This is a genomic window from Pseudonocardia sp. D17, assembly GCF_036984265.1.
GTDB classification, from domain to species: domain Bacteria; phylum Actinomycetota; class Actinomycetes; order Mycobacteriales; family Pseudonocardiaceae; genus Pseudonocardia; species Pseudonocardia benzenivorans.
In genome coordinates, this window is the sequence record NZ_BPRG01000050.1 from 247,954 (window position 1) to 304,351 (window position 56,398).

Consider the following 56,398-nt stretch of genomic DNA (forward strand, 5'->3'; position numbering starts at 1 on the left):
CCCGGTGCTGGAAGGCGCAGGAGGTCTGCCGGACGGTGGAGCCCCCGCTCGAGGAGAAGACCCCCGGCCACCGGGTCGCCTGCCACTTCCCGGAGACCGGCGGGGCGCCGGTGGTGGAGCTGGCGGCGCCCGCGCCCGCGCCCGGCGACGCGGCCGAGCCCGCGTCGTCGCGGCCTCCTGCGGAGTAGGGCCGAGCACGCCGTCACCGCCCGGTTTCCCCGGTCGCCGCGCTGCCCGCAGGCCGAGTGCTGAGCGGGCAACCCGCGCGGTGACCGGGGACGCCGGGCGCCGGGAGAGTTGCGCCGCACCCGCGTCCCGTCTACAACAGGTCATCAACGCTTTAAGGCGGATGCCTCAGCGGGGAGGTCGGACTCTTGCACGTCGGGATCGGAGTGTTCTTCCAGGGGCTCGAACCGGGCCGCGACGACCACGGGGTGCTGCGTGACCAGCTCGCCCTGGCCGACGCGGCCGAGGGCGCGGGCTTCGGCTCGATCTGGACGGCGGAGCACCACTTCACGCGCTACCAGATGATGCCTAACCCGGCGCAGTTCCTGACCTACATGGCCGGGCGCACCACGCGGGCCCGGCTGGGCACGATGGTGATGGTCCTGCCCTGGCACGATCCCGTCCGCGTCGCGGAGGAGATCGCCTGGCTCGACAGCGTGTCGGGCGGTCGCGTCGTGCTGGGCCTGGGACGCGGGCTCGGGTCGGTGGAGTTCGACGGGTTCCGGCTGGACATGGGGGAGTCGCGGACGCGGTTCGTCGAGTACGCGACGGCGATCTCGGAGTCGCTGGAGACCGGCGCCATCGAGCACGACGGCACCCTCTATCGCCAGCCCCGCGCGGAGCTGCACCCGCCCGCGTTCACGACGTTCCGCGGTCGCACCTACGCCTCCGCGGTGTCGCCGGAGTCGGCGAAGATCATGGCGACGCTCGGCTTCGGGCTGATGCTGATCGCGCAGAAGCCCTGGGAGACGACGTTGCAGGAGACGAACGACTACCGCGAGCTGTACCGGGAGGTACAGGGGGAGGAGCCACCCGCACCCGTGCTGGTCAACTTCACGACGGTCGACCGCGACCCCGGCCGGGCCCGGGAGATGCACGAGCGGTTCGCGGTGGGCTACGCGCGCTCGACGATCGACCACTACGAGTTCACCAACCCGCGGCTCGAGCACGTCAACGGCTACGAGTACTACGCGGGCCTGCGACGCAACATCGAGAAGCACGGGCTGGCGCGGTTCAACCGGTTCCTCGCCGACCTCCAGATCGGCGGGACGCCCGACGAGGTCGTCGACGCGACCGTCGACCGGGTCCGGGCGCTCGGGGCGGGCGGCGTCGTCAACGTCCTCGGGTTCGGGGGCATGACCGGCGAGGAGTCCCGGCATACCTTCGAGACCTACGCCCGCGACGTCCTGCCGCGGCTCGCGGCGATCGATCCCGAGCGCGACATCTGCGCGCCCGCCCCGGCCGGGCAGCACGCATGAGCGACGTGGACGGGCAGCAGGTCGCCGTCGTCACCGGAGCCGGCAGCGGGATCGGCCGCGCCACCGCACTGCGCCTGCTCGAGGGCGGGTTCCGGGTCGTCGTCGCGGACGTCAACGAGGCCAACGCCGCCGAGACCGCGGAGCTCGCGGCCGCCCCGGACCGCGTCGTGGTGCGCGCCACCGACGTGCGCAGCGAGGAAGCCGTGGCCGGCGCTCTCGACTTCGCCGTCGAGACCTTCGGGGCGCTGACCTGCGTGGTGAACAACGCGGGCGTCGGCGGGGCGTTCGGCCCGATCCACACGATCGAGAGCGGCGACTGGGACTACACCTTCGAGGTGCTGGTCCGGGGTGTGTTCTACGGGATCAAGCACGCCGCGCGGATCATGCTCGCGCAGGGGGCCGGCGGCAGCATCGTCAACGTCGCGTCGGTCGCCGGGCTCGGCGGGGGGCTGGGCCCGGTGCCGTACTCCGCGGCGAAGGCGGCGGTGGTCAACCTGACGCGGTCGGTCTCGATCGAGCTCGCGCCCGAGCGGATCCGGGTCAACGCCGTCTGCCCCGGCGCCATCTCGACACCGCTGGTGCACCGCGGACGACCCGAACGGGTCGACGACAAGCTCGCCGCCACCCAGCCGTGGCCCGGCCACGGCCGCGCCGACCACATCGCGTCGGCCATCGCGTTCCTCGCGGGCCCCGACGCGGAGTTCGTGACCGGGGAGGCGCTCGTCGTCGACGGCGGGCTGACCGCCGCGGGCCCCGGACGGGCGTTCGCCGAACGGCTGAACAACGACCCGGGCCTGCGCGGCATGAGCGGCGTCAACTACGGGTCGACCGGGGTGGCCTCGGTGGTGCGGCACCGGGCGGGCGAGTAGCCCCGCCCGTCACGGGGCCGGCGTGTGACAGACGGCCTCGACGTTGTTGCCGTCGGGGTCGCGCACGAACGCGCCGTAGTAGTCCGGGTGGTACTCCGGCCACACCCGCGGCTCGTGCAGCACCTGCGCGCCCGCGGCCACGGCGGCCCGGAAGAACGCGTCGACCGTCGCCCGGTCGGGCGCCGCGAACGCGAGGTGGCTCTCGCGGAAGCCGGCCGAGTCGTCGGCGCGCGGGCCGAGCCAGAACTCGGGCCGGTCGGTCCCGTACCCGATGACGGGGCCGAACTCGAGCACGCGGCGGCCGCCGAGCGGCGCGAACGCGGCGTCGTAGAACCGGGCGGCCGCGGTGACGTCGGAACACTGGATGGCGACGTGGTCGATCATCGGCACATCCTCGCAGCGCACCCCGACGGTTCCGGTGGCCACGATTCCGGCGCGCGGCGCCGGGGTAGCCCACGGCATGGCAGCGACCGTCGACGACGCGCTGTGGGACGAGTTCCACCGCGTCGTGAACATGACCTCGAAGGAACTCCGCGACTGGCTCCGGACGGACTCGGCCGCGCCGGACTCGGAGACCGAGCCCGACCGCGCGGGCACGCCCACGGGGCGCGAGGTCCTCGACATCCTGGGCAAACGGCGCAGCGACCTCACGGCCGACGACGCGCGGGCCATGCAGCGTGTCGTCGACCGGGTGCACGAGCAACGCCGCGACGACCTCGAACCGACCCCGGGCCAGGCGGGCTGGCGGCACCGGCTGATGCGACTGGGGCACGACCCGCTGAAGCCCGCGGGCTGACCCGCCGCGGCCGACGACCGCCCTGCCGTCAGCCACCGCGCTCCCGACGGCGGCGCTCGGCGGAGCGCAGGTCGTCGCGCACGGCGGCGGCATAGCCGACGGGGTAGCCGGCCTTGACCGCGCGGTGCTCGTTGGTCTCGTAGATGTAGACGCTCGACCAGAACAGTCCCATCACCGCGCCGACGCCGATCGCGGCGAGCCGCACCCACGTGGGACCCGGGATCACCACGTAGAGCACCACCGCGAACGGGATGATCTGCACGATCGTGCGGGCGAGATGGCGCAGCATCCACGTGCGCGTCGTGACGTCGAACAGCACCCAGCCGCGGTGCGCGGCCGGCAGCCCCATCCCGAGGGCGTAGAGCAGCCAGCGCAGCGGGCCGGGTCGCCGGATCGGTTCGGCGCCCTCGTCGAGCCAGTCGGTGCGCTCGTTCATGTGGGCACCCGGCCGATCTGCCAGCGCGGCCTCCCGTGGGTCGCGTCCGCGTCGGGTACCCGGCGGGGTGCGCCCCCATCCGCTCGCGGGCGGGTGCGCCCACGGCCGTCGGGGAGGGGGCCCGGCGGCCTCAGATCTCGTGCGCGGCGTCGTACCCCAGGTCCCCGTCGGGGTCGACCTCCCGGCGCGGCATCGGGACCGCCCCGCCGGGACGCCGCCCGGTGCGGCTCGTCGGCAGGTTGAGCACCGACTTCATCTCGTGGGCGAGGTCGTAGGCGTAGTCGCCCGAGTACTCCGAATCCCCCGACACCATCGTCTCCTTCACGCTCACACCCGCAAGGGCTTTGACGCTCCGTGACCGACGCCATCCGGACGGTGCAGGAAAATCATCGCTCGATCGGACCGCCCGGGCAACGACGTTCAACCCTCTGGAGGCGTGCGGCACACGAACAGGTGATCATCGTGGTGATCGCGTGCAGGTGTCCCGCGGACGCCGTGCCGCCGCAGACGATCAGCGTCGCGGCTGCGTGCGGCCCAGCGCGGCGACGACGGCGTCCCACGGCGCGGGGCGCGCGTAGAGCCAGCCCTGCGCGGTGTCGCAGCCGGCGGTGCGCAGCCGTGCCGCCTGGGCCGGTGTCTCCACACCCTCGCCGGTCACCGTCAGCCCGAGCGCGTGGGCGAGCGCGACGAGGCTCGTGACGATCCGGCTCGCACCCGCCGTCGGACTGCGCAGCCCCTCGACCAGTACGCCTGCGAGCTTGAGCGAGTGCAGCGGCAGCCGGGGCAGGTAGCCGAGGTTGGAGTACCCGGTGCCGAAGTCGTCGACGGCGATGCGGATGCCGAGATCGGCGAGCGCCCCGATCGCGTCGACGGGCCGGCCTGCGGGGCCGAGCAGCGCGCTCTCGGTCAGCTCGAGCTGCAACAGGTGGGGCGGCAGTCCGGTGTCGGCCAGGATGTCGGCGACGTCGGAGACCAGCGCGGGATCGTGCGCTTGACGGACCGCCAGGTTGACGCTGACGAACAGGTCGGCGCCGGGATTCTCGGCGTTCCACCGCGCGGCCCGCCGGCAGGCCTCGCGCAGCACGTGCCGGCCGAGGGGGACGATCGCGCCGGTCTCCTCGGCGACCTCGATGAACCGGTCAGGGCCGAGCCTGCCCAGCGTCGGATGGTCCCAGCGCACGAGGGCCTCGACGCCCGCGACGGCCCCGTCGTCGAGCCGGACGATCGGCTGGTACTCGACCTCGAACTCGTCGCGCTCCAGGCCGGCGGCGAGGGTCGCGGTGAGGGTGAACCGGGTCATGTCGAGGGCCGCGCGTTCGGGGTCGTACTGCGCCCAGCGGGCGCGGCCGTCGGACTTGGCCCAGTACAACGTGACGTCGGCGGCCTTGAGGACCTCCGCGGGCGTCGTGTCGTCGACGTCGGTCTCGACGACGCCGATGCTGGCGGTGACGACCAGCCGGTGCTCGTCGACGTCGACGGGGGAGGCGAGCGAGGCGAGGACGAGATCGGCGACGAGCGCGACCTCGCCGGGCGGCGGGTCCTGCACGAGGATGACGAACTCGTCGCCGCCCATGCGCCCGACCAGGTGCCCGCGCTCGGCGACGCACTGGTGCAGCCGCGCGGAGATCGCGACGAGCAGCTTGTCGCCGATGCCGTGGCCGAGCCGGTCGTTGACGATCTTGAAGTTGTCGACGTCGAGGTAGCAGACCCCGATCCGCCCGCCCGGGCGGGAGAACAGCTCGGCGAGCCGCTCGTTGACCATCGTCCGGTTGGGCAGCCCGGTCAGCGGGTCGTGCAGGGCCTGGTGGCGCAGCCGGTCCTGGAGCTCGTGGCGGGTCGTGGCGTCCTCGGCCATCGCGACGGTGTAGAGCGGATCACCCTGCGCGTCGCGGATCAACGACGCCGTGAGGTCGGTCCAGACCATCCGCCCGTCGCGGTGCCGGTAGCGCTTCTCCACCCGGGCCTGCTCGCGCTTGCCCTCGATGATCTCGGCGTAGAGCTCCCACATGCCCTGCGCGTCGTCGGGATAGACGAAGTCGGCGACGTTGATCCGGCAGAACTCCTCGACGGTGTAGCCGAGCATCGACGCGAAGGCCTCGTTGGCGTCGACGATGCGGCCGTCCATGTCGGCGATCCCGATGCCGATCCCGGAGTTCTCGAAGATGGCCCGGAACCTGGCCTCGCTCGACAGCAGCGCGTCCTGGGTCTGCTTGCGCGCCTGCACCTCCGCCTGGCGGACGGTCTCCTGCTCGTCGAGGATCCGGGCGCGCATCCGGGCGACGTAGCCGGCCACCACGGCGGCCGTGACGTCACGTGCCGCGACGTCGGGTGACGGGGCGCCGCGCTCGGCGGCGACGGCGGGCAGGTGGGCGGTGAGCGCCGAGACGGTGGCGGGGAGGTCGTCGCGGTCGAGCAGGTCGGTGTCGACGAGCGCGGCGCCGACGTCGTGCGCGCACCGGGTGTCGACGGGCCGGACCGCGGTGGCCCCGGCAAGACGCAGTGCCGCCCAACGCGTGAACCGATGCAGCTCGACGTGGCTCATGGGCCGGTAGACCGGGCGCGCCAGAGCGGCGGCCCATGCCGACACGAGGTTCTCGATCGCCGGTGCCGGGGACCGCGGGGTTGCCCGGTCCCCACCGATCACCTGGCGGAGCATACGTCCGTCCGGCGACGTGACCCGGCCGTGTCATTCCGTCGGGTGAAGGGTTCGCCGTACGCTCGTCGCGCTGTGTGGAGATCCGCAACACCCGGTGTGGAATGTGGGGGATCATGAGTCGGCCGTCGTGGGCACCGCTCGACATCGACCTGGACCGCCCCAGCGGGGCGCGGGTGTACGACTACTTTCTCGGCGGGGCGCACAACTTCGCGGTCGACCGCAGGCTCGCGGAGATGATCGCCTCGATGACGCCCGACATCGGCGACACCATGCGCGCCAACCGGGCCTTCCTGCGCCGGGCGGTGGGCTGGCTCGTCGAGCAGGGGATCACCCAGTTCCTCGACCTCGGCTCCGGCATCCCGACCGTCGGCAACGTGCACGAGGTGGCCCAGCACGCCGACCCGGCGTGCCGCGTCGTCTACGTCGACGTCGACCCCATCGCGGTGTCGCACAGCCGCGCGATCCTCGAGGGCGTCGAGGGGACGGCGGTCGTGCAGGCCGACGTGCGCGACGTCGAGGACATCGTCTCCGACCCCGTGGTCCGCGGGCTGCTCGACTTCACCCGGCCGATCGCGGTACTCGTGCTGGGCGTGCTGCACTTCGTGCCCGACTCCGACGACCCCGCCGGGATCGTCGGCCGGCTCCGCGACGCGGTGCCGCCGGGCAGCATGCTGGCGCTGGTCAACGTCACCCATGAGGACCAGCCGCCGGAGGTCATCGAGGCGCAGAAGCTCTCGTCGCGGACGGGCACGCCGATCTTCCTGCGCTCGCGCGCCGAGCTGGCCGCCCAGTTCGACGGCTGGACCCTCGTGGAGCCCGGCCTGGTGCACCTGCCGCTGTGGCGCCCGGAGGTCCCGCTGGCCGACGGCGAGCGCCCCGAGCGGTTCGGGGCGCTCGCCGGCGTCGCGCGCAAGGACTAGCCGGCCGCGCGCAAGGACCAGCAGCCTGCGGCGCCGTCCTCGCCTCACTCACGGGCCGGGGCCTGCGGTCAGCGGAAGCCGGCCACCGGGTGCGGGACGTAGGGCTGCTCGAGGCGCTCGACCTCGGCGTCGTCGAGGGTGATGTCGACGGCGGCGATCGCGTCCTGCAGGTGCTCGAGCTTCGTCGCTCCCACGATCGGGGCGGCGATGCCGGGCTTGCCGAGCATCCAGGCCAGCCCGACCTGGGCCATCGAGATGCCGCGGGCCTGCGCCACCTCGGAGACGCGCTCGACGATCTCGCGGTCCTCGTCCTTGTAGAGGCTGCGGCCGAACTCGTCGGTGCGGCTGCGGGCGCTCTCGGTGTCCCACGGACGCGCGAGGCGGCCCCGGGCGAGCGGGCTCCACGGGATGACGCCGATGCCCTCCTCGACACAGAGCGGCAGCATCTCCCGCTCCTCCTCGCGGTAGAGCAGGTTGTAGTGGTTCTGCATCGTCGAGAACCGGGTCCAGCCGTGGGTGTCGGCGAGGTGGAGCGACTTCGCGAACTGCCACGCCCACATCGACGAGGCCCCGATGTGCAGGGCCTTCCCGGCGCGCACGACGTCGTGCAGCGCCTCGAGCGTCTCCTCCATCGGGACGGTCGGGTCGAAGCGGTGGATCTGGTACAGGTCGACGTAGTCGGTGCCCAGCCGGCGCAGGCTGTGGTCGATCTCGGTGAGGATGGCCTTGCGGGACAGCCCGGCGCCGTTGGGCCCCGGGCGCATGCGCCCGTGGACCTTCGTGGCCAGCACGATCTCGTCGCGGTCGGCCAGCTCCCCGAGCACCCGGCCGACGATCTCCTCGCTGGTGCCGGCGGAGTAGACGTTCGCCGTGTCGAAGAAGTTCACGCCGGCCTCGAGCGCTGCCTTGATCAACGGACGTGCGGCGTCGTAGTCGAGGCTCCAGGCGTGGTTGCCGCGGTCGGGGACACCGAAGCTCATGCATCCCACGCAGACCGGCGAGACGTCGAGCCCGGTCGAGCCCAGTTTCACGTACCGCATCGGGTTCCTCTCGTGTGACGGTGCCGTGTGGCGGGTCGCCCCGAGCCTTCTCCGGTCGGGCCGCCACGACCACCGCGTGCGCGCCGGATGTCGTGTGACGTGGCGCGGGGCGCCGGACGGCCCGGCACGGACCCGGCGCTCCGGCGGGGTGCCGGCCGTCGTAGCGTGGCGGCATCCGTTCCCCGGCCGCACGTCCCGTCCTCGCCGCGCTCGCCCTGGCCTGCGCGGTCGCGGTCGCGGCCGGGTGCGCGAGCCCCGCCCCGCAGGACCCACCGCCGTCCGCGACCACCGCCGCGACGGCGAGCGCGCCGCCGCCGCCGACCGTCGCACCCGGTCCGTCGGGCACGGCGGCGGCGACCGCTGCCGGCTGCGGTGCGTGGGGTTGTGCACAGCAGGAACGTTTCGACGCGGCGGCCGCCTACGTGTCCCGCACCGTCGGCGCGCACGGCTACCTCGGTGTCGAGATGCTCGACCGGACCACCGGCGCGGTGTGGCGCGACGGCGCGACCACCCACGAGGGCTGGACGGCGTCGACGATCAAGCTCGCCATCGCGGCCGACCTCCTGACCCGGGCCCGCGCGGGGGTGGTCACGCTCACCGCGGCCGACCGGCACGACATGGACACGATGCTGAACTTCTCCGACGAGGCGGCGTCGGACCGGCTGTGGAAGCGCTTCGGGAACGACGCGATGCTCGCCCGGTTCCGCTCCACGTTCGGGATGACCGGGCTGCGCTTCGTCCCGGGGTTCACGGCGTCGACCTACTGGGGCTTCGTCACCTGCACCACCGACGACCTGCTCGCCCTCGGGCGCTGGGTGCTCGCGCAGGCCGCCCCCGCCGACCGGGCCTACCTGGTCGCGGCACTGCGCGGCGTCGCGGCGAACCAGCGGTGGGGGGTCTGGGCCGCGGGCCCCGACCAGCACCCGGGCAACAAGGACGGCTGGTCGTTCGAGTCCGACCCCTACGGACGGCACTGGGTGGCCGACACCGTCGGGTTCGCGGGGCCGGGGGAGCGCTACGTCGTGGCGGTGACCTACCAGGTCGACCCGGCGGGGTCGCTGGCCGACGGCGTGCATGCGGTGAGCGACGTCGTCGCGCTGCTGTTCGGCCGACCCGTGCCTGCCCCGGTGACCGTTCCGGCGCCGGACGGCTGAGCCCGGCGCGGGCGGCCGTCAGGAGACGGCGTTGAGGATCCGCTCCCGGCCCTCGGGCGGGCCGTCGAGCAGCCGTCGCGCCCTGGCCTGCAGCTCGGCCACGGACTCCAGGTCGTCGGAGATGTCGGAGAGGTCCGACGAGGCGTTCCGTGCCGTGTCGGCGGCCTCGCGGGCGGCGTCGAGCCGGTCGGTGAACTCCGCGGCCCTCGTGTTCACCGCGTTCGTCGCGGCGCGGCGGAGGTCGCTCTGCAGGAGCCGGGTGGCGTCGCGGATCTGCTTGCTCATCGCCATCTGGTACTCGTCCATCATCCCGCGCAACATCGACTTCGCGTCGCCGCGGCGGCGGTCGAGCTGACGCTTGCGCTCCCCGGAGAGGGCCGCGCCGCCGAGCGCGACGGCGCCGACGCCGGCGCAGACGCCGATGACCCAGCCCGGCAGGGTGAGGCCGATGAACCGGGACAGGACGATGGCCATCATGACGCCGCCGTAGGTCGGCATCATGATCGCGAGCATCCGCGCGGGGGCGGGCGGGTTGCCGCCGCTCTCGGACTTCCGCGCCTTGAGCTCGCCCACGAGGCGGTCGGGAGGGGTGACCGGCAGCGAGTCGACGCGCTCCGCGGGAGCGCCGAGCTGCTCGCCCAGCTGGGCGGCGATCTTGCGGCTGCGCTCGAGGAGCAGCGAGTAGACGTCGTCGGCCTCGACGGCGAGCCGGTGGCGCAGCCAGCCGTCGAACGTCTCCGAGGTCTTCTTCGGGTCGCTCGACTCGATCGACTCCTCGCCCTCGGCGATGACGGTGCGGGCACGCGTGCGCAGCGCGAACTCCGCGTCCGAGCTGAGCGCCGAGAAGCCCTCGCCGAGCAGCTGCGGCCACTCGCGCGAGCGGGTCTGGAAGTCCTCGAAGTGGGTGCGGGCGCGGTCGAGCTCGGCGCGCAGCCGGGCGGTGCGGCCGGGGTCGGACAGCTCGGTGCGCCGGGTGCGCAGGTCGATCTTGAGCGATTCGAGCGCGCGGATGCACTCGGCGGCGGCGTCACGGACCGTCGCGGGGCCGGGATGACGGGACAGTGCGGTGCGCGCGGTCGTGAGCTTACGGATGAGGTCGTCGCGGTCGTTGGCCTCCGACCCCTGGATGCACAGCTCGATGATCGCCTTCGCCTCTCCGACGGCCGCGTCGGCTCGGGGTGGGTGGGGGGTGGCGTTCATCCGTGCTCGTCCTCTCGTCGACGCCGCGGGCCGCCGGGCGTCCGTTCTGATCTCCTGGTGACGATCGTGCGCGGGCGGGCCCGCGGAGGCGATCGAGAGGTCCCTACACCTGTGGGGTGAATCCCGAAGCGAAGGGTAGGGCACGCCCCACGATCGTGAACAGCCGCCGCCGGGCGGCGCGGCTCCGCGGTGCCCGGAACGGCGTGTCCAGCGGGATTCGCGCCGCCGAGGTGGCCGCGATCCGCGGAAACTTCCGTACGGTGTGGGGCCACGCGGCCGACCGGATCCGGCCGGTCGTCGAGAACATCCAGCCCGACACCGGGAGGGACGCGCCGTGACCACCACCTCCGAACCGCTCGTCGTCGAGTTCCACGTCGCGGCACCGCCGTCGCATGCCTTCGAGGTGTGGACCAGCCGGATCGCGACGTGGTGGCCGCCGTCGCACACGATCTCCGGCGACCCCGCGTCGATCACCGTCGAGCCGCATGTGGGCGGGCGGGTCGTCGAGACCGCCCCGGACGGCACCGAGCACACGTGGGGCGAGGTGCTGGTGTGGGAGCCGCCGGAGCACCTGCGGCTGCTGTGGCACCTGTTCTTCGACCGCGAGGAGGCCACCGAGGTCGACATCCGGTTCGTCGCCACGGCCGGCCGGACCAGGGTGCACATCGAGCAGACCGGGTGGGAACGGCTCGGGGCGGCGGGCGCGCCGCGGCGGGAGCGGACCGGCGGAGCGTGGTCGTCGATCGCCGCGCACTTCGTCGCGGGCTGCGAGGCGGGGTGGAACTGCCACGGCTGATTGCCCTGCGGCCGGGGTCGACGCCAGGGCATATTCCTGGGGGCCTATTCCTGGGGGCCTATTCCTGGGGGCCGGTCTCCCACAGCCCGTGGTCGAGCGTGCCCGCGAGGAACCCCAGGACGAGCGCCGCCACGAGCTCGGGTGCCTCGAGCGGGAGCGAGTGGGTGCCGGGCAGGATCGCGAACCGCCCGGCGGGCAGCGTGTCGGCCACGGCCTTCCCGTGCGCGACGGTCACCTCGTCGCGGTCGCCCTGGAGGACCAGCGTCGGCGCGGTGACGCCCGCGAAGCGCCGCAGGTCGATGTCCGGTTCCCGGGCGAACATGTCGAGCAGCTTCCCGACGACGACGGGGAAGTGGTCGGGCCCGTCGGGCGAGGGATGGGTGCTGCGCAGGAAGGCCGGCGGGTCCGCGCGCATGGCCTCGAGCGTCCCGAGGAACTCGGGGCGGGCGATGCCGTCGGGGGAGTAGTACTGCCCGATGAGCACCTGCCGGGCCACCAGCTCGGGGGCGCGCATCGACACCAGCGCCGCGACGACCGCGCCGTCGCTCCAGCCGACGAGGTGCGCGGGCCCGCCCACGGCCGCGCGCAGGAACGCGATGGTGTCGTCGGCCATCGCGCCGTAGGTGATCGGTCCCGGGACGTCGGGGGTGCCGCCGTGGCCGCGCCGGTCCGGCGTGAGCACCGTGTAGCCGCCCGCCGCGAGCAGCTCCGGCCACGGCCCCCAGGAGTCCGACGCGACGATCCCTCCGTGCAGCAGCACCAGTGCCGGACCGTCGCCCGTGCTCTCGAAGTAGGTGGGCAGCCCGTCGACGTCCAGGATCGGCACGTCGACGACGGTAGCCCCCGGCGACGCCCGGGGCGCCGCCCGCGTCGGGCGAGCGCGACGGTCTCGCCCACCCGACGGTCGCCGCGGTAGGCGTCGTCGGCCGGGGGTGTCTCCATGGGGTTGTCGAGCGGCTGCGGCCGCGGGCGGCAGGGTCGGGACGCGCGGTGGTGCGGAGGGCGCAAACGCCCCACCCCAGGAGGTGGGGCGTTTCCGGACTGCGCGTCCGGTCGACCGCCGGTCGGTCGCACGACGGAGGTCAACCTCGGCAGCTCGTGCCGAGCCCGAGGAGTAACAGCCCGACACCGTCGAGCGCAGGCGTCGGAGAGACGCCGGTCCGCCGGCAGGCCACGGGCACCGGCACTCACGTCGGAGAACTAGCTCCGCGCAGCGTCCGAGTCGAGCTGGAGCCCGAACTTCGCAGGGCCGCCGTCGCTGTCATCGCGTGGGACGAGGAAGTACTCGGCGCCGGCCGGAACGAGCGTCAGCAAGAGCCGTGCCGACTCACCGCGCACCTTGACCCCGTGTGGGACGCCCTTCGGCAGTGCCCCGTAGGAACCCGCTCCGACCTCGATCTTCTGATCACCGACGAACGCCGTGATCGCACCCTCGAGGACGTAGACGGTCTCGTCCTCGCGCGTGTGGGTGTGGATCGGGCCTTCGTCGCCCGCCCGCACGTTCCACTCGACCACCGACCACTGCCCGCCGGTCTGGTTGCCCTCGACCTTCAGCTCGGCCGTCGAGCCGTTGGCGGACGTGACCGTCCGCCCACCCTGCGGTCCAGTAAGAACAGCATCGTTCAGGCTCATTCCAACTCCTTGGTCGATCATCGAACGTGACTGGACTAGTAAGACCTAAAAATACTAGCGGTCCGTTGCTGTGCCGTGCGTGCACCTACCGGGGTTGCCGTGTCCGCCGGTCGGCGGTCCACCACGTCACGCCGTCGTCGATGCCGACGCCCCGCCGCTTCCTCGTGCGTACCGTGTGGCACCACGGGGCCGCTACCTCTACGTTCGGCCAGGCCGGCTACTCGTCCAGGTTGGGTCGGAGCCCTCACTCGAGTGATCGCGGCCGCCGCGTGACCGACAGATGGCCAGTCAGCTCAACTGGACTATCTGGTTCGCATATAGAGCCACTTCGTAGCGGGGTCGAAGCGCTCAGCTGTCGACCGGGCGGTCCTCTCCGCCGCAACGTCGTCCTCGACGAACGGCTTGCTGCGGGCTGATCGGCGGGAACGCGACGTCGAAGGCGACGCCGCCGGTGTCGCGCCACCGGGAGCCGACCCGGGCCCGCTCGACATGTCAGCGCCCGTCATCGCCGGGGCGTCGGGGACGAACTCGTCGAGCGCAACCCAGCCGCCGGGCCGGGAACGCGCCGGTCGTCGGCCCGGTCGCGGGCCGGTAGGCACAGTGCGGGCAGTACTCGCGCCGAAGCCGGTTGTCGAGCCGGCCATGGCGGCGGTGCACGAGTTCGCCACCGCACCGCACCGAGCAGCATGGCGGCCGCCCCGACGATCAGGCCGTGCGCCGCGGCCTCCCGCGGCTGGTCCGCGCCGGCGGGTGGCCGCCTGCGAGGGCCGGGTCGGTCAGCCGTCCTCGCCGCGCAGCAGCGGACGCAGGTCGTCGAGCCGGTCGAACAGGTGCCACACGTAGGCCGACGCCCCGTTCTCGCGGTGGGGATGCAGGTCGGCGAGTGCCGGGTCGTCGCGGTAGCCGTCGAACGCCGCCTCGGACTCCCACTCGACGACGATCATGGCGGTGCGCGGGGTGACGTCACCGGTCACCGCGCGGCGGAACCGGCCGAGCGCGACGACCCTGCCGCCGTGCGCCCGGACCTCCTGCGCGGACCGTCGCGAGTAGGCGAGGTACTCGTCGCGGTCGGCGACGTCGAAGAGGTTGAGGGCGTAGACCGGGCCGTTCGACGCCGGGCCGTTCGATGCGGTCATCAGGGCTCCGTCAGGGTTCGGGTGGCACGACCGTAGCCGTCCCGCACCCCGGCGGGCCGACGACGGTGCACGGCGGGCACTGTGCGGGCCCGACCACCGTGCGATGCTCGGACGGACCGACCGGTCCGTCCTGCGGCCGCGGCCGGCCGGCGCCCCAGCACCCGAGTCCGAGCGAGGAACCCGACGCGATGAACCGACCCGCGACCACCGGCCCTGCGGACGACGTCTACGCGGCCGCGCCCGGCGCGGACGAGTACCTCGAGCGGTTCGACGCCGCCGGTGCGGCCCTGCTCGACGTGCTCGCGGAGCGCGACCCGGACGACCCGGTCCCGTTCTGCGAGGGCTGGCTGCTGCGCGACCTCGCGGCCCACCTGGCGCAGGTCTACCGGTGGGTCGCGGTGATCGTGAGCGAGGCCAGGGCGCAGCGTCCGCCCGCCGCCGAGTTCGCCGCGATGCTCGACCCGGCCGATACGCCCGACCTCGCGCGGCGGCTGCGCGCGGCGCGCGACGGGCTGCTGGCGGTCCTGCGTTCCGCGCCCGCCGACCTCGACTGCTGGACGACGTGGGACGTCGCGGCGCCGGCGCGGGAGTTCTGGGCGCGGCGCATGCTGCACGAGACGCTGGTCCACGGCGTCGACGTCGTGAACGCGGGCCGGAGCACGCCCGCGGGCGGCGAGGAGATCGACCGCGCCGTCGCCGTCGACGGGATCGACGAGATCGTCTGCGGGTTCGCCCGCCGCTACGGGCGGACGCTGCGGTCCCCGGACCCGGTCGGTCTCGGCGTGACGTGTGCCGCGACAGGGCTGCGCTGGTGGGCCCGGCTCGGGCCCGACGAGCCCACCTTCGGTCGCGGCACCGCACCGGCCGGAGTCGACGTCGAGGTCACCGGGCACCCCGGTGCGCTCCTGCTGCTGCTGTGGAACCGGCGTCCCTACACCGGTCTCGACGTGCGCGGCGACTCCCGCGTGCTCGACCTCTGGGCGGCCGGGGCACACCTGTGAGGCGCCCGGTCGTGACGGGGCCCGGTCGTGAGAGCGCTCAGTCGAGCCCGAACACCCGCTTCGAGGCCGCCCACGCCGACCCGGGGTTGGCCCGGTGCGGGTTGCGCTCGATGATCGCGCGGTACAGGCCCTCTGCGTCCGCGGCCTCGGCGGCGAGCGCCTCGAAGTCCTCCAGGTAGGTCAGCGTCGCCCGGATGTGGCTCGCGTCGTCGGCGGAGTCGAGGTGCTTGTGCCCAGCCACGGCCGTGACGGCCCCCAGTTCGGCCAGCCTGCCCAGGGTGGCACGCCACGACGCGCGGGTCCCGGCGTCGGTCTCGGCCAGGAAGATGTGCGTGTCGTTGTAGACGACGTCACCGGCGACGAGCAGCGCCGCGTCGGGCACCCACAGCACGGTCGTGGCGGCGGTGTCGGTGAAACCGGCGTCGAGGATCTGCAGGGCGTGGCCCTCCAGGTCGATCGTGTCGCCGTCGAGTGCCTCGGGCACGACCTGGTCCTGGCGGATCGCGCCGGGGAAGCGCACGTTCCAGAAGCTCTCGAGCACCGGGCGCGACGCGTGCTCGCGCGCCTTCGCGACCGATCCGGGCGTCGCGACGGCACGGGCTCCGGGGAACGCGTCGAGCAGGTCCGCGACCCCGAAGAAGTGGTCGCCGTGGCCGTGGGTGACGTAGATCGTCGTCAGGTTGACGTTCTTGTTCTTGACCCACTCGACCAGCTCGGCGTTCTGCTCCCGGGTGACGAACGTGTCGACGAGCACCGCGTCGCGCTCGCCGCTGATCAACGTCGAGGTGTTGGTCACCCAGCCGAGGCCCTCGGGGAGGAACGGCGCGTCGCGCGTCAGGGACTCGCGCGTCGTGACCAGCACGTCCCATGTGAGACCTGAACGCATCGATGGTCCTTTCGGTGTCGGGGATGTGTCTGCGGGATCGGGTCGCCGCGGACGGGTCCGGGTGCTCAGCCGAGGGCCGCGCGGGCCGAGCCCCACAGCGCGCCGCGGTTCACCCGGCCGCCGTGTGCGTCGAGCATCAGCCGGTAGAGCCGCTCGGCCGAGTCCGCCCGCTGCAGCGCCTCCTCGAAGTCGTCGAGGTACTGCACCGTCTCGGCGACGATCGACGCCGGGTCGTCGCGCGTCGGCCGCTTGTGGCCCGCGACGACCGTCCTCGGGTCGAGCGCGGCGATCTTCTCCAGTGCCGCACGCCATTGCGCGCGTTGTGGGGCGGGCGACTCGGCGAGGTAGAGGTGCACGTCGTTGTAGGCGGCGTCGCCCGCGACGACGAGGTCGAGCGCGGGCACGTGCAGCGCCGTCGTGTCGTCGGTGTCGGTGTGGCCGAGGTCGACGATGCGGATCTCGTGTCCCTCGAGGGCGAGTTCCGGCGCCGGGAGGGCCTCGGGCACGACGAGGGTGTCGGGGATCGCGCCCGGGAAGCGCGCCTCCCAGAAGCTCTCGACGAAGTCCGGGGTGTGCTGCCGTCCGATCGCCGCCACGACGGTCGGGGTGGCGACGGCGCGGGCCCCCGGGAAGCGTCCGAGCAGCGTCGACAGGCCGAACCAGTGGTCGCCGTGCGCGTGCGTGACGTAGACCGTCGTGAGCGTGCGGTCGAACGTCTCGACCCAGTCGGCGAGGGCGGTCGCCTGGGCGGCCGTCAGCGGGACGTCGACCAGCAGCGCCTCGCGCTCGCCGTGGAGCAACGTCGAGGAGATCGGCGACCACTCGCGTTCGGTCAGGTCCGGCGGCAGGTCGGACGTCACGTACGGCCGCCCCGGGGTCACGTGGACGGCCCACTGCAGGTCGCGGGACACGGAATCGCTCCTTCGCGGAGGTTCGGTCGGTCCGGGCCGGGCGGCTCGGGCCCCGGAAGAGGTCAGGCTTCCTGGAAGAAGTGCCTCGCCGGGACGACGCCGTCGAGGCGGCGGCCCAGCTCGGCGGAGAACTGCAGGGCGCTGCCGAGCGGGCGGTGGTGGATGGCGATGTGCTCGATCGCGCCGTCGGCGTTCGCGGTGAGCACGGTGACGCCCCGGTACTCCGTCCCGCTGTCGGCCGCCGTCGCGCGCCACTCCAGGAAGGTCCTCGCGCCCGAGGTGACGGGGTCGGTGAAGACCAGCTCGCCGTAGATTCCGCTCGCCGCGGCCATGACCGACCGGACCGCCTCCAGCCCGACGACGGGCTCGTGGAGCGTGGCGGCCTCGAGCACGACGTCGCTCGCGAAGGTGCCGCCGAAGGCGGCCTTCGTCCTGTCCTCGAACGCCTTCGACCAGCCGGCGGCGACCGTGTCGCCCCCGGTCCCGCCCGTCCCTGCAGCCATCGCGGTACACCCTCCTCGTCGTGGGCGCGGGGCCGGACGATGTGTCCGGCCGCGCCGGGCCGGCCGGCGCTCGCCTCGACGACATAATCACAACGACTTTGCCTATGTCTACGCGAGGTGAGCGCCGTAACGGGCTGGGGCGGGTCGCGCCGCAGCGGCCGCCCGGTCATGCCCCCGTGACGCACCCGACGGGCTGCTGCCTGTGTCCGACACGGCTACAGTGCAGATGTGGGCTGGCCGGCTACCGAACGCTTCGAACTCGTCGTCGCCCCTGGCGGGCTGGCGCTGATCCAGGATCTGCTCAACACCCGTTCGGCGCGCCGACCGCCCTCGCCGGACCTCCTCTCCACCGTGGCGCAGGCCCAGGCGTGGGCCGACGAGGCGCTCGAGGCCTGGGCGCTCGCGGCCGGGCAGGCGCGGCGCCGGGCGCGGCTCACGAGGGCCGACGTCGAGCAGCTCCGCACCCTGCGCGACCAGCTCGTCGTCGCCGTGCGCGCGCCGGGTGCCCCCGTTCCGGACGCCCTGCTCGGGCTCTCGGTGCGCTCGGCCCGCGGCGCGGACGGCGCGCTGCTGCTCGAGCCGGTGGGCCGCGGCTGGGAGCTGGTCGCCGGGGCGGTGCTGCTGGAGCTCCACCGGGCCCGGGAGCTCGACACCTGGCGCCGGGTCAAGACCTGCCGCAACGAGGCCTGCCCCGGCACCTTCTACGACCGCTCGCCCAACAACAGCGGTGCCTGGCACGACGTCCGCAGCTGCGGCAACGTCGCCAACCTCCGCGCGGCGCGAGCACGTCGCCGGATGCGTGCCACCTCCTCCTGACCAGGAGTGACGCCGGACCGGGAACTGGCACCGTCGGGTGAGCTCGAACGGGTGGTGGCCGGGGCCGGACGAAGATCGTCACGCGCTACTGTGACGCGGGCGTCCGGACCAGCGGAGGGGCGACAGTGACCCGTCAGGATCGTCGTTCGTGACCGAACCGCTGCCCGAGGGCGTATACGAGCGGCTGCGCACATCCGGTCTCGATGCCACGCTCGCCGGCCACCCCCACCTCGTCCCGCACTTCGCCGACGTCGAGGAGGCCGACCAGCCGCACGTGCTCGCCCGCCACGTCGCCGTCGTGTTCCGGAGGGTGCTGGAGTCCGAGACCGACCCGGAGCGGCGGATCGCCCTGACCAACGAGGTGCTGACGCGCATCGCCGCAGCGGGCGAGGACCTGGACGGGAGGATCGAGCAGCTCGTCGTCCTGAGCCGCGAGATCGCCCCGGGCGTGCACCGCCTGGTACGGCCCAGGACGTCGCTGTCGGCGGCGGCGTTGATGACGAACACCCCCGGCGAACCGTCGCTGTCGGCCGAGCTGCGCTCGGAACTGACCTCGGCCGACGCGGTCGACCTGCTGTGCGCCTTCATCCGGTGGCCGGGGCTGCGGCTGCTGCACGACGAGCTCGGCGTGCTCCGGGACCGCGGCGTCGCGCTGAGGGTCATCACCACGACCTACATGGGCGCGACCGAGCAGCGCGCCGTCGACGAGCTCGTCCGTCGGTTCGGTGCCACCGTGCGGATCAACTACGCGTCGGCGACCACCCGGCTGCACGCGAAGGCCTGGCTCTTCCGCCGCGGGACCGGCTTCGACACCGCCTTCGTCGGCAGCAGCAACCTGTCGCGGTCGGCCCTCGTCGACGGGCTGGAGTGGAACGTCCGGCTCTCCGCCGTCGCGACACCGGACCTGATCCGGAAGTTCACCAGCACGTTCGACACCTACTGGGCCGACCCGGCGTTCGTCCCCTACGACCCGGACAACGCCGACGACGCCGCGCGCCTCGCCGACGCACTCGGGCGCGCGCGGACACCGTCGGCCGACCGGACGCCCACGGGCCTCGAGGTGCGCCCGCTGCCGCACCAGTCCCAGATCCTGGAGGCGCTCGACACCGAGCGGGAGGTCCACGGCCGGCACCGCAACCTCGTGGTCGCGGCCACCGGGACCGGCAAGACGGTCGTCGCGGCGCTGGACTACGCCCGGCTGCGGCGCACGCTGCCCAGGGCCCGGCTGCTGTTCGTCGCGCACCGCAAGGAGATCCTCGACCAGTCCCGCCGCACCTACCGGGCGGTGCTGGCCGATGGGGCCTTCGGTGAGCACTACGTCGGCGGCGAGCGTCCCGAGCGGTGGAACCACGTCTTCGCGAGCGTGCAGGCGCTCGGGGCCTACGGCGTCGAGCGCATCCCGCCGGACCACTTCGACGTGGTCGTCGTCGACGAGTTCCACCACGCCGAGGCCGCCGGTTACCGGCGGCTGCTCGCGCACCTGACCCCGCGGGAGCTGCTGGGCCTGACGGCGACGCCCGAGCGCGCCGACGGCGCCGACGTCCGCGACCAGTTCGGCGGCCGCTGTGCCGCCGAGCTGCGCCTGTGGGACGCGCTCGCCGACGACCTGCTGGTCCCGTTCCACTACTTCGGCATCGCCGACGACGTCGACCTCAGCGGTGTGGAGTGGAAGCGCGGCGGATACGACGCGGCCGCGCTCGACGCCCTCTACACCGGCAACGACGCCCGCGCGGCGAAGGTCGTCCGCGAGACCCGCGACAAGGTCACCGACGTGCAGGCCATGCGGGCACTGGGCTTCTGCGTCTCGGTCGAGCACGCCGAGTACATGGCCGAGGTGTTCACCAGGGCCGGGATCGCGAGCCTCGCCGTGAGCGGCCGTACCCCGGCCGCCGACCGGGCGCGGGCCCTGCGCCGGCTGGCCGCCCGCGAGGTGAACTGCCTGTTCACCGTCGACCTCTTCAACGAGGGCCTCGACCTGCCGGAGGTCGACACGATCCTCCTGCTGCGCCCGACGCAGAGCGCGACCGTCTTCCTGCAGCAGCTGGGCCGTGGGCTGCGGCGAGCCCCCGGCAAGGCCGTGCTCACCGCACTGGACTTCATCGGTCAGCAGCGCCGGGAGTTCCGCTTCGACGTCCGCTACCGCGCGCTGACCGGCAGCAGCCGTCGTGGCCTGGCCGAGGACATCGAGCAGTCCTTCCCGTTCCTGCCGTCCGGTTCGGCGCTCGTCCTCGACCGCGTCGCGCAGCAGATCGTGCTCGACAACGTCCGCCACAGGCTGCGGTTGCGCCGTCGGGACCTGGTCGCCGACATCCGCTCGCACGGCGATCTGGCGCTCGCGGGCTACCTGCGTGCCGCCGACCGCGAACCGGCCGACGTGTACCGGGACAAGGGTTCCTGGACCGCGCTGCGCCGCGACGCGGGCCTGCCGACCCTGCCCCCGGGCCCGGACGAGGACGCCCTGCTCCGCAGGATGGCCACGCTCAGCCACGTCGACGATCCCGAACGCGCGCAGGTCTACACCGCGCTGGCCGACCCGTCAGGGCCCGGCTACCACGAGCTGACCGAGCGGGAGCAGCGGCTCGCCCGGATGCTGTTCTTCCAGCTCTGGCCCAACCGCAACGGGTTCACCGGCTACGACCAGGGCCTCGCGCACCTGCGCCGGCATCCGGCGGTGTGCGCGGAGATCGCGGAACTCGTCGCGTACACGCTCGACACCGCGCGCCACCTTCCCCGCTCACTGGGCGAGGGCCTCACGCACATCCCGCTGGCGAGCCACGCGCACTACCGGCGCGAGGAGATCCTGGCGGCGCTCGACTGGGCGGGCACGGCCCGCAAGGCATCCGGGCACGCGACGGGTGTGGTGTGGGCGCCGGAGCACGCCACGGACGCGCTGCTGGTCAACCTCCGCAAGACGGAGCGCGACTTCTCGCCGAGCACGATGTACCGCGACTTCGCCGTCAGCCCGGAGGTCTTCCACTGGGAGTCGCAGAACGCCACGTCGCTGCGCTCGGACACCGGGCAGCGCTACGTCCACCACCGGGAGCGGGCCACCCGCGTCGTGCTGTTCACCCGCGACGCGCCCTCCGACGACCTCGGGCCGGGCGCGCCCTTCCTGTGCCTCGGCCAGGTCGACATCGAGAGCCACCGCGGCGAGAGGCCGATCGCGATCACCTGGCGGCTGCGCCGGCCGATGCCGGCCGAGACGTTCCGCATCGCCGGGGTCGCGGCCTCCTGAGCGCGAGCGTGTCCGGGCCGGGCGGTGCGCGCGGGTCGGGCAGACTGCACGCGTGCGGTCGCCGACGATCACCCCGCCGCCCCGGCCGGTGGCGGTCGCCGCCGCGTGGCTGATCGTCCTCGTCGTCACCGTCGTGGCCGTGCTGTCGGTGTCGCCGCCGTCGCCGCGCACCGACGTCCCCGCCGGCGAGCCGTCGGCCGCCGCGGCGTTCGCGCACGTCGAGCGCATCGGCGCGCAGACCCACGTCGCGGGCTCGGCGGCCGCCGACGGGGTGCGCACCTACATCCTGGACACGCTGCGCGGACTCGGGATCGACGCGCGCGTGCAGGACGCCGTCGGCGTGCACCCCGGCGACCCGGTGCAGGCGGCGCGGGTGCGCAACGTCGTGGCGACGCTTCCCGGCACGGCACCGCAGGCCGGGCGCGGCCGGGTCCTGCTCGTCGCGCACTACGACTCGGTGCAGGTCGGTCCGGGCGCCAACGACGACGGCGCCGGGGTGTCGACGCTGCTGGAGTCGGCGCGCGTGCTGCGCACGACCCCGCTGCGCAACGACGTCGTGCTGCTGTTCACCGACGCCGAGGAGGCGTGCCTGTGCGGGGCGGAGGCGTTCGTCGCCTCCGATCCCGTTGCGGCGCAAGGTGGAGTGGTGCTCAACGTGGAGGCCCGGGGGACAGGTGGCCCGGCGATCATGTTCGAGACCACCCGCGGCAACGCGCGGCTCCTCGACGTCTACGCCGACGCGGTGCCGCATCCGGTCGCGACGAGCTTCGCCGTCGAGGTCTACCGCATCCTGCCCAACGACACCGACTTCAGTCCCTTCCGCGACTCCGGCCGCTTCACCGGTCTCAACTCCGCCTACATCGACGGGGTCGCGGCCTACCACTCGCCGCAGGACACCCCGTCGCGGATGGACCGGGGGAGCCTGCAGGCCCACCTCGACGACACCGTCGCGCTCGCGCGGGCGTTCGGCGGGCAGGACCTGCGCGAACTGTCCACGCCCGCGGCGCAGGACGCGACGTACTTCCCGGTGCTCGACCGGCTGGTGCGTTACCCCGGATCGGCGGTGTGGCCGCTCGCGGTCCTGGCGGCCGTCGCGGTGCTCGCGCTGGCCGTCGTCGCGCGACTGCGCCGGGCGGCGAGCGTCCCGCGGCTGCTCGTCGGCCTGGTCGCGGCCGTCGTGCCGCTGCTGGTCGCGCCGTTGCTCGCGCAGGGCGGGTGGCTGCTGCTGGTGGCGCTCCGCCCGGACTACGCCGACGTCAGCGGCGACGTCTGGAATCCGACGTGGTACCGCTGGGCGGTCGTCGTGCTCGTCGCGGCCGTCGTGCTGACCTGGTTCGCGCTGCTGCGCAAGGCGGTCGGGGCGACGGCGCTGACGGTCGGCGGGCTGGCCTGGCTCGCGGCGCTGGGCATCGCGCTGGCCTCGCTCGCGCCCGGCGGCTCGTACCTCGCGACGTTGCCGGCGCTCGTCGGGGCGGTGTGCGTGCTCGTCGCGGTCGCGGTGGGGCGCACCGGCGTCGGGGTGGCGGCGGCGACGGTGGCGGCATGCGTCGGCGTCGTCGTCCTGGTCCCGACGGCGGTGCTGTTCTTCCCGGCGCTCGGCATGCCGGTCGCCGCGGTGCCGGCGTTCGTGCTGGTGCTGGCCACGCCTACACTGCTGCCGCTGCTCGACCCGCTGCTGGGCCGGCGGGCCGGCTGGCAGGGCCCGGCCGCGTTCGTCGTCGTGGTGGCGCTCGGGGCCGCCGGGCTCGTCGCCGACCGGCCCGACGCCCAGCACCCCGTCCCGTCGCAGCTCATGTACTCCCTCGACGCCGACACCGGGCAGGCGCGGTGGGTCAGCGAGCAGACGCGGCCGGGCACCTGGACGGCCCGCTACGTCGACCGGCGCGAGCTGGTCCCGCAGCTGCTCGGCATGTCGGGCCTGTTCTGGACCGGCGCCGCGCCGACGGCGGACCTGCCCGCCGCGAGGGTGGACGTCGTGTCGGACGTCGCCGGCGACGCGGGGCGGACGGTCACCGTGCGGGTCGTCCCCCAGCGGCCGGTCCGGCTGATCGCGCTCCGCACCGCGAACGGGCCGGCCGTGCGGGCCGCGACGGTGGCGGGCGCCCCCGTCGGGGTGCGGGACGGGTCGCTCGACCTGATCTTCCACGCGCCGCCGCCCGAGGGCCTGGAACTGCGGCTGGAGCTGGCCGCGCCGGGACCGGTCGACCTCGACGTGCTGGACGGCAGCGACGGGCTCGCCGGGCTCCCGGGCTTCACCCCGCGCCCGCCCGACGTCGCGGTCGCGGGCAGCCACACCAGCGAGCTGGTCGCGGTCACCCGCACCACGCGGATCTGACCGCGACCCGATCGCGCGCCGGGGGCGCCACGCACGGCGTGCCGGGTCGTGCGCGCGTCGACCGTCAGCGGATGCGGCGGCGCACTACGACCTGCGGGTCAGTGCGACGACCGGGATCTCGCGCGTCGTCCGGCCCTCGTGGTCGGCGAAGAACGGGTAGGTCTGCTTGAGCATCGCCCATGTCGTGGCGCGGTCGTCGCCGGTCAGCGGGGTCGCGAGGGCGTCGTAGGTCTCGTCACCGACCTCGACGGTGACCTCCGGGTCGGCCACGAGGTTGGCGTACCAGTCGGGATGGCGCGGCGCCCCGATGTTCGAGGCGACGACCAGCAGCCGCTCGCCGTCGCGGTGGAACATCATCGGCGAGGTGTGGCTGCGGCCCGAGCGGCGCCCGGTCGTCGTCAGCAGGAGCAGCGCCTCGCGGTGCATCCCCTCGATCTCGCCGCCCGCGCGGAACTGCTCGATGACACGGCGGTTCACCGCCGCGATGTCGTCGGGGACCGTCATGGCCGCACCTCCTCCGGCGGCGGGGCCGTGACCAGCAGCGAGTGTCCCTGGTGCGGCTCGAGGTCGATGGTGAACCCGAGCAGGTCGTCGACGACGCCGACCTCGCGGTCGGTGAACATGTCGGTGACGACCGAACCCGGCAGCAGGTGCTCCGAGCGGACGGTCGCGGTGACGTCCTCGTTGGCGAAGTTCAGGACGCCGACGTGCAGCGTCCCGGCCTCGGCGAGCCGGTGGACCAGCACGAGGGTGCCGCGGTGCGAGACGTCGGGGACGTCGATCTGCTCGCTCGTCGCGATGCCGTAGCGGCGGCGGACCGCGAGGATCGCCTGCAGCTGACGGGCGAAGCTCGTCTCGTCGGCGAGCTGCTCGGGCAGCGTGCCGTAGAGGCTGCGGCCGCGCGGCATCCCCGCGAGGCTGCGCGTCGCACCCGGGTCGGCGCCCATCAGGTCGTGCGCGCCGCGGTTGATCCACCGGGTGTCGCCGTGGTCGAGCAGCGCCGTGACCTCCGACGGCGGCAGCGTCAGGATGCCGCAGAGATCCCAGCCCGACAGCGCGAAGACGCCGGGCTGGAGCGCGTTGAACATGGCGAGCAGCAGGTGCGCGCGCATGATCCGGGCGCGCACGGCGTCGTCGATGCCGTCGAGCCGGGGCACGCCCAGGATGGCCGCGATCGCCGACGTGGTGGTGCAGGCGATGCCGTTCGTCGTGAAGATCAGGTTGTACGGGTGCTCGGGCCCGGTCAGGGCGGCCACGAGGTCGGCGCGGACGGCCTCGGCGATCTCCTCGCCCGGCGTCGGCGCGCCGCGGAACGGGTAGAGGTCGTCGCGGTGGCCGGTGGACCAGTGCAGCAGCTCGTAGGTCAGCTCGTCGTGGTTCTGCAGCGCGTGCACCAGCGCGGCCGGGTCGACGCCCAGGTCGAGCGACGTGCGCAGCGTCAGCCGCAGGAACTCGCTGTCCCCGGTGGCCAGCGCGTGGTGGTAGGCGGGCCGGTTGACGAAGTCGTAGGACAGGTCCGCCCCGGCCTCCGACGTCTGCTTGATGTCGTCGATCGTGAGGTTGAGCTCCTGGAAGGTGAAACCGCCCAGCTTGCGGACCATGCTGCCGATCAGGTGGTTCGCCGCCTGCGACAGCGGATGCCCCTCCGACCAGGCGGGGAGCCCCTCCGTCGACTTCTCGACGCCGAGGAAGCCGTTGGCATCGAGGCGGAGCGCGCCGGAGCCGAGGTCGGCCAGCGAGTGCAGGGCGTCGCCGATCACCAGCCGCATGCCGGCGAAGGACGGGTCGAGCCAGTTGACCGACGGCTGGCCGTCCTTGAAGTAGTGCAGGTAGACCCAGCGCCGCTGAACGCCGTCGACCCCGACGACCGGGGCCGTCGCACTCCAGTTCGTCTCCTTGACGCCCTCGGCGAAGAAGATCACCCGCTGCAGCCTGCCGATGATGTAGCCCGACTTCTCGAGCCGTTCCTCGGTGGCCGCGTCGAGGTTGACCGAGTCGCGGCCGGGGGGCACCTCGGGAAGCAGGTTCCAGTCCTCGGGCTCGATCTCCACCATGTGGTAGATGCCGGGGTAGTCGCCGTACTTCATCTCGGCGAGCCGGAAATCGGCGCCCTTGCCGGTGTGACCGGGGACGATGTCGTCGATGATCGTGCCGCCGTGCCAGGTCGCCATGCCGCACATGGCCCGGAACTCGGCCTCGGTGCCGAAGGCGGGGTCGATCTCGGTGCTCATCCGGTCGAAGTGGCCGTCGACGCTCGGAGTGGTCCGCCAGCCGGTGATGCCGCCCGCGCGCTTCACCGGGCCGGTGTGCACGCCCTCGATCCCGATGTCGGAGAACGCCTTCCAGAGGTCCTCGTCGGCCAGTGCCGCGAGGAACGACTCGTCGGGCCGGGTGATCAGCGACAGCGGGTAGGCGGTGAACCACACCGATGCCGTCTCGACGGCCTGCCGCGGTCCCGGGTTGGCGAAGGGGTTCTGCCACATCGTCCCGGAACCGGAGAACTGGCGGGCGATCTCGTTGGCGTCGGCCAGCATCGACTGCGACAGCAGCCACGACACGTACGCCGGGTTGGTGCCGGTGGGCTCGCCGTCCTGGGTGACCGAGCGGCGGGGGACCGGGCTCTTCACCCGGGCGCGATGGCGGAGGCTGCGTGGGCGCGCCGGATGGTAGTGCTCGGCGTAGGTGATCTCGCTCGGCTCGTGCTCGGGGGACTGCTCGACTGACATGTGGGGACTCCGGAAGATCGCCGCGCCGGACGGGCCGTCGCACCGGGCCCGTCGCAGGGGTGAAGGTACCGGTGCGGACCGCGCCCACCGCGATGGCCGGACCCGCGTTTCGCCGTCGCCGAACGGTCGCCGCGGGCGCAGGCGACGTCAGCCGGCGGTGGCGTCCGGCGGTGCGATGCGGAGTACCCGATCGCGCCCGGCGAGGAACCCGGCGATGCCCTGCGGGACGTAGAGCGCGAGCAGTGCGACGAGCGAGACGGTCCACCCGTGGGTGAGGTCGTGCAGCGCGCCGACGGCGAACGGGCCGGCCGCGGCGAGCACGTAGCCGACGCACTGCGACATGCCGGAGAGCTGGGCCGCGTGCGCCGCGTCGGGGCTGCGCACCCCGACGTAGGTCAGCGCGAGCCCGAGCGCCGCGCCGTAGCTGATCCCCGCGACGACCGAGGCGACGACCTCCAGGCCGGGGACCAACGTCGCCCCCACCCCGGCGACGCCGATCGCGGTCACGACGAGTGAGAGCCCGCGCTGGTCGCGGGTGCGGGCGGCGAGGACGGGCGTCCCGAGGCTGCCGATGATGCCGGTGAGGCTCACCGTCGAGACCAGTGCTCCCGCCGCTGCGGGCGACCAGCCGCGTTCGACGAAGATCTCCGCGAACCACGCCGAGGCGGCGTAGAAGCCCAGCGACTGCAGGCCCATGAACACCGTGACCTGCCACGCCAGCGCCTGCCGGCCCAGACCGCGCACCCGCGGGGCGCGCACCGCCGGTCGCGCCACCCGGCGCAGCTGCGGCAGCCAGCACAGGATGCCCAGCACGCCCCAGATCACCCAGACGCCCAGCCCGAGCCGCCAGCCGAGCCCGGCCGCGTCGGCCAGCGGCACGGTGACCGCCGCGCCCAGCGCGCCGCCCAGCGAGATCGCCGCCGAGTAGACCGCGGTCATCATCCCGGTGCGGTGTGCGAAGTCACGCTTGATCAGGGCGGGCAGCAGCACGTTGCCCGACGCGATCGCGGCACCGATCAGTGCCGTCCCGAGATAGAGCGCCCACACCGCCGGGACGAGCCGGACCACGCAGCCCACGGTGATGACGCCCAGCACCGCGAGCAGCGACCGTTCGATGCCGATCAGCCGCGACATCCGCGGTGCGACGGGCGCGAGCAGGCCGAAGCACAGCACCGGCAGCGCGGTCAGCACCCCGCCCGCGGTGGCCGAGAGCGCCTGGTCGGCGCGAATCTCCGAGAGCAGCGGCCCGACACCGACGATGGCCGGGCGCAGGTTCAGCGCGACGAGCACGATGGCGGCCGTGGTCCACCACGGCACCCCCAGCGGCGCGCGTCCGGAGACGGTCGGCGACGCGGTCCCGGCGTCCGGGGCGGTCACCGCCCGGCCTCGACGTCCGGTCCTGTCAGCGCCGCCCCCACGCGTCCGAACGTAACACTCCGCGTGCGTGCCCCGGCCCCGATCGTGAGCCGGGCCGCTCTCGCTACCGATAGGACGCCGCCTGCAGCTCGTAGAGCTCGGCGTAGCGGCCGCCCGCGGCGACGAGCTGGGCGTGCGTGCCGCGCTCGCGGACCCGCCCGTCCTCCAGCACGACGACGAGGTCGGCCATGCGCACCGTCGAGAACCGGTGGGAGACCAGGACGGTCACCGCGCCGTTGCGCTCGGCCCCCCGCGCGGCCGCCGAGGCGTAGCGCTCGAACATCGCGTGCTCGGTCGGGGCGTCGAGGTTCGCGGTGGGCTCGTCGAGCACGACGAGCAGCGGGTCGTCGCGCATCATCGCCCGGCCCAGCGCGAGCTTCTGCCACTGCCCGCCGGAGAGCCCCCGGCCCCCGGTGTAGGTCGAGCCGACGAGGGTGTCGAGCCCGTCGGGCAGGGTCTCGGCGACGGACGTGGCGCCGGCCCGGTCGAGCGCCCCGGCGACCGCGTCGGTGTCGTCGAGCCGGGCGAGGTCGCCGACGCCGACGGTGTGCCGCACCGGCAGGTGCAGCCGGGCGAAGTCCTGGAAGGCCGCCGTGGTGCGCGACCGCCAGGCGCCGGGCTCGATCCCGCTCAGCGGCCGGCCGTCGACCTCGACGGTGCCCGCGTCGGGGCTGTACATCCCGAGCAGGAGCTTGACCAGCGTCGTCTTGCCCGCGCCGTTCTCCCCGACGATCGCCACCGTCGAGCCGGCCGGCAGGTCCAGGTCGAGACCGGTGAGCACCGGCCGCTCGGCGCCCGGGTAGGTGAACGACACGTCGCGCAGCCGGATCCCGTCGTGCAGCGCGTCGGGCGCCGGGTCGTGGCCGCGCGCCGCGGCCTCGGCGGCCGCGTGGTCCTCCAGCCAGAACATCCGGTCGGCGACCGTGAGCGTGCTGAGCAGGGCACCGGAGCGGACGGCCGCGGTCGCGAGCTGCGCGCGGGACCGCCGGATCAGCGTGACCGCCATGAGCAGGGCACCGGCCGATAACACCCCGTGGGTGGTCTCGACGACGACGAACGCGATCGCGCCCATCAGCCCCGCCGCGTAGATCGTCCAGCCGGTCGCCTGGATGGCGAGGACCTTGAGCGCCTCACCGCCGGTCCGCCTGTCGACCGCCGCGGCGAGCCGCGCGTGCTCCGCGCCGACGTGGTCGGCCAACCCGTAGGAGCGCAGCTCGGCGGCGGAGCCGGTCGTCGTCGCCAACGAGAACAGCAGGCCCGCGCGGCGCTGGTCGTGGGCGACCTCGTCCTCGTTGGTGCGGATGATGCGCTTGGCCCACCGGTCGGCCAGCAGCGGCGGGACCGCGGCCACCGGGAGCAGCAGCAGCCACGGCGACACCGACGCGAGCAGCACGAGCAGCGCGACGATCCGCGCCACCGACGCGACGCTGCCCATCAGCTGCCGCGGAGCGCCTGCCAGCGCCCGGCGGCGCGAACTGATCTGCTCGATCTCGGTGAGGTACTCCGGACGTTCCAGGTGCTCGAGCCCGGGGACGCCGCTGACGAGCCGCACCAGCCGCGCGGTGTGGAAGATGCTGACGCGGTCGGACAGGGCCATCGCCTCGGTGGCGCCGATCGCCTGCAGCACCCAGGTCAGCGCGAGCAGCCCGCCGACGAACAGCGCGCCCAGCACCAGCTGGCGGGTGTCGTGGGCGAGGGCGCCGTCGAGCAGGATGCGGAACCCGAGCGGGTAGCAGGTCGCCGCGACCCCGCCCACGACCAGCAGCGCCGTCACCGCCGTCATCAGGCCGGGGGCGGCGCGGAAGCCGTCGAGCAGCATGAGGTGCAGCAGCCGGATCGCCCGGCGCGGGACGCGCTCGCCCGGCTCGGGGGAGCGGGGCCTGTCGCGGCGCGGTGCGGGCGGGTCGGCCAGCGCGGTCATCGGCGGCCACCCGCCCGGCGCCGCGGCCGGCCCGCGTCCCGCCGGCCCGGCGGGCCGTCGCGGAACCTGGCCGCCTGTACCTCGTACATGTGCGCGTAGGTGCCGCCGAGCGCGACGAGCTCGTCGTGCGAGCCCCGCTCGGTGATCCGGCCGCCGTCGAGGACGCAGATCGTGTCGGCCCGGCGCACGGTCGAGAAGCGGTGGGAGATGACGACCGTCGTCAGCCCGGCGGTGATCTCCAGGAACCGTGCGTAGAACTCGGCCTCGCCGCGGACGTCGAGCGCCGCGGTCGGCTCGTCGAGGACCAGGACGCGGGCGCCGTGCCGGGTCGCGAACAACGCCCTGGCCAGCGCGAGCCGCTGCCACTGGCCGCCGGACAGGTCGACCCCGCCCGGCAGCTCCGGCGACAGCACGGTGTCCCAGCCGTCGGGCAGCGTCTCGACGACGGCCGCGAACCCCGCCTGCGCGGCGGCCGCGTGGACGCCGTCGGCGTCGGCGAGGTGTGCGAGCGCGCCGTAGGCGACGTTGTCGTAGGCCGTCGCGGGGTAGTGCACGGGCTCCTGCGGCACCACCGCGACCTGCCGCTGCCACCGGGCCGGATCGAGCTCCCGGGCGTCCGTGCCGTCGACGAGCACCTGGCCCGAGACCGGGTCGCGCAGCCGCGAGAGCAGCCCGACGAGCGTGGTCTTGCCGGCGCCGTTGACCCCGACCACCGCGGTCGACGTACCCGCCGGCAGCTCGAGATCGATGCCGGCGAGGACGTCGTCGTCCTGGCCGGGGTAGCGGAAGTGCACGTCGGCGAACCGGATCGACGCCCGCGGCAGCCCGGCCGGCTCGCGGGCACCACCCGGCGGTGCGGCCTCCCTGGCCAGGTCGCGTTCGAGGCCTTCGACGTCGGGCAGCCCGGACATCGTCCACGCGACCGTCAGGTCGTCGAAGGTGACCGAACCCGCCGACATCGTCACCGCCAGCATCGGCAGCAGCGTCGCGAGCGCGGCGAGGCCGACGTCGTGCGCGTCGCCCCCGATGACCAGCAGCGCGCCGACGATCCCGACGGCCACGACGACCACGCAGCCCAGTGCCCGGCGGTGCAGCCGGCGCATCCCGCCGACCGCGGAGTCCAGCGCTGCGCCGTACTCGGCGCCGTAGCGGTCGGCGACGAACCCGTCGAGACCGAAGACCCGGATCTCCTTGGCCGCCGCGGCCCGGGTGCCGAGCGCGGCGAAGTAGCCCGCGCGTCGCATCGCCGTCGTCTGGCCGCGGTGCTCGGTGGCGAGCACGACGACGGTGCGCAGCATCAGCCGCCGCACGACGACCCACATCACGAGCAGGACCAGCCCGACCCACCACTGGTAGAGCGCGACGACGCCGCAGGCCAGCCAGCCCGACGCCTGCGTCGCGACCGAGCCCGCCCAGGTCACCGGCGCGTCGCCGGGGAACATCCCGGTGAGCCTGCCCTCGGCGCGGGCGAGCCTGTCGAGCACGTCGGCGTCCTCGAGGTGCGCGACGCCGACCGGTTGCGAGACCGCGCGCAGCAGCCTGCCCTGCAGCGCGCCGGTGATCCGGGTGCGGGCGGCGATGCCGATCGCGCTGCCGACGGGATCGAGCACGAGCGAGAACGCGTAGACGACGGTCGCGACGACGAGCCCGACGACCAGCCGGTGCCCGTCGGGAGAGCCGAGGCCGTGCTCGGCGGCCGCGGGCACGGCGCCGACGACAACCCCCAGCGCGACGACGACCCCGGCCGGGGCGACCGTCGTCGCCGCCGCCCAGACGGCCGTCGCCCATGCCAGCGGTCTGCTCGTCGCGGCCAGCAGCCGCAGCACCTCGCGCCCCGACGCCCGCCGGCCGGGGTCGCCGCTGAAGCTGCCGACCGCGGTGCGGGTGCCCATCGTCGTCACGGGCGGAGATTAGGTCGGCCCACCCACGCCGTGCGACCCGGTAGATCCGGCAGGATCCGGTCGTACCTGACGGTTCCGGATGTGTCTGCGCAGGTCAGGGAGGGGGCGAACCACCGTCGAGGACCAGGCCGGCCCGGTCATGTGGGCTCTCTTCCCGACCGGTGCCCGGGTCTCAGTCCTCGGTCCCGTCGAAGTACAGCCAGACACCGTCCTCGCGGACGAAGCGGCTGTGCTCGTGCAGCACGCCGGGCCGCCCGCGGCGGGTGTAGTGCGCGGCGAACTCGACGATGCCGTGCGTGGTGAACAGGACGCCGCCGCTGCGGGAGAGGATCTCCAGCCGGGTCCAGACCTGCTCGGGCTCGAGCGCGAGACGCCGGGGGCGGGTCCGCGGATGCCACGTGCGCCGCAGGTAGCCGGTGTCGCCGACGGCGAAGGCGGTGTACCGGGAGCGCATGAGCAGCTCCGCGGTCGGCGCGGCCGCGGCGCCGGTGTGGAACCGGCCGCAGCAGTCGTCGTACGGCTCGGGGAGGCCGCACGGGCAGGTCCCCGGCGTCGACGACGATCTGGTCACGCGATCAATCGTGGCAGCTGCCCTCGGCACCGGCAGCACCCGGACGGCGGCCGCCGGTTCTCAGGGTGCGGCGGTCAGCTGTTCGGCGCGGGTGCGCAGCCGGTTGAGCTCCGCGACGAGGTCCGGGGATCCCTCGACCAGTTCGACGTCGGCGTCGAGCCGGGTCAGGCTCAGCGCGAGCCACTCCAGGTTGTCCGCGCCCGTGCGCAGCAGGCAGGTGCCGTCGCCGTCGGGAACGGGCTCACCCATCCAGCCGGGCACCCGGTCGCGCAGCTCGTCGGCCGTCCCGCGCAGCCGCAGCACCGCGGTGAACGGCTGCGGGCGTGACCGCAGCGCCGCCGCGACGAAGCTCGCCGCGTCCTCGGCGGGCAGCTCGCGCGGCGGGACCCGGACACCGTTGGCGAAGGGACGGGTGACGCGGTCGACGCGGAACGTCCGCCACGCGCCGCGGTCGACGTCCCACGCGACGACGTACCAGCGCCGGTACCGCGACACCAGTCGGTGCGGCTCGACCAGCCGGGAGGTCTCGGACCCGTCCGTGGCCGTGTAGTGGAAGCGCAGCTGCTCGGAGCCGCGGCACGCCTGGGCGATGGTGAGCAGGACGTCCGGGTCGACGGACTCCCCGTAGCCCGCCACGGCCTCCGTCGCCACCGCGAGGGCCTCGACGCGTCGGCGCAACCGCGTCGGCAGGACCTGCTGCAGCTTCGCCAGTGCCCGGACCGACGTCTCCTCGATGCCCGCCACCGACCCGTTCGCCGCGGTGCGCAGCCCGACCGCGATGGCCACGGCCTCCTCGTCGTCGAGCAGCAGGGGTGGGATCCGGGTGCCCGCTGCGAGCTGATAGCCGCCGTAGGTACCGCGGCTGGTCAGGACGGGATAGCCGAGCTCACGCAGCCGTTCGACGTCGCGACGCAGTGTCCGCGGGCTGACCGCCAGCCGCTGCGCGAGCTCGTCGCCCGACCAGTGGCGGTAGGTCTGCAGCAGCGAGAGCAGCCGCAGGATGCGAGCCGTCGGGTCCATGACGCGAGCCTGCCAGACCTTGTGGCCGGAACCTGACCGCAAGCTCGAGACTGCCTTCCGAGCGCAACCTCAGGGTCGGCCCGAGCGCCCGCGGGAACCGTGAGGTTGCGGGCGGGCGGGGTGGGCGGGCGTCAGCGGGCGGCAGCCCGCGGGCGGTCCGCCGGGTCGGGCGCCACGCCGAGGTCGACGGCCAGCCCGACGACGGCCTGGTCGATCCGCCGCAGGTAGCGGGCGGCGGCGAGCATCTCGTAGCGTTTGCGGGGTTCCGTGCAGCGCGCGGCGTGGGCCTCCGCGGCGTCGACGAGGTCCTCGGCGGACCCGATGTCGGCGGGCGGTTCGAGCGTGTCGACGTCCCGTGTCGACGGCCCGCTCTGCTGCGGGATGGCCGCGACGAGGTGGTCGCGCAGCGCGTCGAGGTTGGCGCGGACCCGGTCGCCCGCGGGCCGCAGCGTCGGCTCCCAGTCGGGGTCGGTGACGCCGTCGGAGGTCCGCGCCAGGTCGCGGGTGTAGTGGTCGACGGCCGTGAGCACCCGCAGGATGCGTTCGTAGCCCGAGCGCCCCCGCCTGCGCGGCAGCGGGTTGCCCAGCGGTTTGGCCCGTTGCCGCAGCGTCGCGAGCGCGTCGTCGAGGTCGCGGGCGAGCTCGACCGGGGACGTCTCGGGCCCGAGGCCGCACAGCTGGTCGATCGCCGCGGCGAGCGCGGCGTCGGAGGCGTCGACCGCGTCGTCGAGCGCCTCCCCGAACGCCTCCCGGGTGCGCTTGGGGAGCACCAGGTAGCCCGCGATCATCCCCATCGCCGCCCCGACGGCGGTCTCCTCGATCCGCACCAGCAGTGTCTCGGCCGAGAACTGTCCGATCAGCCCGTACAGCAGCGCCAGCACCGTCGTGATCCAGAACGCCATGAGCGCCTGCGAGATCCGGACCAGGTAGAGCGCGAGGAACACGCAGCCGAACAGCAGGACCAGTGCGACGAGCCGATGGTCCCCGACGAGCCACGCCAGCCCCATCCCGGCCGCCACCCCGCCGATCGTGCCGACGACGCGCTGCGATCCGCGGTTGACCACGTCGCCGCGGCTCGCCGTCCCGGCGAACACGACGAAGGCCGCGATCACCGCCCAGTACCAGCGCGACGGGGAGATCAGGTCGCCGACGACGATCGCCAGGCTCGTCGCGACCAGCACCTGGACGGCCTGGCGCGTGGTCAGGTCCAGTCCCGGCCGGCCGTCGCCGGCGTCGGGCGCGTCGTCCTCGGCGGCGCTGCCGTCGGCCGGGGTGCCGGTGGTGCGGTCGGTGCTGCCGGATGCCGGGTCGGTGCTGCCGGATGCCGGGTCGGTGTGGTCGGGGTCGGTGTGGTCGGGGTCGGTGTGGTCGGGATCGGAGCGGTCGGGCGCGGCGGTGGGGTCGGGCGCCGCGGGGCGGGCGCCGTCCGGCGCGGGGTCGTGGCCCGCGGCCTCCCGGGCCAGGCTGAGCGCATCGGCGAGCCGGGTGACGGCGAACGCGACCCGTTGCGCGCGTTCGGAGCCGCCCTCGGTGTCGGCGGAGATGGCGTCGACGCTGCGTCGCGCGCCGTCGAGCAGGGCCGGGACGCGATCGGTCGGCGTCGGGGTCAGGGTGGCTCGGCCCAGCCCGCGCACGCCCGCGGCGAGCCGGCGCAGGACCAGCCGGTCGGGCGGCGGGTCCTCGGCCATGAGCCGCCGGGTGGAGATCGCCAGCCGTTCGGTGGCGAGCTCGGTGTCCATGACGCGCAACGGCAGGTCGCCGGGTTCGGGGGAGTCGCGGTCGAGGTGCTCGAGCTGGTCGACGACCTGCAGCGCGGTGTCGTTGAGCCGGACCCGGGCCCGGCGGACGGCGGCGAGCTCGTCGGCGACGTCGCCCGGTTCGGCGGCCAGCACGTCGCCCACCGCCTCCACGACGGCGTGCACCCGCGCCCGGAAGGCGCGCACGAGCCGGTCGAGCACCCGCTCGGGACGCTCGGCCAGCAGCCAGCCGCGCAGCAGCAGCGTCGAGGCGATCCCCACGCCCGCGGCCAGCAGGAGCCAGGGCAGCTCGGCGGCGCCCGTCTGCAGGAACTGGGTGAAGAAGTACGGCATGAACGCCGCCATGCCGAGCGCGAAGCCGCGTGGGCCGAACCGGCGCACCCACACCGCGGCCGCCATGACCAGCACGAAAACGACATCGGCGAGGAGCCGCGCGGGCGCCAGCAGCGTGCCGGCGGTGATCGCCAGGGCGGCGGGCAGCAGCATGAGTGCCGTCGTGATCCGGCGGGCGGGCAGCTCCGGCTCGTTGACCGACAGGTTGCTGACCATGGCGAGCACGGCGGCGAAGAGCAGGACGGTGACGGGCTGGCCGGTGAGCTCGCGGACCCCGGCCATGACGGCGGCCGCGAGCACCATCGCGGCGGTGGCGGTCGCGGCCATCCGCAGCCGGCCGAGCCCGGGGTCGACACCGGTGAGCGTCGTCCGCACCTCCGTGCGGAGGTCCCGCACCCACGCCCCCGCCGGCACGGGCGCGAGTCTCGCACGCGGCGGGTGAGGGCCGCGCCCGCGGGCGGGCGGGCATAGGCTGCGGCGCCATGGCCCGGTACTTCGACGTCCATCCCGTCGACCCCCAGCGGCGCGCGATCACGCAGGTCGTCGAGATGGTGCGCGAGGACGGGCTGATCGCGTACCCGACCGACTCGCTCTTCGCGCTCGGCTGCCGGCTCGGCAACGCCGAGGGGATCGCCCGCATCCGCGAGATCCGCCATCTCGACGACAAGCACCACTTCACCCTCGTCTGCCGCGACTTCGCGCAGCTCGGCCAGTTCGTCACCGTGTCGAACAGCCTGTTCCGCACGCTCAAGGCGGCGACGCCGGGCAGCTACACCTTCATCCTGCCCGCGACGCGCGAGGTGCCGCGCCGGTTGCTGCATCCCAAGAAGAAGACGGTCGGTGTCCGGATCCCCGAGCACACGGTGGTCCGGGCGCTGCTCGACGAGCTGGGGGAGCCGCTGCTGAGCTCGTCGCTGCTGCTGCCCGACGAGCCCGAGCCGCTCACCCAGGGCTGGGAGATCAAGGAACGGCTCGACCACCTGGTCGACGCCGTCGTCGACTCGGGGGAGTGCGGGGTCGAGCCGACGACCGTCATCGACTTCTCGGGACCCGAGCCGGAGATCGTCCGCCGCGGGGCCGGCCCGACCGACCTCTTCGAGTGACGGCCCGCCGGCTCAGACCGCCGCCCGGAACGCACTGATCAGCTCGAACACCGGCCCGCTGAACGTGCGCTGGGTCAGCAGGACCGCGACCGTCCCGGAGCCCGGGTCGGTCAGCCACGTCGTCCCGAAGCCGCCGTCCCAGCCGTAGCGGCCCCCGGGGTCGACGGCCAGGCCCAGGCCCCAGCCGCGGTCCCCGAGCAGCACGGAGCCGTGCTGCGGGCCGGTCAGCCGGTCGGTGGCCATCCGCGCCACCGTCGCGGGGGCCAGCAGCTCGCCCGCCGCCAGCGCGGTCGCGAACCGCACGTAGTCGTCGACGGTCGAGACGAGCCCTGCGCTGCCCGACGGGAACGCCGGGGGCCGGGTCCATGCGCCGCCGTCCTGCAGGGGGACGGGCGTGCCGTCGGGTCCGTCGGTCCAGCCGGCCGCGAGCCGGTCGACGTCGGCGCCCTCGACGTGGAACGCGGTGTCGGGCATCCCCAGCGGGGTCAGGACGCGCTCGGCGAGGACGTCGGGCAGCGTCGCGCCCCCGGCCCGGGCGACCAGGACGCCGAGCACGTCGGCGCACGTGTCGTAGAGCCAGCGCGCACCCGGCTGGGCGAGCAACGGCAGCGTGCCGAGACGGCGCAGCCACTCGTCGGGGGAGTGCGGCGACGGCGGGACCGGCGGCCCGATGGCGAGGCCGAGCTCGGCCGCGGCGGCGAACAGCGGGCTCGTCGGGAAGCCGACGTCGAGGTCGAAGCCCAGGCCGGCGCGGAAGCTCAGCAGGTCCTCGACGGTGATCGGACGCTCGGCGGCGACGGTGTCGTCGAGCGGGCCCTGCGGGTCGCGCAGCACCCGGCGGTCGGCGAGCTCGGGAAGCAGGTCGTCGACCGCGTCGTCGAGGCCGAGGGTCCCGTCCTCGACGAGCGACAGCGCCGCGGCCGCGACGACGGGCTTGGTCATCGACGTGATCCGGAACAGCGTGTCGCGCGTCATCGGGCGCGCGCCCTGCGCGCCGGGGTACCCGGTCGACCCGAGGACCTCGACCTCGGTCACACCACCGCGGGCGACCGCGGCGACCAGGCCCGGGACGGCGCCGCGTTCGACGTGCTCGGCGAGGGTCGCGTACAGGTCGGTCATCGTCGTCCTCTCGGTCAGGTCCCGGGCACCGGGACTCCGACGGTAGGACGACGCGGTCGCCACGTACTCATCGCCGACGCAGGCGTCGATCATGTGTCCGACGCACGCGCGGTCGATGAGCCCGGCGCACGCGCGGTCGGCCCGGTGCGCGGGCGGGGGATCGCGGCGGGCGGAACGAGGCGGGACGATGTCGGTCGTGCGCATGTCGATCGCGGTCCGGCCGTCCGCCGCGGTGCTCGACGCGCTGCGGGACCTGCCGCGGCCCGTCGTCCGCGGCGTCACGTGGTCGGTCCCGGAGCAGTGGATCGTGAAGCTGCGGCCGCTGGGGCACCTGACCGTACCGGCGGCCGGGGGCGGGCTGGAGGCCGCGCTCGTCGACGCGGTGGCCGACGCGGTCGAGGGCGCGGGGCCCGTGGAGTGCGTGCTCGGCCCGCGGACCGTGCGCCTCGGCGGGCAGTGGCTCGCGGCGCCCGCCCGGGGCCTCGACGAGCTCGGCGCGGCCGTGTTCGACGCCACATCACCGATCGTGCCGGTGACCCATCCGCAGCCGTTCCGCGCCGACCTGGTGCTGGCCCGCGGCCGGGTGCCCGCCGACCTGGCCGGTGCGGAGATCGACCTCCGGTGGACCGTCGAGCAGGTCGTTCTCGTCGCCGACCGGTCGTCGCCGCGCGGGGCGCGGCTCGAAGATCGGGCCGAGGTGCCGTTGGCAAGCACCCCGTCGGCGTGTCGCCGCGCGAATGCCTGATTCCCCTCGGGTGCGCCGCCGGCGATTGCGTGGCGGGGTAGCCTTCAGCCTTCACGACGCAGGATCGCAGCTCCCCCGTCGGCACCAGCGTCCCGGCTCCCGCGTGGAGTGGGACGGGGCGGCGATCGCAAGCCGTTCGGAGGGATCGCGTGGTGCGAAACTCGGAGCAGGGTGAGCCGCTCGGCGGCTCCACCGACCTCTGGGGGGACGTGTCCGGCGCCGGCGAGGGCCGGCGGCCCGCGTCGTGGCAGCCGCTGGGCGCCGCGCGGGTCCCGGTCGTCGAGGACCGTGGCCGTGACGACGCGTGGGCGCCCGAGGTCCGCCACCGCCCCTCGACCCCGGCGGGCGGGTTCGCGCAGGTCCCCGGCCCGTCCTTCCCGCCCGCGGGCCACGACGCGGCGGCGGCCGCGCCGGCAGCGGGGTCGCGGCCCTCGCCCGTCGCGCGGGAGCGTGCTGTGCCCGCCGAGCCCGAGCCGCTGTCGGGCCCGCTGCCCGTCGTCACGCCGGGCGTGGCGGTCGACGGCGTCCTGCTCGGGGTGATCCGGCGGCTGCGCGCGCAGGCCTCGCGGCAGGCGGCGCTCGCCGAACGCCTGCGCGCCAACGAGACCCGCCCCGGTCCGCTCGCCGACCTCGCAGAGCTCGCCGCCGTCGCTCGGCGCACCCGCCGCGACAGCGACACCGTCCTCACCCTCGCCGGTGCCGAGCCGGTGCGGCGCGCCGAGGGGCCGGTCCTGCTCGGCGAGCTGCTCGGTGAGGTGATGTCCGGTGTCGAGGACGCGCCGCGCGTCGTCGTCGCCCCGCCCGCCGGGGCCGTGCTGGCGGCCGCCGCGGCCGACGGTCTGGGAGCCGTCCTCGCCGAGCTGCTGGCGCACACCGGCGCGACCACGGCGCCCGGCGCCCGCATCGACCTGGCCAGCCACTGGACGGCCGACGGCGGGCTCGCCGTCGAGGTGTTCGTCGCGGGGGTCGCGCTGCGCGGCGAGGAGGCCGACGAGCTGCAGTTCCGCCTCGACGACCCCGCACAGGAGGGCCTGCTCCCGGCTGACCGGGTGGGGCTGTTCGTCGCGGCCCGGCTCGCCCGGCGGGCAGGCCTGCGTGTCAGCGTCCGGGTCGATCCGGCGCATCCGCCGGCGCCCGGCCTCGCCCTGGTCGCCGCCGTGCACTGTCCGGCGCACGTGCTCGTCGGGCCCGCCGAGAGTGGGCCGCTGCCCGTCACCGCCACGGCAGGGTTCGACCGTGAGGGGTTCGGGACCGGGGCGTTCCCGGCGTCGTCGTCGCCCGCCGGGCTCGCCGACCTCGACGATGCCGTCGGTGCGGACGCCGGGTTCGCCGACTCGCCGACCAGCATGTTCGCCGGTCGTCCGCCGGCGGAGCCGCTGTCCGCCGAGGCCGTCGACCCGCCCACCGGCGCGCTGCCCGTCGTCGACCCGCTGGGCGGGCGGCCAGTGACCGACACCCCGGCGCCCGACGGGCTGCCGCCGATCCGCATCGACGAGACACCGCTGTTCGCCGCGGCCAGTGCCGCGGTCTCGCACGGCGCCGACGCGCTGTTCGGCCCGCTCGACCCGCGCACGATGGGCACCGACGACGAGGCCGGCAGCCCCATCTACGAGGAGATGGCGTCGGCCTGGTTCCGGACCGGCGGGGCCCACCACGCGCCCGGCGCGGGCGCCGAGGACTGGGGCGACGACGGTGGCTGGGCCGCCGCGGCGCAGCTCGCGGCCGAGTCCGACGAGCTGTCCACGACGGCGAGCGGGCTCCCGCGCCGGCAGCCCGGCCGTCAGGTCGTCCCGCCGCCCCGCGGTGAACCCGGGGAGGACGGCGTGGGCGTCGGCGCGACGCGTACCGAGCGCGCCCCCGACCGGGTGCGGATGCGGCTGTCGAGCTGGCAGCGCGGTCTGCAGGAGGGTCGCCACCGCGCGGGCGGCGACGAGACCGTCGACGACTGACGGCGTCTGATCCCGTACGCACACCCTCCCGCGACCCCGGTTGCGGGAGGGTGCTTCTCGTCGGGATGGACGCCGCGGTACGCACCCTCCACTTTCGGCACTCGGTGCCGAAACGCTAGGCTCCGCGGACGACGACGAGGGCCGGGCTGCAAGGGAGCGGGCAATGGCGAGCACGGGCGAGTGGTTCGAGACGGTCGCCGAGGCACAGCGGCGGGCGCGCAGGCGGCTGCCGAAGTCCGTCTACATGGCGCTGGTCGCCGGCAGCGAACGCGGCATCACGACCGAGGACAACGTGGCCGCGTTCAGCGAGCTGGGCTTTCGGCCGCGCATCGCGGACCTGCCCCAGGAGCGTTCCCAGACGACGACGGTGATGGGCCAGGAGATCGCGTTCCCGGTCGTCATCTCCCCGACGGGCGTGCAGGCCGTCGACCCGGAGGGCGAGGTCGCCGTCGCGCGCGCCGCCGCCGGGGCCGGCACCGCGATGGGGCTGTCGTCGTTCGCGAGCCGGGCCGTCGAGGACGTCGCCGCGGCCAACGACAAGCTCTTCTTCCAGATGTACTGGGTCGGCACGCGGGAGCGCATCCTGCAGCGCGCCGAACGGGCCAAGGCCGCGGGCGCGAAGGGGCTCATCGTCACCCTCGACTGGTCGTTCGCCAACGGCCGCGACTGGGGCAGCCCGATGATCCCCGAGAAGCTCGACCTCAAGGCGATGCTGCGGTTCGCCCCCGAGGGCGTGCTGCGGCCGCGCTACCTCGCCGGCTGGCTCAAGCACGGCAAGCTCCCAGACCTCACGACGCCCAACCTCGCCGCACCCGGCGAGCCCGCCCCGACGTTCTTCGGCGCCTACGGGGAGTGGATGGGCACCCCGCTGCCGACGTGGGAGGACATCGCCTGGCTGCGCCAGGAGTGGGGCGGTCCGTTCGCCGTCAAGGGCATCACGCACCCCGACGACGCCCGGCGTGCCGTCGACGCGGGCGCCACGGCGATCTCGGTGTCCAACCACGGCGGCAACAACCTCGACGGGACGCCGGCGGCGATCCGGCTGCTGCCGGCGGTCGTCGACGCGGTGGGCGACCAGGTCGAGGTCCTGATGGACGGCGGCATCCGGCGCGGCGGCGACGTCGTGAAGGCACTGGCGCTCGGGGCCCGAGCGGTCCTGATCGGGCGCGCCTACCTGTGGGGCATGGCCGCGAACGGCGAGGCCGGGGTGGCCAACGTGCTGCAGATCCTGCGCCAGGGCATCGACTCGGCCCTGCTCGGGCTGGGCAGGTCGTCGATCCACGAGCTCAGCCGCGACGACCTGGTCATCCCGCCCGACTTCACCCGGTCCTGGAAGGGCTGAGCCCCGCCGCCGTGAGGCCGTCCAGCACGGCCTGCTCGACGGGCGTCGGATCGGTGCCGGACAGGTCGAGCAGGCCGGTGGGCTCCAGCGGGGGCTGGGCCATGAACCGCGGCGCGGTGCCCCGGTGCGGCTGCGCCGCGTGCACGACGAACGGGTGCACCAGGTAGACGTCGCCCGCGGCGCCGGTCGCGAACGCGACGGGCCGCCCGTCGCTCGCCGGGACCGCATCGCCGGCGAGGGCGACGAACTCCGCGCCGTCGTCGCCGTAGGGGGCGAGCAGCGGCGCGACGTCGAGGTGCGAGCCCACCCGGATCCGGGTCGGCGCGTCGTCGGGCCCGACGTCGGAGAACAGGAACAGCATCAGCAGCGCACGGCCGCGGGAGCGGAGGTTCGTCCGCGGCGCGCCGTCGGGACCGGCGTAGCTCGCCTCGACGTGCCACCCGGCGTCGCCGGGGTCGTCGGGATGCGGGAACCGGACGGGGAACGTGCCGAGCCCGGCGCGCGGCACCCACCGGCCCGGCCCGACGAGCCGGTCGAACGCCGCGTGCAGCACCGGCGTGGTCGCGGCCGCGCGGAAGGGCGGCTGGGCCATGCCGGGGATCCGCACGACGGGCCGCGTCCACGTCGCGGGATCGTCTGCGGCGCAGCCGGTCGCGGTCCACAACAGGTCACGGCACTCGTCGGCGACGTCGCGGCCGAACGCGCCGGGCAGGTGCACGAACCCGTCGGCGACGAACCGGTCGACCAGGGTGTCGTCGAGCTCCACGACGAGGAGCCTCGCCGAACGACCCGCCCCGGTCGACCGAGTTACGTCGTGGGCGGCAGCCGAGGGACGTGAAGAGGCCACCGGGCTGGTGTGGACGCGGTGGGATCACGCGACCAACCGCAACCAGGACCCACAGCTGCACAGCCACGTGGCGGTGCTCAACCGCGTCGTCGCGGGGCCCCGTCCGTCATGCCGAGCGGCGCTCCCGCACCAGGTCGAGCAGCCCGGCGACGCGCGGGTCCGGCCCGTCCGCCGGCCAGGCGAGCAGAACGTCCGTCGCCGGGAGGCCGGTCACGGGGACTGCGGCGACGTGCCGGCCGAGCCGGTCGAGGGCGCTGTCGCCGACGACCGCGATCAGTTGGCCCGTGGCGACCAGATCGATGAGCGCGTCGAGCCCGACCGGTGGGGGCTCGGTGACGTAGGCCGGGTCGCGGCTCAGGCACGCGGCCGTGAGGGAGGGCCGGCCCGCGAAGGGGTGGTCGAGCGGCACGAGGGCCACCGGGTGCTCGGTGGCAACGTGCCGGACCTGCAGGCCCGTCAGGTCGTCCGCCGAGGAGCACACCAGCGCGACGTCGGCGTGGCCGTCGCGGACCGTGGAGACCTGGTCCCTGGTGAAGACGAGCTCGATCGCGTCACGGCCGGAGCGGGCGACGTAGCCGCGCACCACCTCGCGCAGCAGGCCCGCGCCGGTGCCGGACGGGGTGGCGATCCGCAGCGGGCCGCGGCCGGTTTGCTGCGCCCGCCGGACGGCGCGGTCGAGGGCGCGCAGGGTGGCCCGCGCCTCGGTGCGGAACACGCGGCCGGCCGCGGTCAGCTCGACCCGGCGGCTGGAGCGCTCGAAGAGCGCCGTGCCCAACCGCCGTTCGAGCCGTGCGATCGCGCGCGACAGCGGGGGAGGGGCGATCCCGAGTTGGTCTGCGGCGCGGGCGAAGTGCAGCGTGTCGGCCACAGCGAGGAAGTACTCGAGTTCGCGGACCTCGATCCGAGCCATGACCCCCAGGGTAATGATCGTGCCTGTTTCCGGCATCGCTCCGCGGCATCGGGCCTGCGACGCTCGATGACAGGCGTGATCAGGACGACGAAGGGAAGAGGGCTGTGCGGATCGGCATCATCGGCACCGGGAGCATCGGGGCCGAGCTCACGCGGAAGCTCGGCGCGGCCGGGCACGCCGTGCAGGTCGCCAATACCCGCGGACCCGGGTCACTGGCCGGACTGGCGGCCGAGTCGGGCGCGGCCCCCACCGCCCTCGACGAGGTCTGCTGCGACGTCGACGTGCTCATCACCTCGATCCCGTTCGGCAGCACGCCGACCCTGCGGCCGATCATCGACCGCCTCCCCGCCGACGTCCCGGTGGCCGACACGTCGAACTACTACCCGCACCGAGACGGGCGCATCGCGGAGATCGACGACGGCACGGCTGAGGGCGTCTGGATCGAGCGGCACCTCGGCCGCCCGGTCGTTCGGGCATGGAACGCGCTGCTCAGCACGACGCTCGCCGGCCGGGCGCGGCCGCAGGGGGCCGCCGACCGGCTCGCCGTCCCCGTCGCGGGCGGCGGCCCGGGGGCCAAGGAGATCGTGATGGGCCTCGTCGACGACACCGGGTTCGATCCGGTCGACGCGGGCACCGTCGACGACACTTGGCGAATGCAGGCCGGGGCACCGGGCTACTGCACCGAGCTGACCGCCGCGCAGCTGCAGGAGGTGCTCGCGCACACGGACCCGGACGCCGTCGTCGTGCGGCGGGAGGCGGTCATGGCGATCATCGGGTCGTGGCCCCCGGGCTCCTCGTCCTTCTTCGACGACGTGCTGGCGCTCTACCGGGCGGCGGCGGGGCCGACCCTCACCGCTGCGCGCGCCTGACGAGCGGCCCGCGCGGCGCCGCGGTCGTTCTCGCTCGGCCGCGCCTGGCGAGATCACCATGTCACAGGCAGCGCGTCCACCCCGTGCGTGAACCACTACTCGCGGTGTAGCTGCTCAGGCAGGTAACGATCCGGGCGGTGAGCGCGTCGCGCACGGCCTCGACGCCGTAGCCGTCGAGGCGAGGCAGGTGGATCACCACCCGGCGGGTGAGGAGCGGGCGCGAACGACATCCTCGCGGCGGAGAGGTCCGCCTCGGAAGCGGTGTCGCGGCGCCGGGGGCGTGGGCGGCTGCCGAGGGCCGCTCACAGGGCCCAGGCCGCGTAGTCGTCCCAGGCCTGCAGCGCCAGCGTGCTCGTGAACCGCCGGTTCTCGCCGGTCAGGGGGTCGGTGAAGGCCAGCGTGCGGGCGAGCAGCTGCAGCGGACGGGTGTAGTCGTCCAGCGGCTTGTCGTGCAGCTCGGGGTAGAAGTGGTCGCCCAGGATGGGGACGTTCAGCGCCGCCATGTGCAGCCGCAGCTGGTGGGTGCGCCCGGTGGCGGGCGTCAGCCGGTAGCGACCGAGCCCGTCGCGGTGCTCGAGGAGCTCGACGTAGGTCTCGGCGTTCGGCGGCCCGTCGACCTCGCGCGCGACGATGATCCCGCGCTCCTTCACGATCCGGCTGGTCACGGTGCGCGGCAGCAGCAGCGCCGGGTCGTGGGGGGCGATCGCCTCGTAGGTCTTCGCGACCCGCCGGTCGCGGAACATCGTCTGGTACGCGCCGCGGTCCTCCCGGCGCACGACGAACATCAGCAGTCCGGCGGTGACCCGGTCGAGCCGGTGCGCCGGGCTGAGCTCGGGCAGGTCCAGGTCGCGCCGCAGCCGCACCAGCGCCGTCTCGACGACGTGGCGGCCGCGCGGGATCGTCGACAGGAAGTGCGGTTTGTCGACGACGAGCAGGTGCTCGTCGCGGTGCACGACGTGGATCGGGAACGGGACGGGTGTCTCGTCGGGCAGGTCCCGGTGCAGCCAGACGAAGGTCTCGGGGACGAAGGGGGAGTCCGGGCGCAGCGGCCCGTCGACGCCCGCGATCTCCGACCGGGCGAGCATCTCGTCGATGCGCTCGGGAGCGACCCGCGGCAGCCTCTCGACCAGGTGGTCGCGCATGAGGGTCCACGGCCCGTCGGCGGGGGTGCGCAGCCGGACCGCGTCGAGACCGTGCCGCTGCGGCAGCGGCGAGCGCAACGATCGCCTCATCGGTCCTCGACGCTACCGGGTGCGCGGCCCGCGCCGGCCCCCGCCCGCGCCGTCGCGCCCGCGCCGACCTGCGTCGTCACCCGTTGGTGGACCCGGACGTGGCGCACCGTTACCGGTTTGAGACGGTCGGGGGCGTCCCCCGAGAACCCCGACACGAGGAGTGGACATCATGAAGAAGCTGCGTCGCCGGCTGGGATCGGCCGTGAACGGCCTGGTGGAGGGCCTGTCCGTGGTCGCCGGCTGGAACCGTGGGAACCGTCGCAGGCGCTGACCGACCGCCCGTCCGGCCCGCGTCGGGGCTCGCCCCACGGGGCGCGCCACCCGACGCACCAGCTCCCCTCGACGCGGTCGGACGCTGAGGAATCCCCCGGAGACCTCTACCCTCGGACGAACGGCGTCGTCATTCGCGGCCTCCAGCTGTGCGGTCCCGCCGTGGCGGTCCCGCCGCGGGTCCGTGCCGACTACCGAGAGTGTGTGATTCGCGGGTGATCAGCCGCAGCAAGGACGCCGACACGGACCGCGCCGCCACCGGCATCGGTGGTGGTGCGGTCGACGGCGCCCTGGTGCCGCTCCCGGCACGGTCGGCGGCCCTCGTCCCGACGGGACCCGCGGCGCCCGCCGCTGCACCGGAGCCGAGCCTGGCCGAGCGCCTGCTCGACGGGGCGGGGGAGGGCGTCCTCGCGTGCGACGAGCGCGGCGTCGTCCGCTCGGCCAACGTCGTCGCGCGGCGGCTGCTGCCCGGCCTGCGCGTCGGCGAGCTGTCGGCGGCGGCGATGTCGCCGTTGACGCTCGCGTGCGGCGCCGAGAACGGCGGCGAAGACAGCGGCCGGGCCGGCGGCGGGAAGGGTGACGCCCCCGGCGGCGGAGGGGCCGGGACCGCGGAGGCCGAGGTCGCCGTCGACGGGCGCGCCCTCGCCGTCCGCCGCCGCAGCCTCCCGGGCGGCTGGACCGCGTGGCACGTGCGCGACGTCACCGAGGAACGTGCCCGGCTCGACAGTCTGCTGGCCGAGCGCGCGCGGTCGCGGTTCCTGGCCGCGGCCAGCCGCCGGCTCGGACTGTCGCTGCACCCGGGGCGGACGGCGCGGGCGGTCGCCGAGCTGGCCGCCGACGAGCTGGCCGAGGCCGCGATCGTCGTGCTGCCGGTGCACGCCGGCACCGTCGACTGGTACCGCTGCGAGCACGCCGGGCCCTCCAGCGCGGGGCAGGCCCCGGCCCGCGCGCTGCCCGCGCCGGTCGCGAGGGCGCTCGCAGGCCTCGACACCGGTCCGCAGCTGCTGGTCGCCGCCGAGCTCGACTCCGAGCCGTGGCGACGCACCGGCACCGGCGCGAGCGGGGCCGCGCTGATGGCGTTGCCGGGCAACGGGAAGCCCGCCGGCGCGCTGGTACTGCTGCCGCCGGAGGACGGCCCCGACGGCACGCGGGCCACGGCGGTCTCCCCCGAGCTCGACGCGGCGCTCGTCGAGGAGTTCGCGCAGCGGGCCGGGATCGCGCTCGCCGCGGCCTCGCTCTACGCGGCGCAGGCCCGCACCGCCGCCGTGCTCAAACGCAGCCTGCTGCAGCCCGAGCTGCCGCTCGTCGAGGGCGTGTCGTTCGCGGCGGCCTACCGGCCGGCCGAGCAGGGACTGCTCATCGGCGGCGACTTCTACGACGTCCACGCCGAGCCCGGTGGTCGCTCCGCGACCTTCATGCTCGGCGACGTGTGCGGCAAGGGTGTCGACGCCGCGGTCAGCACGGGCAGGCTGCGGCACTCGGTGCAGGCGCTGCGGCGGCTGGAGAGCGATCCGGTCCGGCTGCTCGAGCTGCTCAACGAGACGATGCTCGAGGCCGCCGCCGACGAGGACGACCCGGGGTTCGTCACCGTCGTCGTCGGCTCGGCAGTGCCGCTGGAGTCGGGCGGGCTGCGGCTCCGGCTCGCCGGCGGGGGGCACCCGCCCCCCGTCCTCGTGCGCGCCGACGGCGCGGAGATCGCCGAGGTCGGCGGGACCCTGGTCGGCGCCATCCCGGGAGCCCGCTTCCGGGCGCGCACGATCGACCTCGCCCCGGGCGAGTCCTGCGTGCTCTACACCGACGGTGTCACCGAGGCCCGCGGCGGCGTCGGCGGGCGCGAGGAGTTCGGCGAGGAGCGGCTCGTCGACCTGCTCGGCGGCTGCCACGTCATGCCCGCGGCCGCGATCGCCGAACGGGTGACGCTGCACGCCACCAACTGGCTCAGCGCGGGCAGCCGCGACGACATCGCCGTGCTGGTCGTACAGGCGCCGCTGCCGGGCAGCGCTCCGCGCCGCCACCTGCACTCGGTCCGCACCGCGACCGGGACGCCGCCGGCCGACAGAGAGGGACCTGCGTGACCGCACCACCCCCGACGCTCCCCGCCCGGTACGACGAGGCGACGGCCGCCGAGTTCCTCGACGCGCTGGGCCGTGCCGACGAGTGGCGTGCCTGCGAGATCGCGGTGCGCCTGCTCGACGCGGGTGTCCCGGTGTCCGAGGTGCTGGTCGGTCTCGTGGGCGGCGCGGCGCGGCGGATCGGGCAGCTCTGGCAGGGCGGGCAGTGGAGCGTCGCCCAGGAGCACGCGGCCACCGCCGTCAACGAGCGCGTCGTCGCCGCGGTCGGGGCCCGGATCCCGGCGGGCCGCGCGCGGGGCTCGGTCGTCGTCGGCTGTCTCGACGGCGAGTGGCACGCGCTGCCCGCGCGCATCGTCGCGGAGGTGCTGCGCGCCGACGGCTGGGGCGTGACGTTCCTCGGCGCCAGCGTGCCCGCCGAGCACCTGGCCTCCTACCTGCACGAGTACGGGCCCGACGCGGTCGCGCTGAGCTGCGCGCTGCCCATCCACCTACCGGCGGCGCACCGCACGATCCAGGCCGCCCAGCGCACCGGGACACCGGTCATCGCGGGCGGGCCCGGGTTCGGCGTCGACGGCCGCTGGGCCCGGCGGCTGGGCGTCGACGCCTGGGCGCCCGGCCCGGTCGAGGCCCTGGAGATCCTCGAGCGGGAACCGTGGCGGGGCCGTGCGGCGGCCGAGCAGGCGGCCTCGACCGGCGCGGACGCGGAGTACCCGGCGCTGCGCGAGCGCCGCGGTGAGCTCGTCGGCGCGGCGGTCACGGCGTTGCACGGGTTCTCCCCGCTCGCGGGCGGGGCACTGGCCAACCCGCTGGAGACCGATCCGTTCGAGGACGTCGGGCAGGTCGTCGACTTCCTCGCCGCGGCGGTCTACCTCGACGACGCCGAGCTGTTCGCGGACTACCTGCGCTGGCTCGCGGCCGCGCTCACGGCCCGCGGCATCACCACCGGCGGTCTGCGCACCGTGCTCGACGCGCTCGCCGCGGGACTGCACGACTTCCCGTTCGCCCTGCGGTGCCTGCGGGACGGCCGCGCGCTGCTGCGACGGGAGCCGACGATCGGAGGCGACGACCGGTGAGCGGCCATCCCGAGCCACTCCATCTCGACACGACGACCGGCGCCGACGGCACGCCGTGCGTGTCGGTGCGCGGCGAGCTCAGCCACACCACGGCCCCGGTGCTCGACGAGCAGCTGCGGGCCCTGGCCGGGCCGGGCACGGGGCCGGCCGACGTCGTCATCGACGTGTCCGCGGTGACGTTCTGCGACTCCTCGGGGCTGTCCGCCCTGCTCGCCGCGCACCGTCGCACCCGCCGCCGCGGCGGATCGGTCACGCTGCGCGGGCCGCGCGGCACGTTGCGCCGCATCCTGCGCCTCACCGGTGTCGACGTGCTGTTCGTCGTCGAGGACCCCGACGACGCCGCCCGCGACGGCGCCGCGCCGGCCGGCGAGGTCCCGCCGCACGCGCTCGACGCCGCCGCCGGGGGTCAGGCCTGAGCACGCTCGAACGGCCCGTCCCGACCTTCGCCGACGTCGAGGCGGCCGCCCGGGCGCTGGCGGGCGTCGCGCACCGCACGCCCGTGGTCACCTCGCGGACGCTCGACGCGATGGCCGGCGCATCGCTGTTCCTCAAGTGCGAGAACCTGCAGCGTGGCGGCGCGTTCAAGTTCCGCGGCGCCTACACGGCGCTGTCGCGGCTCCCGGAGCCGCAGCGCGCCGCGGGGGTGCTGGCCTTCTCGTCGGGCAACCACGCGCAGGCCGTCGCGCTCGCCGCCCGCGAGCTGGGGACGTCGGCGACGATCGTGATGCCGCTCGACGCGCCCGCCTCGAAGGTCGCCGCGACCCGCGGCTACGGCGCGGAGATCGTCACCTACGACCGCTACGCCGTCGACCGCGAGGAGCTGGCCGCCACCATCGCGGCCGAGCGCGGGCTGACGGTGATCCCGCCCTACGACCATCCGGACGTGCTCGCCGGTCAGGGCACCGCGACGCTCGAGCTCATCGAGGAGGCCGGGGAGCTCGACGCGCTGTTCGTCTGCCTCGGCGGCGGCGGGCTGCTCTCGGGGGCGATCCTCGCGGCCCGGGCCACGTCGCCCGGCGTGCGCATCCACGGCGTCGAGCCGGCGGCGGGCGACGACGGGCTGCGGTCGTGGCGGGCGGGGGAGATCGTGCACATCGACGTCCCTCGGACCATCGCGGACGGGGCGCAGACCCAGCACCTGGGCCGCTACCCGTTCGCGATCATCCGCGAGGGGGTCGACGAGATCCTCACCGTCGACGACGAGGCGCTCGTCGACTGCATGCGGCTGCTGGCGAGCAGGCTCAAGCTCGTCGTCGAACCGACGGGCTGCCTCGCGCTCGCCGGCGCGCTGTCCCGCAGGGAGAGCCTGGCGGGACAGCGCGTCGGTGTCATCGTGAGCGGCGGGAACGTCGACCTGGACCGCTTCGCCGCCCTGGTCGGCTGAGGCCGCGGGCGGCTCAGCCCGCCGACGGCGAACCCGCGCCCGGGGCCCGGGTTGCGGGCGCGCGCGCCGCGAGCGGCGACACGACGTCCTCGAGCGACTTGCGCTCGGCGTCGACACCCAGGAACCACGCGACCAGGCCACCGATCGCCATGATCACCGCGCCCATGAGGTAGCCGATGAACAGCAGGAAGGGCCGCGATCCGTCGCCGATCAGCGCCCCGTAGATCAGCGGTGCGACGGCGCCGAAGCACTGCGCGACGGCGAAGAACACCGCGATCGCCTTCGCCCGGACCTCCAGCGGGAAGATCTCGCTCACCGTGAGGTACGCCGCGCTCGCGCCGGCCGAGGCGAAGAAGAAGATGACCGTCCACGCGATCGTCTGCGTCAGCGCGTCCAGCATCCCCGCGTTGAAGAACACCGCCGTGATCGCCAGCAGGACGCCGGAGAGCAGGTAGGTGCCGCCGATCATCTTGCGGCGCCCGATCGTGTCGAACAGCGGGCCGAGCACGAGCGGGCCGACGAAGTTGCCGACGGCGAACGCGATGAAGTACAGCGGCACGTTTCCGGACGGCACGTGGAAGAAGGTCGTGAGCACGAGGGAGTAGGTGAAGAAGATCGCGTTGTACAGGAACGACTGCGTGATCATCAGCGTCGCGCCGAGCGTGGCGCGCCCCGGCATCTCGCGGAACAGCAGCCGCAGCAGCCGCAGGTAGCCGATCTCCGAGGCGGGGACGAGCGCGATGGCCTTCGACTCGTCGACGGCGGGCAGGTCGCGCCCGGTCTTGCGGACCTCCTCCTCGATGTAGGTGATCGACTTCTCGGCCGCGTCCCGGCGGCCGTTCATGATCTGCCAGCGCGGGCTCTCCGGGAGGTTGCGCCGCACGACGATGATGATCAGGCCGAGCACCGGGCCGAGCAGGAACCCGAGGCGCCAGCCCAGCGACGGGTGCACGGCGTTGAGCAGGATGAACGTGCCGAGCGTGCCGAGGATCGCGCCGAACCAGTAGGTCCCGTTGACGGCGATGTCGACGCGCCCGCGGTAGCGGGCCGGGATCAGCTCGTCGATCGCGGAGTTGATGGCCGCGTACTCGCCGCCGATGCCCATGCCGGCGATGAACCGGGTGAAGTAGAGGAAGACGATCCACCCCACGCCGTTGCCGAGCGTCAACGCCGTGAGGCCGCTGCCGATGAGGTACACGGCAAGCGTGATGATGAAGAGGTTGCGGCGGCCGAGGCGGTCGGAGAGATGTCCGAAGAACAACGCCCCGACGACCTCGCCGACGAGGTAGACCGTGGCGACCGCGCCGACCGCGGCCGCCGACATGCTCAGCCCCTCGGGCTTCTGCAGGATGCTGGCCACCGAGCCCGCGACGGTGATCTCGAGCCCGTCGAGCACCCACGCAACGCCGAGGGCGACCACCAGGCGGGTGTGGAACGGCGACCACGGCAACCTGTCGATCCGCGCGGGGATCAGGCTGCGGATCGGGTGTTCTCGTCTGACTTCTGCTTCCGGGCTCGCCACATCGGCCTCCTCATCCGGTGAGTCGACGTGCGGTACCCAAGCGCTGTGTCCCGTCACACGGCTCCCCGGGAACCAAACCCGAATGGCAGATCGGATTCGCGGAATTCGGTTTGCTTTTTCGGTTATGTCCGGTTCGAACCGGCCCCTGTGGGAGGTGGCGCCGCACGGGAGCGGTGGCGTGCCGGGCTAGCGTCGGAGGGGAACACCCACCTCCGAGGGAGAAGACCACAGCATGAAGATCGGCCTCCACGTCGCTGACTTCACCTGGCCGGGCGGCCCCCAGAACCTGGCCGCCGACCTCACCCGCGTCGTCACCACCGCCGAGGACGTCGGCTTCACCAAGGTCAGCGTCATGGACCACGTCTGGCAGATCCGCGGCGTCGGACCCGTCGAGAACGACATGCTCGAGGCGTACACGACGCTGGGCTACCTCGCGGCCCGCACGTCGCGCGTCGAGCTGCTCGCCTGGGTCACCGCGGTCAGCTACCGCGCGCCCGGCCTGCTCGCCAAGCAGATCTCCACCCTCGACGTGCTGTCGGGGGGCCGGGCCTGGCTGGGCATCGGCGCCGCCTGGAACGACGAGGAGGCCCGCGGGCTCGGCCTGCACTTCCCGCCGACCGCCGAGCGCTTCGAGCGGCTGGAGGAGACGCTGCAGATCTGTCTGCAGATGTGGAGCGACGACGACGGCCCCTACAACGGCACCCACTACACGCTGGAGCGCACCCTCGACTCGCCGCACCCGCTGCGGCGCCCGCACCCGCCGATCCTGATCGGCGGCGGCGGGGAGAAGAAGACGCTGCGGCTGGTCGCGCAGTACGCCCAGGCGTGCAACCTGTTCGGCGGCCCCGAGGTCGCGCGCAAGCTCGACGTCCTGCGCGAGCACTGCGAGGCCGTCGGCCGCGACTACGACGAGATCGAGAAGACGGTCATGTTCCCGCTCGACCCTGGCGCGGACGGCGAGAACGTCGACCCGATGCTCGAGCAGCTCGCCGGGCTGGCGACCCTCGGTGTCACGCACGTCCACGGCTGGGTCCCGGGTGTCTCGGCGATCACGCCGCTGGAGATCCTCGGCGAGAAGGTGATCCCGGAGGCCGACAAGCTCTGACGCGCCGGGCCCGGCCCGGGTCGCGGTCCGGGTCAGGCCAGGCCGAGCAGGATCGCGGTCAGCTCCTCCGGCCGGTTCTCCGGGACCATGTGGCCGGTGTCGATCTCGTGGTAGCGCCACGCGGGCGAGGCCTTCGCCCGCGCGGCGGCCGCCTCGAACGCCACGCTCGGCTCGGCCGTCGCGCGGATGTAGGTCAGCCCGAACCCGCACTCCTCCAGCGGCGCGCCGAGCCGGACGGGCTCGGTGAAGGTCCGCGCGGGCTGCGGGGTGCGCCGCGGCTGGGAGAACGCCGCGATCTCCGGCGACTCGTAGGCGCGCTCGTTCGGCGGGATCAGCCACGGCGCCCCGAGGCCCTGCGGAACCTCGCGGGCCGGGGAGAGCGAGGTGACGCTCTGCCCGTCGGCCGGGACGAACGCGTCGAGGTAGACCAGCTCGCGGACCCGGTCCCCGATGGCGTCGAGCGCGCCCGTCACCACCATGCCGCCGTAGGAGAAGCCGAGCAGCACCATGTCGTCGAGGTCCTCGTAGCGGACCGTGTTGACGACGTCGAGCACGTGCGTGGTGAGCGACACCAGCGGACCGGTGAGGTGGGACCGCTCCCCGATACCGGTGAGGCTGGGGGTGAACACCTCGTGGCCCTGCGCGGCCAGCAACCGGCGGACGTGCCGGAAGCCGTAGGAGCCGCCCCAGGCGCCGTGCACGAGAACGTAGGTCGTCATGGTTCCAGTCCATCACGGACCCGCCCGTCACGGACCCGCCCGACACGGGATCAGGGCAACGTGCCCGTCCGCCAGAACTCGTCGAGCCGCCGCAGGTACGGGGCGACGTCGATCCCGGCCCCCGCGAGCCACTCGTCGGAGTAGTAGGTGTCGGCGTAGCGGTCGCCCGCGTCGCACAGCAGCGCGACGACGCTGCCGCCCCGCCCGGCCGCGACCATCTCCGAGACGATCCGGTACGCCGCCCACAGGCCCGTCCCGGTCGAGCCCCCGGCGCGGCGCCCGGACACCGTCGCGAGGTGCCGGACGGCGGCGACGGCCGCCGCGTCGGGCACCCGGATCATCCGGTCGATCGCCGCGCCGACGAAGCTCGGCTCGACCCGCTGCCGGCCGATGCCCTCGATGCGGGAGCTGACCGGCGTCGTCACGGCGGTGTCGCCGTCGCGCCAGCCCGGCATGAACGCCGAGTTCTCCGGGTCGGCGACGCAGACGGCCGTGCGCCGTCCGGTGTAGACGCAGTAGCGGGCGATCGTCGCCGAGGTGCCACCCGTGCCCGCCGTCGCGACGACCCACGCCGGCTCCGGGTGGCGCTCCTGCGCCATCTGCGCGAACAGCGACTCCGCGATGTTGTTGTTGCCCCGCCAGTCGGTGGCACGCTCGGCGTAGGTGAACTGGTCCATGTAGTGCCCACCGGTCTCGCGGGCCAGCCGCGCCGCCGTCGCGTAGACCTCCGACGGGTGGTCGACGAGATGGCACCGCCCGCCGTGCAGCTCGATGAGCTCGATCTTCTGCCGGCTCGTCGTCCGCGCGACGACCGCCACGAACGGCACGCCGACGAGCCGCGCGAAGTACGCCTCGGAGACCGCCGTGGACCCGCTGGAGGCCTCGACGACGGGTCGCCCGCGCCGGATCCAGCCGTTGCAGAGCGCGTGCAGGAACAAGGAGCGGGCGAGCCGGTGCTTCAGGGAGCCCGTCGGGTGCGTGGACTCGTCCTTGAGGTAGAGGTCGACGTCCCACTCCGGCGGCAGCGGGACCGTCAGCAGGTGGGTGTCCGACGAGCGGTTCGTCTCGGCCTTGATGCGCGCGACCGCCTGCACGACCCACGCCCGGTGGCCGGGGTCGTAACGGTCGACGTCCTCGTCGAGCGGGACGTCGGGACAGGAGTCGCTGGTCATGGTCCTCCTCGCCGTGACGGACGTGGCCGGGCCACGTCCGGTCGCCGGCGCGCGGACGTGGAGCTCCGCCGCCCGCGATCACCCTAGCGGCGCCTGTGCGCGGAATGGTCGCTCCAGCAGGTCGCCCCAGCAGGTCGCTCCAGCGACTACTGCCACGCGCGACCTCCGGCCGTGGCCGTCGGACGCGGTGGCTACCCTCCGTTCGGCGCTGCAGGACGCGGCGCTGCAGGACCGAACAGCCGGCGAGGGACATGACAGGTGCGTACGGGGGCGTGGTCTCGCCCGCCGCCGACGCGTCCGCACGCGACCGGTGGCGGGCGCTGGCGCTGACCGACCCGGTGTCGCGGCTGGTCCGCAACGCCGCCCACGCCGGCATCGACGACGACGAGTACGACCTGCGGCTGCTCGCGCTCGCGGCGGTGGACATCGTCGTCGGATCGATGGGGTTCGCCCGCGAGGCCACCCTCGACGACGTGGTCGACGAGCTCGCCGGCCTCGCCGCCCGGATGGCGCCGCACCGGCCCGACCAGGCCCGTGACGTCGCCCAGACGGTCGTGCGCGGGCTGCTCAACGACGCCCACGAGCAACGGCGCTTCACCTACCGCTTCGCCGATCTCGGCGCGCCCGGCGAGCCCGCGCGCTGGGAGGCCTACAGCTTCCGGCTGCTGTCGCTGCGCGAGGCCGAGTACGGGCCGGTCCTCGTCGCGAGCGACCAGGCGGTGACGTTGTTCCTGCACGGGCTCGACGTCGACCTCGAGGACGCCGACCGCGCGCTCGCCCACGTCCTGCAGCGCCAGCTCGACGACCGCCGGTTCGACGCGGCCGCGCGCACCGCCGCCCAGGCGGAACGGACGAGCGTCGGGATGTCGGCGATGCTCGCCGAGCTGCTCGACGCGACGCGGCGCGACGTCGGCTCGCACGACTGGGAGCGCGAGGTCCCCGAGCGGCTGCTGCGCGCCCGCCGGCACGTCGAGTCCCGCATCGCCGAGGACGACCGGCTGCTTGAGCACGTCCAGGGCGGGCTCGACGCCGAGACCTCGCCGGAGGTGCGGGCGGTGTCGGGCCGGATCGTCGACCTGCTCGGCCGGGCCCGGCAGGTGCACCTGGACCTGGAGCGGCGGCTGGTCGGCGCGCGCGAGGTGTTCCTGTCGGCGCAGGTGCGTCAGCGGCTGGCGCGGCGGCGCCGGCTGCGGATGCTCGCGCTGCGCGAGGAGCTGCTGCTGCCGGTGCTGGAGCTGCCGCGGGCGGAAGCCGCCCTCGTCGCCTCCGCGTTCGCCGACCGCGCGCTCGGGGTGAGCGTGCCGCGGCTGGTCCGGTTCGACGACCTGGTCGATGCGCTGTGGGCGCCGCCGCGGGCGCGCGAGGCGGCCGAGCCGGAGATCGAGCTCGTGCCCGACGTCGACGTCTCCGACGACGTGCAGCGCTACCCCGAGCAGGTCGTGGCGGCCGCCCGCGAGGTGCTGGGAGCCGCCGCGGACGGCGAGGTCCGCCTCTCGGAGCTGCTCGCCGCGGTC

Annotated in this window: 51 protein-coding genes and 1 pseudogene (2 of these 52 running past the window's edge); 24 read left to right on the forward strand and 28 right to left on the reverse strand. The window is 74.3% G+C overall.

What is annotated here, in order from left to right; translation table 11 throughout:
* From PSD17_RS11270 to PSD17_RS11280, 3 genes are all read left to right on the forward strand, one after another.
* Positions 1-188, forward strand: the final stretch of a protein-coding gene (locus PSD17_RS11270; protein WP_339122600.1) for an ABC transporter ATP-binding protein. Its footprint begins 925 nt before the window's first position; the window shows 188 of its 1,113 coding nt (coding positions 926-1,113); the start codon falls outside the window, past its left edge; the stop codon is at positions 186-188.
* A gap of 186 nt (positions 189-374) precedes the next feature.
* Positions 375-1,484 (forward strand): LLM class flavin-dependent oxidoreductase, encoded by a 1,110-nt coding sequence (locus PSD17_RS11275; RefSeq protein WP_013676166.1) that lies wholly within the window; start codon positions 375-377, stop codon positions 1,482-1,484.
* Entirely contained in the window at positions 1,481-2,353 is an 873-nt protein-coding gene (locus PSD17_RS11280; protein WP_013676165.1) for an SDR family NAD(P)-dependent oxidoreductase, read from the forward strand. Before PSD17_RS11275 ends, PSD17_RS11280 begins: the two co-directional genes overlap by 4 nt.
* A 9-nt stretch (positions 2,354-2,362) precedes the next feature.
* Here PSD17_RS11280 and PSD17_RS11285 read toward each other — a convergent pair whose 3' ends face one another.
* The gene (locus PSD17_RS11285) at positions 2,363-2,737 is read right to left on the reverse strand and encodes a VOC family protein (protein WP_103382279.1); all 375 of its coding nucleotides are present in this window, start codon (positions 2,735-2,737) and stop codon (positions 2,363-2,365) included.
* Positions 2,738-2,813: 76 nt separating this feature from the next.
* Between PSD17_RS11285 and PSD17_RS11290 the strand changes: the two genes are divergently transcribed.
* Positions 2,814-3,149, forward strand: coding sequence for a DUF3140 domain-containing protein (locus PSD17_RS11290; RefSeq protein ID WP_339122601.1), 336 nt, complete (start codon positions 2,814-2,816; stop codon positions 3,147-3,149).
* Positions 3,150-3,177: 28 nt separating this feature from the next.
* Here PSD17_RS11290 and PSD17_RS11295 read toward each other — a convergent pair whose 3' ends face one another.
* The 3 genes from PSD17_RS11295 to PSD17_RS11305 form a co-directional block, all read right to left on the reverse strand.
* Positions 3,178-3,585 (reverse strand): DUF5313 family protein, encoded by a 408-nt coding sequence (locus PSD17_RS11295; RefSeq protein ID WP_013676162.1) that lies wholly within the window; start codon positions 3,583-3,585, stop codon positions 3,178-3,180.
* Between the two features lie 130 nt (positions 3,586-3,715).
* Complete coding sequence (locus tag PSD17_RS11300) at positions 3,716-3,910, reverse strand: hypothetical protein (RefSeq protein WP_103382280.1); 195 nt, start codon at positions 3,908-3,910, stop codon at positions 3,716-3,718.
* A 186-nt stretch (positions 3,911-4,096) separates the two neighbouring features.
* Positions 4,097-6,229: a putative bifunctional diguanylate cyclase/phosphodiesterase gene (locus tag PSD17_RS11305; RefSeq protein ID WP_339122602.1), complete on the reverse strand. Its 2,133-nt coding sequence runs from the start codon at positions 6,227-6,229 to the stop codon at positions 4,097-4,099.
* A gap of 125 nt (positions 6,230-6,354) precedes the next feature.
* On the opposite strand from PSD17_RS11305, the gene PSD17_RS11310 reads away from it, so the two are divergent.
* Positions 6,355-7,161, forward strand: a complete 807-nt coding sequence (locus PSD17_RS11310; protein ID WP_013676159.1) for an SAM-dependent methyltransferase — start codon at positions 6,355-6,357, stop codon at positions 7,159-7,161.
* Positions 7,162-7,229: 68 nt separating this feature from the next.
* Here the strand turns inward: PSD17_RS11310 and PSD17_RS11315 are convergent, their stop codons facing one another.
* A complete protein-coding gene (locus PSD17_RS11315; RefSeq protein WP_013676158.1) occupies positions 7,230-8,201 on the reverse strand; it encodes an aldo/keto reductase in 972 nt (323 codons plus the stop codon).
* Positions 8,202-8,623: 422 nt separating this feature from the next.
* Between PSD17_RS11315 and PSD17_RS11320 the strand changes: the two genes are divergently transcribed.
* A complete protein-coding gene (locus tag PSD17_RS11320) occupies positions 8,624-9,355 on the forward strand; it encodes a tat pathway signal sequence (protein ID WP_339122603.1) in 732 nt (243 codons plus the stop codon).
* An 18-nt stretch (positions 9,356-9,373) separates the two neighbouring features.
* Here PSD17_RS11320 and PSD17_RS11325 read toward each other — a convergent pair whose 3' ends face one another.
* The gene (locus tag PSD17_RS11325; protein ID WP_013676156.1) at positions 9,374-10,555 is read right to left on the reverse strand and encodes a hypothetical protein; all 1,182 of its coding nucleotides are present in this window, start codon (positions 10,553-10,555) and stop codon (positions 9,374-9,376) included.
* Between the two features lie 203 nt (positions 10,556-10,758).
* On the opposite strand from PSD17_RS11325, the gene PSD17_RS11330 reads away from it, so the two are divergent.
* Positions 10,759-10,893 (forward strand): hypothetical protein, encoded by a 135-nt coding sequence (locus PSD17_RS11330; protein ID WP_013676155.1) that lies wholly within the window; start codon positions 10,759-10,761, stop codon positions 10,891-10,893.
* Positions 10,890-11,351 (forward strand): SRPBCC domain-containing protein, encoded by a 462-nt coding sequence (locus PSD17_RS11335; protein ID WP_339122604.1) that lies wholly within the window; start codon positions 10,890-10,892, stop codon positions 11,349-11,351. The genes PSD17_RS11330 and PSD17_RS11335 overlap by 4 nt, the downstream gene beginning before the upstream one ends.
* Positions 11,352-11,409: 58 nt before the next feature.
* Here the strand turns inward: PSD17_RS11335 and PSD17_RS11340 are convergent, their stop codons facing one another.
* The 3 genes from PSD17_RS11340 to PSD17_RS11350 all read right to left on the reverse strand — a co-directional run bounded on the left by PSD17_RS11340 (position 11,410) and on the right by PSD17_RS11350 (position 14,119).
* Positions 11,410-12,177 (reverse strand): alpha/beta fold hydrolase, encoded by a 768-nt coding sequence (locus PSD17_RS11340; protein ID WP_339122605.1) that lies wholly within the window; start codon positions 12,175-12,177, stop codon positions 11,410-11,412.
* Positions 12,178-12,551: 374 nt separating this feature from the next.
* Positions 12,552-12,983, reverse strand: a complete 432-nt coding sequence (locus PSD17_RS11345; RefSeq protein ID WP_339122606.1) for a cupin domain-containing protein — start codon at positions 12,981-12,983, stop codon at positions 12,552-12,554.
* Positions 12,984-13,759: 776 nt separating this feature from the next.
* Positions 13,760-14,119, reverse strand: a complete 360-nt coding sequence (locus tag PSD17_RS11350; protein WP_013676151.1) for a DUF1330 domain-containing protein — start codon at positions 14,117-14,119, stop codon at positions 13,760-13,762.
* A 188-nt stretch (positions 14,120-14,307) separates the two neighbouring features.
* On the opposite strand from PSD17_RS11350, the gene PSD17_RS11355 reads away from it, so the two are divergent.
* On the forward strand, positions 14,308-15,120 hold the full coding sequence (locus PSD17_RS11355) for a maleylpyruvate isomerase family mycothiol-dependent enzyme (protein WP_339122607.1): 813 nt from the start codon (positions 14,308-14,310) through the stop codon (positions 15,118-15,120).
* A gap of 37 nt (positions 15,121-15,157) precedes the next feature.
* Here PSD17_RS11355 and PSD17_RS11360 read toward each other — a convergent pair whose 3' ends face one another.
* The 3 genes from PSD17_RS11360 to PSD17_RS11370 all read right to left on the reverse strand — a co-directional run bounded on the left by PSD17_RS11360 (position 15,158) and on the right by PSD17_RS11370 (position 17,420).
* Entirely contained in the window at positions 15,158-16,006 is an 849-nt protein-coding gene (locus tag PSD17_RS11360; protein WP_339122608.1) for an MBL fold metallo-hydrolase, read from the reverse strand.
* 65 nt (positions 16,007-16,071) lie between these two features.
* Entirely contained in the window at positions 16,072-16,917 is an 846-nt protein-coding gene (locus PSD17_RS11365) for an MBL fold metallo-hydrolase (protein ID WP_339122609.1), read from the reverse strand.
* Positions 16,918-16,979: 62 nt separating this feature from the next.
* Complete coding sequence (locus PSD17_RS11370; RefSeq protein WP_339122610.1) at positions 16,980-17,420, reverse strand: nuclear transport factor 2 family protein; 441 nt, start codon at positions 17,418-17,420, stop codon at positions 16,980-16,982.
* Between the two features lie 228 nt (positions 17,421-17,648).
* Here PSD17_RS11370 and PSD17_RS11375 point away from each other — a divergent pair, with 228 nt between their 5' ends.
* From PSD17_RS11375 to PSD17_RS11385, 3 genes are all read left to right on the forward strand, one after another.
* Positions 17,649-18,236 (forward strand): CGNR zinc finger domain-containing protein, encoded by a 588-nt coding sequence (locus PSD17_RS11375; protein WP_013676146.1) that lies wholly within the window; start codon positions 17,649-17,651, stop codon positions 18,234-18,236.
* Positions 18,237-18,384: 148 nt separating this feature from the next.
* Complete coding sequence (locus PSD17_RS11380) at positions 18,385-21,471, forward strand: DUF3427 domain-containing protein (protein ID WP_339122611.1); 3,087 nt, start codon at positions 18,385-18,387, stop codon at positions 21,469-21,471.
* Between the two features lie 52 nt (positions 21,472-21,523).
* The gene (locus PSD17_RS11385) at positions 21,524-23,806 is read left to right on the forward strand and encodes a M28 family peptidase (protein ID WP_339122612.1); all 2,283 of its coding nucleotides are present in this window, start codon (positions 21,524-21,526) and stop codon (positions 23,804-23,806) included.
* Positions 23,807-23,890: 84 nt separating this feature from the next.
* Here PSD17_RS11385 and PSD17_RS11390 read toward each other — a convergent pair whose 3' ends face one another.
* The 8 genes from PSD17_RS11390 to PSD17_RS11425 all read right to left on the reverse strand — a co-directional run bounded on the left by PSD17_RS11390 (position 23,891) and on the right by PSD17_RS11425 (position 35,865).
* Positions 23,891-24,310, reverse strand: coding sequence for a nitroreductase family deazaflavin-dependent oxidoreductase (locus PSD17_RS11390; RefSeq protein WP_103382295.1), 420 nt, complete (start codon positions 24,308-24,310; stop codon positions 23,891-23,893).
* Positions 24,307-26,532: a maltose alpha-D-glucosyltransferase gene (gene treS / locus PSD17_RS11395; RefSeq protein WP_013676142.1), complete on the reverse strand. Its 2,226-nt coding sequence runs from the start codon at positions 26,530-26,532 to the stop codon at positions 24,307-24,309. The genes PSD17_RS11390 and treS overlap by 4 nt, the downstream gene beginning before the upstream one ends.
* A 147-nt stretch (positions 26,533-26,679) precedes the next feature.
* Positions 26,680-27,909 carry a CynX/NimT family MFS transporter gene (locus tag PSD17_RS11400; protein WP_013676141.1) on the reverse strand — a complete coding sequence of 410 codons (1,230 nt, stop codon included), beginning with the start codon at positions 27,907-27,909 and terminating at the stop codon, positions 26,680-26,682.
* 103 nt (positions 27,910-28,012) lie between these two features.
* Positions 28,013-29,869, reverse strand: a complete 1,857-nt coding sequence (locus PSD17_RS11405; protein WP_103382296.1) for an ABC transporter ATP-binding protein — start codon at positions 29,867-29,869, stop codon at positions 28,013-28,015.
* A complete protein-coding gene (locus PSD17_RS11410) occupies positions 29,866-31,761 on the reverse strand; it encodes an ABC transporter ATP-binding protein (protein WP_339122629.1) in 1,896 nt (631 codons plus the stop codon). The genes PSD17_RS11405 and PSD17_RS11410 overlap by 4 nt, the downstream gene beginning before the upstream one ends.
* A gap of 181 nt (positions 31,762-31,942) precedes the next feature.
* Positions 31,943-32,341 carry a YchJ family protein gene (locus PSD17_RS11415; RefSeq protein WP_013676138.1) on the reverse strand — a complete coding sequence of 133 codons (399 nt, stop codon included), beginning with the start codon at positions 32,339-32,341 and terminating at the stop codon, positions 31,943-31,945.
* Positions 32,342-32,401: 60 nt separating this feature from the next.
* Positions 32,402-33,361 (reverse strand): helix-turn-helix transcriptional regulator, encoded by a 960-nt coding sequence (locus PSD17_RS11420; RefSeq protein WP_013676137.1) that lies wholly within the window; start codon positions 33,359-33,361, stop codon positions 32,402-32,404.
* A 131-nt stretch (positions 33,362-33,492) separates the two neighbouring features.
* A complete protein-coding gene (locus PSD17_RS11425; protein ID WP_339122613.1) occupies positions 33,493-35,865 on the reverse strand; it encodes an FUSC family protein in 2,373 nt (790 codons plus the stop codon).
* Positions 35,866-35,933: 68 nt separating this feature from the next.
* Here PSD17_RS11425 and PSD17_RS11430 point away from each other — a divergent pair, with 68 nt between their 5' ends.
* Positions 35,934-36,554, forward strand: a complete 621-nt coding sequence (locus tag PSD17_RS11430) for an L-threonylcarbamoyladenylate synthase (RefSeq protein ID WP_013676135.1) — start codon at positions 35,934-35,936, stop codon at positions 36,552-36,554.
* A 12-nt stretch (positions 36,555-36,566) separates the two neighbouring features.
* On the opposite strand, the gene PSD17_RS11435 is transcribed toward PSD17_RS11430, so the two are convergent.
* Positions 36,567-37,673, reverse strand: a complete 1,107-nt coding sequence (locus tag PSD17_RS11435) for a serine hydrolase domain-containing protein (protein WP_339122614.1) — start codon at positions 37,671-37,673, stop codon at positions 36,567-36,569.
* A 187-nt stretch (positions 37,674-37,860) separates the two neighbouring features.
* Between PSD17_RS11435 and PSD17_RS11440 the strand changes: the two genes are divergently transcribed.
* The 3 genes from PSD17_RS11440 (at position 37,861) to mftD (ending at position 41,709) form a co-directional block, all read left to right on the forward strand.
* Positions 37,861-38,418 carry a 2'-5' RNA ligase family protein gene (locus tag PSD17_RS11440; protein ID WP_013676133.1) on the forward strand — a complete coding sequence of 186 codons (558 nt, stop codon included), beginning with the start codon at positions 37,861-37,863 and terminating at the stop codon, positions 38,416-38,418.
* A gap of 149 nt (positions 38,419-38,567) precedes the next feature.
* Entirely contained in the window at positions 38,568-40,367 is a 1,800-nt protein-coding gene (locus tag PSD17_RS11445) for a hypothetical protein (protein WP_339122615.1), read from the forward strand.
* 163 nt (positions 40,368-40,530) lie between these two features.
* Positions 40,531-41,709: a pre-mycofactocin synthase MftD gene (gene mftD / locus PSD17_RS11450; RefSeq protein ID WP_013676131.1), complete on the forward strand. Its 1,179-nt coding sequence runs from the start codon at positions 40,531-40,533 to the stop codon at positions 41,707-41,709.
* On the opposite strand, the gene PSD17_RS11455 is transcribed toward mftD, so the two are convergent.
* The gene (locus PSD17_RS11455) at positions 41,687-42,475 is read right to left on the reverse strand and encodes a phytanoyl-CoA dioxygenase family protein (protein WP_339122616.1); all 789 of its coding nucleotides are present in this window, start codon (positions 42,473-42,475) and stop codon (positions 41,687-41,689) included. The two genes, mftD and PSD17_RS11455, sit on opposite strands and share 23 nt — an antisense overlap.
* Between PSD17_RS11455 and PSD17_RS35355 the strand changes: the two are divergent.
* A pseudogene (locus PSD17_RS35355) lies at positions 42,459-42,644 on the forward strand (relaxase domain-containing protein); the annotation flags it as partial. The gene PSD17_RS11455 and the pseudogene PSD17_RS35355 sit on opposite strands and share 17 nt — an antisense overlap.
* A gap of 18 nt (positions 42,645-42,662) precedes the next feature.
* Here the strand turns inward: PSD17_RS35355 and PSD17_RS11460 are convergent.
* Entirely contained in the window at positions 42,663-43,466 is an 804-nt protein-coding gene (locus PSD17_RS11460) for a LysR family transcriptional regulator (protein ID WP_049803458.1), read from the reverse strand.
* A gap of 104 nt (positions 43,467-43,570) precedes the next feature.
* Between PSD17_RS11460 and PSD17_RS11465 the strand changes: the two genes are divergently transcribed.
* Positions 43,571-44,335: an NADPH-dependent F420 reductase gene (locus PSD17_RS11465; protein ID WP_339122617.1), complete on the forward strand. Its 765-nt coding sequence runs from the start codon at positions 43,571-43,573 to the stop codon at positions 44,333-44,335.
* A 61-nt stretch (positions 44,336-44,396) separates the two neighbouring features.
* Here PSD17_RS11465 and PSD17_RS11470 read toward each other — a convergent pair whose 3' ends face one another.
* Together PSD17_RS11470 and PSD17_RS11475 are read right to left on the reverse strand one after the other, a co-directional pair.
* A complete protein-coding gene (locus PSD17_RS11470) occupies positions 44,397-44,531 on the reverse strand; it encodes a hypothetical protein (protein WP_339122618.1) in 135 nt (44 codons plus the stop codon).
* Positions 44,532-44,637: 106 nt separating this feature from the next.
* Positions 44,638-45,567 carry an RluA family pseudouridine synthase gene (locus PSD17_RS11475; protein ID WP_339122619.1) on the reverse strand — a complete coding sequence of 310 codons (930 nt, stop codon included), beginning with the start codon at positions 45,565-45,567 and terminating at the stop codon, positions 44,638-44,640.
* Between the two features lie 485 nt (positions 45,568-46,052).
* On the opposite strand from PSD17_RS11475, the gene PSD17_RS11480 reads away from it, so the two are divergent.
* Genes PSD17_RS11480 through PSD17_RS11495 form a run of 4 tightly spaced genes read left to right on the forward strand, consistent with a single transcriptional unit; the run spans position 46,053 to position 50,366 of the window.
* Positions 46,053-47,912, forward strand: a complete 1,860-nt coding sequence (locus PSD17_RS11480) for a PP2C family protein-serine/threonine phosphatase (protein ID WP_013676125.1) — start codon at positions 46,053-46,055, stop codon at positions 47,910-47,912.
* Complete coding sequence (locus PSD17_RS11485) at positions 47,909-48,982, forward strand: cobalamin B12-binding domain-containing protein (RefSeq protein WP_013676124.1); 1,074 nt, start codon at positions 47,909-47,911, stop codon at positions 48,980-48,982. Before PSD17_RS11480 ends, PSD17_RS11485 begins: the two co-directional genes overlap by 4 nt.
* Positions 48,979-49,398: an STAS domain-containing protein gene (locus tag PSD17_RS11490; RefSeq protein WP_063821906.1), complete on the forward strand. Its 420-nt coding sequence runs from the start codon at positions 48,979-48,981 to the stop codon at positions 49,396-49,398. Before PSD17_RS11485 ends, PSD17_RS11490 begins: the two co-directional genes overlap by 4 nt.
* A complete protein-coding gene (locus PSD17_RS11495) occupies positions 49,395-50,366 on the forward strand; it encodes a threo-3-hydroxy-L-aspartate ammonia-lyase (RefSeq protein WP_041761797.1) in 972 nt (323 codons plus the stop codon). The genes PSD17_RS11490 and PSD17_RS11495 overlap by 4 nt, the downstream gene beginning before the upstream one ends.
* A gap of 13 nt (positions 50,367-50,379) precedes the next feature.
* On the opposite strand, the gene PSD17_RS11500 is transcribed toward PSD17_RS11495, so the two are convergent.
* Positions 50,380-51,888: an MFS transporter gene (locus PSD17_RS11500; RefSeq protein WP_339122620.1), complete on the reverse strand. Its 1,509-nt coding sequence runs from the start codon at positions 51,886-51,888 to the stop codon at positions 50,380-50,382.
* 232 nt (positions 51,889-52,120) lie between these two features.
* On the opposite strand from PSD17_RS11500, the gene PSD17_RS11505 reads away from it, so the two are divergent.
* Positions 52,121-52,993 carry an LLM class F420-dependent oxidoreductase gene (locus PSD17_RS11505; RefSeq protein WP_013676121.1) on the forward strand — a complete coding sequence of 291 codons (873 nt, stop codon included), beginning with the start codon at positions 52,121-52,123 and terminating at the stop codon, positions 52,991-52,993.
* A gap of 32 nt (positions 52,994-53,025) precedes the next feature.
* On the opposite strand, the gene PSD17_RS11510 is transcribed toward PSD17_RS11505, so the two are convergent.
* Complete coding sequence (locus PSD17_RS11510; protein WP_339122621.1) at positions 53,026-53,712, reverse strand: alpha/beta fold hydrolase; 687 nt, start codon at positions 53,710-53,712, stop codon at positions 53,026-53,028.
* Positions 53,713-53,762: 50 nt separating this feature from the next.
* Positions 53,763-54,884, reverse strand: a complete 1,122-nt coding sequence (locus PSD17_RS11515) for a PLP-dependent cysteine synthase family protein (RefSeq protein WP_339122622.1) — start codon at positions 54,882-54,884, stop codon at positions 53,763-53,765.
* A 251-nt stretch (positions 54,885-55,135) separates the two neighbouring features.
* On the opposite strand from PSD17_RS11515, the gene PSD17_RS11520 reads away from it, so the two are divergent.
* Positions 55,136-56,398: the 5' portion of a hypothetical protein gene (locus PSD17_RS11520; RefSeq protein ID WP_339122623.1), read on the forward strand. The gene runs 315 nt beyond the window's last position; the window shows 1,263 of its 1,578 coding nt (coding positions 1-1,263); the start codon lies at positions 55,136-55,138; the stop codon falls past the right edge of the window.

Excerpts from the sequence above, each read along its gene's own strand:
- PSD17_RS11280 (WP_013676165.1), top strand. The coding sequence starts at position 1,481 with ATGAGCGACGTGGACGGGCAGCAGGTCGCCGTCGTCACCGGAGCCGGC.
- PSD17_RS11285 (WP_103382279.1), bottom strand. The coding sequence starts at position 2,737 with ATGATCGACCACGTCGCCATCCAGTGTTCCGACGTCACCGCGGCCGCC.
- PSD17_RS11290 (WP_339122601.1), top strand. The coding sequence starts at position 2,814 with ATGGCAGCGACCGTCGACGACGCGCTGTGGGACGAGTTCCACCGCGTC.
- PSD17_RS11295 (WP_013676162.1), bottom strand. The coding sequence starts at position 3,585 with ATGAACGAGCGCACCGACTGGCTCGACGAGGGCGCCGAACCGATCCGG.
- PSD17_RS11310 (WP_013676159.1), top strand. The coding sequence starts at position 6,355 with ATGAGTCGGCCGTCGTGGGCACCGCTCGACATCGACCTGGACCGCCCC.
- PSD17_RS11315 (WP_013676158.1), bottom strand. The coding sequence starts at position 8,201 with ATGCGGTACGTGAAACTGGGCTCGACCGGGCTCGACGTCTCGCCGGTC.
- PSD17_RS11325 (WP_013676156.1), bottom strand. The coding sequence starts at position 10,555 with ATGAACGCCACCCCCCACCCACCCCGAGCCGACGCGGCCGTCGGAGAG.
- PSD17_RS11345 (WP_339122606.1), bottom strand. The coding sequence starts at position 12,983 with ATGAGCCTGAACGATGCTGTTCTTACTGGACCGCAGGGTGGGCGGACG.
- PSD17_RS11350 (WP_013676151.1), bottom strand. The coding sequence starts at position 14,119 with ATGACCGCATCGAACGGCCCGGCGTCGAACGGCCCGGTCTACGCCCTC.
- PSD17_RS11355 (WP_339122607.1), top strand. The coding sequence starts at position 14,308 with ATGAACCGACCCGCGACCACCGGCCCTGCGGACGACGTCTACGCGGCC.
- PSD17_RS11360 (WP_339122608.1), bottom strand. The coding sequence starts at position 16,006 with ATGCGTTCAGGTCTCACATGGGACGTGCTGGTCACGACGCGCGAGTCC.
- PSD17_RS11370 (WP_339122610.1), bottom strand. The coding sequence starts at position 17,420 with ATGGCTGCAGGGACGGGCGGGACCGGGGGCGACACGGTCGCCGCCGGC.
- PSD17_RS11390 (WP_103382295.1), bottom strand. The coding sequence starts at position 24,310 with ATGACGGTCCCCGACGACATCGCGGCGGTGAACCGCCGTGTCATCGAG.
- treS (WP_013676142.1), bottom strand. The coding sequence starts at position 26,532 with ATGTCAGTCGAGCAGTCCCCCGAGCACGAGCCGAGCGAGATCACCTAC.
- PSD17_RS11405 (WP_103382296.1), bottom strand. The coding sequence starts at position 29,869 with ATGACCGCGCTGGCCGACCCGCCCGCACCGCGCCGCGACAGGCCCCGC.
- PSD17_RS11410 (WP_339122629.1), bottom strand. The coding sequence starts at position 31,761 with ATGGGCACCCGCACCGCGGTCGGCAGCTTCAGCGGCGACCCCGGCCGG.
- PSD17_RS11420 (WP_013676137.1), bottom strand. The coding sequence starts at position 33,361 with ATGGACCCGACGGCTCGCATCCTGCGGCTGCTCTCGCTGCTGCAGACC.
- PSD17_RS11430 (WP_013676135.1), top strand. The coding sequence starts at position 35,934 with ATGGCCCGGTACTTCGACGTCCATCCCGTCGACCCCCAGCGGCGCGCG.
- PSD17_RS11435 (WP_339122614.1), bottom strand. The coding sequence starts at position 37,673 with ATGACCGACCTGTACGCGACCCTCGCCGAGCACGTCGAACGCGGCGCC.
- PSD17_RS11440 (WP_013676133.1), top strand. The coding sequence starts at position 37,861 with ATGTCGGTCGTGCGCATGTCGATCGCGGTCCGGCCGTCCGCCGCGGTG.
- mftD (WP_013676131.1), top strand. The coding sequence starts at position 40,531 with ATGGCGAGCACGGGCGAGTGGTTCGAGACGGTCGCCGAGGCACAGCGG.
- PSD17_RS11460 (WP_049803458.1), bottom strand. The coding sequence starts at position 43,466 with ATGGCTCGGATCGAGGTCCGCGAACTCGAGTACTTCCTCGCTGTGGCC.
- PSD17_RS11475 (WP_339122619.1), bottom strand. The coding sequence starts at position 45,567 with ATGAGGCGATCGTTGCGCTCGCCGCTGCCGCAGCGGCACGGTCTCGAC.
- PSD17_RS11505 (WP_013676121.1), top strand. The coding sequence starts at position 52,121 with ATGAAGATCGGCCTCCACGTCGCTGACTTCACCTGGCCGGGCGGCCCC.
- PSD17_RS11510 (WP_339122621.1), bottom strand. The coding sequence starts at position 53,712 with ATGACGACCTACGTTCTCGTGCACGGCGCCTGGGGCGGCTCCTACGGC.
- PSD17_RS11515 (WP_339122622.1), bottom strand. The coding sequence starts at position 54,884 with ATGACCAGCGACTCCTGTCCCGACGTCCCGCTCGACGAGGACGTCGAC.